Source organism: Ancylomarina euxina (assembly GCF_003863355.1).
Lineage (GTDB): Bacteria > Bacteroidota > Bacteroidia > Bacteroidales > Marinifilaceae > Ancylomarina > Ancylomarina euxinus.
The window spans coordinates 1-57,671 of record NZ_QQWG01000010.1 but is presented as its reverse complement, the minus strand read 5'-3'; the positions used below and the strand labels follow the sequence as shown (position 1 = coordinate 57,671).

44 protein-coding genes, 1 tRNA gene and 1 riboswitch (1 of these 46 running past the window's edge) are annotated in these 57,671 nt (G+C 36.1%); of the genes, 11 read left to right on the top strand and 34 right to left on the bottom strand.

Annotation, left to right across the window (positions count from 1 at the left end; all coding sequences use genetic code 11):
- The 7 genes from DWB61_RS11015 to DWB61_RS10985 form a co-directional block, all read right to left on the bottom strand.
- Positions 1 to 931 carry the 5' portion of a RagB/SusD family nutrient uptake outer membrane protein gene (locus tag DWB61_RS11015; RefSeq protein WP_125030962.1) on the bottom strand. It extends 518 nt beyond the left edge of the window, so only the first 931 of its 1,449 coding nucleotides appear in the window; its start codon is at positions 929 to 931; its stop codon lies off the left edge, out of view.
- Positions 932 to 1,000: 69 nt separating this feature from the next.
- Positions 1,001 to 4,141 carry a SusC/RagA family TonB-linked outer membrane protein gene (locus DWB61_RS11010; RefSeq protein ID WP_125030961.1) on the bottom strand — a complete coding sequence of 1,047 codons (3,141 nt, stop codon included), beginning with the start codon at positions 4,139 to 4,141 and terminating at the stop codon, positions 1,001 to 1,003.
- 103 nt (positions 4,142 to 4,244) lie between these two features.
- Positions 4,245 to 5,696, bottom strand: a complete 1,452-nt coding sequence (locus DWB61_RS11005) for a Kelch repeat-containing protein (protein WP_125030960.1) — start codon at positions 5,694 to 5,696, stop codon at positions 4,245 to 4,247.
- A gap of 320 nt (positions 5,697 to 6,016) precedes the next feature.
- Complete coding sequence (locus DWB61_RS11000) at positions 6,017 to 9,274, bottom strand: SusC/RagA family TonB-linked outer membrane protein (RefSeq protein ID WP_158614395.1); 3,258 nt, start codon at positions 9,272 to 9,274, stop codon at positions 6,017 to 6,019.
- A 299-nt stretch (positions 9,275 to 9,573) separates the two neighbouring features.
- Positions 9,574 to 10,584: a FecR family protein gene (locus DWB61_RS10995; protein WP_125030958.1), complete on the bottom strand. Its 1,011-nt coding sequence runs from the start codon at positions 10,582 to 10,584 to the stop codon at positions 9,574 to 9,576.
- 152 nt (positions 10,585 to 10,736) lie between these two features.
- On the bottom strand, positions 10,737 to 11,306 hold the full coding sequence (locus DWB61_RS10990) for an RNA polymerase sigma-70 factor (protein WP_125030957.1): 570 nt from the start codon (positions 11,304 to 11,306) through the stop codon (positions 10,737 to 10,739).
- Positions 11,307 to 11,477: 171 nt separating this feature from the next.
- The gene (locus tag DWB61_RS10985) at positions 11,478 to 12,407 is read right to left on the bottom strand and encodes a cation diffusion facilitator family transporter (RefSeq protein WP_125030956.1); all 930 of its coding nucleotides are present in this window, start codon (positions 12,405 to 12,407) and stop codon (positions 11,478 to 11,480) included.
- A 267-nt stretch (positions 12,408 to 12,674) separates the two neighbouring features.
- A riboswitch (molybdenum cofactor riboswitch) is annotated at positions 12,675 to 12,806 on the top strand.
- A 97-nt stretch (positions 12,807 to 12,903) separates the two neighbouring features.
- Between DWB61_RS10985 and DWB61_RS10980 the strand changes: the two genes are divergently transcribed.
- The 6 genes from DWB61_RS10980 (at position 12,904) to DWB61_RS10955 (ending at position 17,340) form a co-directional block, all read left to right on the top strand.
- Positions 12,904 to 13,449, top strand: coding sequence for a hypothetical protein (locus DWB61_RS10980; protein WP_125030955.1), 546 nt, complete (start codon positions 12,904 to 12,906; stop codon positions 13,447 to 13,449).
- A 4-nt stretch (positions 13,450 to 13,453) separates the two neighbouring features.
- On the top strand, positions 13,454 to 14,629 hold the full coding sequence (locus DWB61_RS10975) for a molybdopterin molybdotransferase MoeA (protein WP_125030954.1): 1,176 nt from the start codon (positions 13,454 to 13,456) through the stop codon (positions 14,627 to 14,629).
- Positions 14,586 to 15,413: a GTP 3',8-cyclase MoaA gene (locus tag DWB61_RS10970; protein ID WP_125030953.1), complete on the top strand. Its 828-nt coding sequence runs from the start codon at positions 14,586 to 14,588 to the stop codon at positions 15,411 to 15,413. Before DWB61_RS10975 ends, DWB61_RS10970 begins: the two co-directional genes overlap by 44 nt.
- 112 nt (positions 15,414 to 15,525) lie before the next feature.
- Positions 15,526 to 15,984, top strand: coding sequence for a cyclic pyranopterin monophosphate synthase MoaC (gene moaC / locus DWB61_RS10965; protein WP_125030952.1), 459 nt, complete (start codon positions 15,526 to 15,528; stop codon positions 15,982 to 15,984).
- 196 nt (positions 15,985 to 16,180) lie between these two features.
- Positions 16,181 to 17,116 carry an MOSC domain-containing protein gene (locus DWB61_RS10960; protein ID WP_125030951.1) on the top strand — a complete coding sequence of 312 codons (936 nt, stop codon included), beginning with the start codon at positions 16,181 to 16,183 and terminating at the stop codon, positions 17,114 to 17,116.
- 139 nt (positions 17,117 to 17,255) lie between these two features.
- Positions 17,256 to 17,340, top strand: a tRNA-Ser gene (locus DWB61_RS10955).
- Positions 17,341 to 17,571: 231 nt separating this feature from the next.
- Here DWB61_RS10955 and trhA read toward each other — a convergent pair.
- The 6 genes from trhA to DWB61_RS10925 form a co-directional block, all read right to left on the bottom strand.
- Entirely contained in the window at positions 17,572 to 18,321 is a 750-nt protein-coding gene (gene trhA / locus DWB61_RS10950; protein ID WP_225423383.1) for a PAQR family membrane homeostasis protein TrhA, read from the bottom strand.
- 156 nt (positions 18,322 to 18,477) lie between these two features.
- On the bottom strand, positions 18,478 to 19,155 hold the full coding sequence (locus DWB61_RS10945; protein ID WP_125030950.1) for a 4-hydroxythreonine-4-phosphate dehydrogenase: 678 nt from the start codon (positions 19,153 to 19,155) through the stop codon (positions 18,478 to 18,480).
- Positions 19,156 to 19,321: 166 nt separating this feature from the next.
- Entirely contained in the window at positions 19,322 to 20,623 is a 1,302-nt protein-coding gene (locus DWB61_RS10940; protein ID WP_125030949.1) for a glycosyltransferase family 4 protein, read from the bottom strand.
- Between the two features lie 133 nt (positions 20,624 to 20,756).
- Entirely contained in the window at positions 20,757 to 21,722 is a 966-nt protein-coding gene (gene rlmF, locus DWB61_RS10935) for a 23S rRNA (adenine(1618)-N(6))-methyltransferase RlmF (protein ID WP_125030948.1), read from the bottom strand.
- 115 nt (positions 21,723 to 21,837) lie between these two features.
- Positions 21,838 to 22,116, bottom strand: a complete 279-nt coding sequence (locus tag DWB61_RS10930) for a cupin domain-containing protein (protein WP_125030947.1) — start codon at positions 22,114 to 22,116, stop codon at positions 21,838 to 21,840.
- Between the two features lie 163 nt (positions 22,117 to 22,279).
- Entirely contained in the window at positions 22,280 to 22,825 is a 546-nt protein-coding gene (locus DWB61_RS10925; protein ID WP_125030946.1) for a GNAT family N-acetyltransferase, read from the bottom strand.
- 323 nt (positions 22,826 to 23,148) lie between these two features.
- On the opposite strand from DWB61_RS10925, the gene DWB61_RS10920 reads away from it, so the two are divergent.
- The 4 genes from DWB61_RS10920 to DWB61_RS10905 are packed head-to-tail and all read left to right on the top strand — an operon-like array spanning position 23,149 to position 26,401.
- Complete coding sequence (locus tag DWB61_RS10920) at positions 23,149 to 24,048, top strand: 4Fe-4S dicluster domain-containing protein (protein ID WP_125030945.1); 900 nt, start codon at positions 23,149 to 23,151, stop codon at positions 24,046 to 24,048.
- Position 24,049: 1 nt separating this feature from the next.
- Entirely contained in the window at positions 24,050 to 25,402 is a 1,353-nt protein-coding gene (nrfD, locus tag DWB61_RS10915) for an NrfD/PsrC family molybdoenzyme membrane anchor subunit (protein WP_125030944.1), read from the top strand.
- The gene (locus DWB61_RS10910; protein WP_125030943.1) at positions 25,399 to 25,971 is read left to right on the top strand and encodes a hypothetical protein; all 573 of its coding nucleotides are present in this window, start codon (positions 25,399 to 25,401) and stop codon (positions 25,969 to 25,971) included. The genes nrfD and DWB61_RS10910 overlap by 4 nt, the downstream gene beginning before the upstream one ends.
- Before the next feature lie 19 nt (positions 25,972 to 25,990).
- Positions 25,991 to 26,401, top strand: a complete 411-nt coding sequence (locus DWB61_RS10905) for a c-type cytochrome (RefSeq protein WP_125030942.1) — start codon at positions 25,991 to 25,993, stop codon at positions 26,399 to 26,401.
- Positions 26,402 to 26,548: 147 nt separating this feature from the next.
- Here DWB61_RS10905 and DWB61_RS10900 read toward each other — a convergent pair whose 3' ends face one another.
- The 14 genes from DWB61_RS10900 to DWB61_RS10840 all read right to left on the bottom strand — a co-directional run bounded on the left by DWB61_RS10900 (position 26,549) and on the right by DWB61_RS10840 (position 45,287).
- Positions 26,549 to 27,784: a hypothetical protein gene (locus tag DWB61_RS10900; RefSeq protein WP_125030941.1), complete on the bottom strand. Its 1,236-nt coding sequence runs from the start codon at positions 27,782 to 27,784 to the stop codon at positions 26,549 to 26,551.
- Positions 27,785 to 28,117: 333 nt separating this feature from the next.
- Positions 28,118 to 30,949: an FAD-binding and (Fe-S)-binding domain-containing protein gene (locus DWB61_RS10895; protein WP_125030940.1), complete on the bottom strand. Its 2,832-nt coding sequence runs from the start codon at positions 30,947 to 30,949 to the stop codon at positions 28,118 to 28,120.
- 149 nt (positions 30,950 to 31,098) lie between these two features.
- Complete coding sequence (locus tag DWB61_RS10890; RefSeq protein WP_125030939.1) at positions 31,099 to 32,757, bottom strand: L-lactate permease; 1,659 nt, start codon at positions 32,755 to 32,757, stop codon at positions 31,099 to 31,101.
- A gap of 47 nt (positions 32,758 to 32,804) precedes the next feature.
- On the bottom strand, positions 32,805 to 32,966 hold the full coding sequence (locus DWB61_RS17680) for a hypothetical protein (RefSeq protein ID WP_156190239.1): 162 nt from the start codon (positions 32,964 to 32,966) through the stop codon (positions 32,805 to 32,807).
- A 21-nt stretch (positions 32,967 to 32,987) separates the two neighbouring features.
- A complete protein-coding gene (gene ldhH, locus DWB61_RS10885; RefSeq protein ID WP_125030938.1) occupies positions 32,988 to 35,135 on the bottom strand; it encodes an L-lactate dehydrogenase (quinone) large subunit LdhH in 2,148 nt (715 codons plus the stop codon).
- Positions 35,136 to 35,144: 9 nt separating this feature from the next.
- Complete coding sequence (locus DWB61_RS10880; RefSeq protein ID WP_125030937.1) at positions 35,145 to 35,630, bottom strand: LutC/YkgG family protein; 486 nt, start codon at positions 35,628 to 35,630, stop codon at positions 35,145 to 35,147.
- 753 nt (positions 35,631 to 36,383) lie between these two features.
- Positions 36,384 to 36,899: a hypothetical protein gene (locus DWB61_RS10875; RefSeq protein ID WP_125030936.1), complete on the bottom strand. Its 516-nt coding sequence runs from the start codon at positions 36,897 to 36,899 to the stop codon at positions 36,384 to 36,386.
- A 316-nt stretch (positions 36,900 to 37,215) separates the two neighbouring features.
- Positions 37,216 to 38,661 (bottom strand): sigma-54-dependent transcriptional regulator, encoded by a 1,446-nt coding sequence (locus DWB61_RS10870; protein ID WP_125030935.1) that lies wholly within the window; start codon positions 38,659 to 38,661, stop codon positions 37,216 to 37,218.
- Positions 38,662 to 38,777: 116 nt separating this feature from the next.
- The gene (locus tag DWB61_RS10865) at positions 38,778 to 41,171 is read right to left on the bottom strand and encodes an ABC transporter substrate binding protein (RefSeq protein ID WP_125030934.1); all 2,394 of its coding nucleotides are present in this window, start codon (positions 41,169 to 41,171) and stop codon (positions 38,778 to 38,780) included.
- A 200-nt stretch (positions 41,172 to 41,371) separates the two neighbouring features.
- Positions 41,372 to 41,899: a CIA30 family protein gene (locus DWB61_RS10860; RefSeq protein ID WP_125030933.1), complete on the bottom strand. Its 528-nt coding sequence runs from the start codon at positions 41,897 to 41,899 to the stop codon at positions 41,372 to 41,374.
- Positions 41,900 to 41,958: 59 nt separating this feature from the next.
- Complete coding sequence (locus DWB61_RS10855) at positions 41,959 to 42,612, bottom strand: HD domain-containing protein (protein ID WP_125030932.1); 654 nt, start codon at positions 42,610 to 42,612, stop codon at positions 41,959 to 41,961.
- Positions 42,613 to 42,671: 59 nt separating this feature from the next.
- On the bottom strand, positions 42,672 to 43,388 hold the full coding sequence (locus DWB61_RS10850) for a sulfite exporter TauE/SafE family protein (protein ID WP_125030931.1): 717 nt from the start codon (positions 43,386 to 43,388) through the stop codon (positions 42,672 to 42,674).
- A 5-nt stretch (positions 43,389 to 43,393) separates the two neighbouring features.
- Positions 43,394 to 44,263: a YeiH family protein gene (locus DWB61_RS10845; RefSeq protein WP_225423382.1), complete on the bottom strand. Its 870-nt coding sequence runs from the start codon at positions 44,261 to 44,263 to the stop codon at positions 43,394 to 43,396.
- 136 nt (positions 44,264 to 44,399) lie between these two features.
- On the bottom strand, positions 44,400 to 45,287 hold the full coding sequence (locus tag DWB61_RS10840; RefSeq protein ID WP_125030929.1) for a LysR substrate-binding domain-containing protein: 888 nt from the start codon (positions 45,285 to 45,287) through the stop codon (positions 44,400 to 44,402).
- A 170-nt stretch (positions 45,288 to 45,457) separates the two neighbouring features.
- On the opposite strand from DWB61_RS10840, the gene DWB61_RS10835 reads away from it, so the two are divergent.
- Positions 45,458 to 46,183, top strand: a complete 726-nt coding sequence (locus tag DWB61_RS10835) for a hypothetical protein (RefSeq protein WP_125030928.1) — start codon at positions 45,458 to 45,460, stop codon at positions 46,181 to 46,183.
- Between the two features lie 18 nt (positions 46,184 to 46,201).
- On the opposite strand, the gene DWB61_RS10830 is transcribed toward DWB61_RS10835, so the two are convergent.
- From DWB61_RS10830 to DWB61_RS10800, 7 genes are all read right to left on the bottom strand, one after another.
- Positions 46,202 to 47,746 carry a sensor histidine kinase gene (locus DWB61_RS10830; RefSeq protein ID WP_125030927.1) on the bottom strand — a complete coding sequence of 515 codons (1,545 nt, stop codon included), beginning with the start codon at positions 47,744 to 47,746 and terminating at the stop codon, positions 46,202 to 46,204.
- A 916-nt stretch (positions 47,747 to 48,662) separates the two neighbouring features.
- Entirely contained in the window at positions 48,663 to 49,370 is a 708-nt protein-coding gene (locus DWB61_RS10825; RefSeq protein WP_125030926.1) for a hypothetical protein, read from the bottom strand.
- A gap of 198 nt (positions 49,371 to 49,568) precedes the next feature.
- Complete coding sequence (gene ltrA, locus DWB61_RS10820; protein ID WP_197091189.1) at positions 49,569 to 51,017, bottom strand: group II intron reverse transcriptase/maturase; 1,449 nt, start codon at positions 51,015 to 51,017, stop codon at positions 49,569 to 49,571.
- 871 nt (positions 51,018 to 51,888) lie between these two features.
- The gene (locus tag DWB61_RS10815; RefSeq protein WP_125030925.1) at positions 51,889 to 52,569 is read right to left on the bottom strand and encodes a hypothetical protein; all 681 of its coding nucleotides are present in this window, start codon (positions 52,567 to 52,569) and stop codon (positions 51,889 to 51,891) included.
- A gap of 779 nt (positions 52,570 to 53,348) precedes the next feature.
- Positions 53,349 to 54,797, bottom strand: a complete 1,449-nt coding sequence (locus tag DWB61_RS10810; protein ID WP_125030924.1) for a serine hydrolase domain-containing protein — start codon at positions 54,795 to 54,797, stop codon at positions 53,349 to 53,351.
- A gap of 60 nt (positions 54,798 to 54,857) precedes the next feature.
- Complete coding sequence (locus DWB61_RS10805; protein WP_125030923.1) at positions 54,858 to 56,039, bottom strand: integrase core domain-containing protein; 1,182 nt, start codon at positions 56,037 to 56,039, stop codon at positions 54,858 to 54,860.
- A gap of 274 nt (positions 56,040 to 56,313) precedes the next feature.
- Positions 56,314 to 57,531 carry a hypothetical protein gene (locus DWB61_RS10800; RefSeq protein ID WP_125030922.1) on the bottom strand — a complete coding sequence of 406 codons (1,218 nt, stop codon included), beginning with the start codon at positions 57,529 to 57,531 and terminating at the stop codon, positions 56,314 to 56,316.
- Positions 57,532 to 57,671 lie beyond the last annotated feature (140 nt).

The window sequence follows — 57,671 nt, the reverse complement described above, 5'->3', positions numbered from 1 at the left end:
CATATCCAAAAGTTCTTGAATAATAAAAAAACCAATGTGTTCCAAACTGATGATCCCCACCATTGTATGTTAAAGGAATCGCATAAATATGCTCTTCAACTAAATCTTCATCGATTCCATCAGTAATAGGGAAAACTGAACGCAGATTAGATACTAAAGCATAAATTGGATTATTTATCAGGTAAGCGGATTCTTCAGCTGCTTTTGCATAATTCCCCATATACAAATACACTCTTGAAAGTAGGGCATGAACACTGCCTTGTGTAGCACGAGCTCTTGTTTCTAATTTATCATCATAATCCTCATTTAAGTCTGGTAAAGCATCTGTTAAATCTTTAATGATTTGCGCATAGACTTCATCATTTGAGGAACGTTCTAAAGCATTGTTAGATACAAACTCAGTTCCTGCATAAGGCTCTAACTGTAAGGGTAAACCCAAACCAGACATATTTCCCTGAAGAGCTCCATCACCATATAATTTCAACAAAACCAAATAGTTGTAAGCTCTTAAGAATTTAGCTTCGGCAACATGTTGCTTTTCTAAATCTTCATTATATGTCCCCAGTTCAGGCACCGATTTGATAATCACATTAGCTACATTAATGGCTGAATAGGTATCTCCCCAAATTTTTTCAGCTGAATAATCATCAGTCAATAAATTACCTGAGCTTAATAACTGTGCACCAGCACTAGTCGGTACAAATGTATTAGTCGTAATATCACCAATGATATACGCTGTTTGCTTATTAGCCTCATAGGTTTTGTTGTAAACATCCATTAAAGCTGATTCTGCTGAACTTGAAGTCTGAAACACCTCAGACTCAACAGTCGTATCCTCAGGAGCAAGATCAAGCTGTTTGTCGCAAGCCGTTAGACTACCAACAATAGCTAGCAAAGCAAAACTATATGTATTAATTATTCTATTTTTCATTTTTTCTGGAATTAGTATCTTGACACCAAATTAAAGCATCATAGATTATTACTAATAAACTCTTAAACATTACCTTAAGCCAATTTTAACTCCAATTTGTATGGCTTTCTGCTGAGGGATTGTTAATTCATCATTACCAGCATATGTAGCTGAAGAACCAAAGGCACTTACTTCAGGATCAGGTCCAGAATAATTTGTCCATGTTACTAAATTTGACCCTTTAGCATAGAGAACTAAACTACGTAAACCAATCTTGCGTATTATATCAGGATTAAAACGATAAGATAATGAAATATTTTTCAATCTAATATAAGAACCGTCTTCCAAAAACCTATCAGTCTGCCTACTAACTGTGTAATCTATTCCACCTACACCTTTGGGAGGCGTAGATTTATTAACCTTTTTAGGAATTTCAGTTTTGTGTCCTGCAATAATCCATTCATCTAAAATCTCAGTGCTCAAATTTCTATTCTTATTATCTGTATACGTCAAAAGTTCTGCACGAGTTCCATTCATGATTTTTCCACCATATGAAAAACTCAAAAGCGTATTTAACTCCCAATTTTTATAAGAGAAAATATTTGTGAAACCTCCTGTAAAGTCAGGCATTCTGTCCCCCATGATAAATTTATTATCATATTCTTCCTTATTATTTATCGATGCCGGAGCAGTCGTTGAGATACTCCCATCAGCATATTTCCACAAAGGATTCCCTGTAAGAGGATCAACACCATGCCAATCGTACAAAAACCAAGCTGTTGATGATTCGCCTACTTTATAATACGCATAACCTATTGTGGCGTCACCTGCAACATAACCATCTAAATTTAGTTTTGTAATTTTATTGGTGTTTTTTGCAAAATTTAAGTTTGATGTCCACTTAAACTCCTTATCAATATTTACAGTGCTCAAGGAAACTTCAATACCCTCATTTTCCATGTCCACGATATTTTGTGTCTGAGATGAATATCCCGAGTATAAAGGAACACTCGATTCAATCAACATGTCAATACTCTTCTTATTATAATAATCGACAATTAAAGATACTTTTGAATCAAACAAAGATAAATCTAAACCAACGTCCACAGTTTGTGTTTTTTCCCATTTCAAATCGGGATTACTAGCCTGTTGCACTTCTAGAATATTCGAATTACCATATTGTTTTGCATTTTCTCTAGACACATACTGCCCCTGATTACCATAATAGCCTCCTGAGCCTGAAATTCCAGAGAAGCCTAAACTAGCACGAAGTTTCATGTCATCAAGCCAAGTATACCGCTCCATGAAGTTTTCATTTGAAATTCTCCAACCTGCTGAAAATGATGGAAATCCCACATACCTTTCGTTTTTATTAAATCGAGATGAGCCATCTACACGATAGGTTACACCAGCCATATACTTATCTTTCCAACGGTAATTCATTCTACCAAAGAAAGAAACCATAGCCCACTCTCTCAGCACAGCACCATCAACTCGAGGTTCATTCGCAGAACCAATACTTAAAACATCATTAGTAGGAAAATCAGTCGCTGAAATTCTCACATAGTCTTCTTGTGATTTCTCAAAACTTTGTCCAACAACACCATTAAACACGTGCTCACCAAATTCTTTATATATAGATGCTGTATTGTTAACAACCAACTTAAGATTATTAATGTTTGTTTGACTTGCACTTCCATCAATAATCACTACAGTTTCCTCTTGATCATTCAATCCCTTATACTCTTTGTTTCGATTATATGATTTCGAAGACATCAAATCCATTCCAACTTCAGATCTTAAAGTTAACCACGACAAGGCCTTGTATTCTGCGTATAAGTTTCCAATGACACGTTTATCTTTTATGAAATTAATATCCTCTTTTGCTTTCGCTATAGGATTAAATCGATCCTTATTACTTTGCACAAAGACATAATCACCGTACTCATCTTTAATTGGAGTATGTGGTGAAGCCAATAATGAATTACGATATACGCTACCTGAGTTTAATGAATTATTATCAGTAGATGATAGAGTCAAATTATTTCCAAAACGGAATTTTTCACTTGATTTATATTCATAATTGATACGAGCTGAGTAGCGCTGGAAATCATTGTTGATTACATACGAGTCCTGATCAAGATAAGCTAAAGATAAAAAATACGTGCTTTTATCTGTACCTGCAGATACTGTCGCAGAAACATTAGTTGTTACAGCAGTACGTATTGCTGCATCAAACCAATCTGTATTTGCACTTTTTGAAAAATAATTTTCCTTATTGCTATACGCACTGTAATAATCATTGTAAAAATCGACATATTGGTCTCCACTTAAGACATCGGGAACACCAACAGGTTCGGCGACCGAAGTAGAGATATTAAAATCGACTTTAGGAGCCCCCTTTTTACCTTTTTTGGTTGTAATTAAGATGACACCAGCTGCACCTCGCGAACCATAAATTGCTGTAGCATAGGCATCTTTAAGCACTTCTATAGATTCAATATCCTCCATATTTAAACTCGCCAAAGGATTTCTTTCAAATTCTGAAGTAGCACCTATCGATCCCGAAGTACTATTTCCGCCCATTGCTACCATTGGAACGCCTCCAGACTGAAAAGAAGTAGAAGCACCAGCGCCTACACCATAAACAGGTACACCATCAATAATATAAAGAGGGTTATTATCAGCAGATAGCGATGTAATACCACGAATGGTTATTGCAGTAGCACTACCTGGTGTACCACTTGCCGAATTAACTTGCACACCTGCAATTTGACCTGCCAAGGCATTATCAACACTTACAGCGACTTGTTCAATTTGTTCAATATTCACAGATGATACAGCACCTGTTAGGTCACGTCTTTCTTGCACACCGTATCCAATTACGGCAATTTCTTTAAGAGATACATTATCGGGAGATAAACTCAAATCGAAATGTGTTTTCGTCCCAATTTTAATTTCTGTTGATGCATATCCTATTGAAGAAATCAGTAGAATATCGTCATGATTTGCAACGATAGTGAAATTACCATCAAAGTCGGCAGCAACCCCATTTGTTGTGCCTTTTACAATAATCGTAGCTCCTACAACAGGCTGATTATCTTCCGAGCATTTGAGTGTGCCCGTTATCTTAAGATTCTTTAATTCCTGAGCTTTCGTTATTTGAGCCTGTACACCCAAAGACGATATGGTCAGTAAAAAAGAAAAAAGGATGTAAAATATTTTATTCATTATTTTGGATTTTACTACATGTTATTAAAATTGAGATTTTTAATCTCCTAAGAAGTTAATTCAGGAAGCCGCCTGCCAGCAGCTTCCCAAATATGAGTCCAAATTAATTCAAAGTACCTTTCCAAGAATCAGTTAACACCTTAGCTGTTCCATCAGCTTCAGCGCCCATTCCACCGAAAATATGAACTGTATTAGCATCTTTTACAAAAGCATGACCTGCACGAGCAGCAAATCCTTCTGGTAATGCACCTTCAGTAACTTTTGTCCAGTTTACACCAGCATCTTCCGATACCCAAACATCATTCATAGGAACAAGTTTTGTTACTTCCTCTTCAGCTACTACTTCTACTTCAGTTTTGTTACCACCAATTAGATAAAATCTATCGTTATACTCATAACAAATATGTCCAGAACAAGCAGTGAATGGAGTTTCAACAGCCAATTTAGTCCAAGTTACACCATCAGTAGACTTATAGATTTCGTTATTTAATACAGATGAATTGTTACTTTCACGACCACCAATTAAGTATAACTCGTCATTATAAACGACTAATTGACTTTTCGCTCTAGCAACAAAATCTACTCCAAAGTCAGCCTCCAAGTTTGTCCATGTAGCTCCACCATCCGTAGACTTCCAAACATCAGCCATAGCACCTTGAGGAGCACCAAAAGCAACGCTAAAACCTCCCGTTAAATAAAGATCACCATTCATATTAGCTACTGTAGCATTAGTTCTTGCTGTAAAAGAATTAACTTCTGGCGCAGCTCCCCAACCTTCATAAGGATTTTCTGTTGTAGTTACCTTCTCCCAAGTAGTACCATCAGTCGATGACCACACTTTATTACTTGCAGAACCATCACCTGTTCCACCACCAAAATAATCAGAGTATGACATACCACCTACTAGTAGCTGCTTATCACCATGCTTTACAGCAGCAGTTCCAACTGCCATACCATAATCCTGGAAGATTGCAGATGTAACTTCAACAAAATCAGAACCATCAGTCGAAGAATAAATTCCTGCTTCATGATCTCCGTAAACTGAAGCACCTTTAAGACCTCCAACTACAAAATACTTACCATCTAAATCGAAAGCTGTAATATCAGTGTATAACGGGAAACCTGCATTTGGAGAAAGGTTTGTCCAAGCAGATAAAGTAGTCGCTACATTTACTCTTACTGTATAATTCAATGTATTATCCCCATTTTCTGCCACTACAGAAAACACGATATCACTTGTGAAATCCATTGCTACAGAACCACTCACCTGATCAATACCTGCAATATTTACAGTTGACAATGGTGCTGCACTAAATACTGGCGTCAATGCAGAAGCATCAAATCCATAAGGCAAAGCAATTTGATTTGTAATAACATTATCACTTCCAATTGTAAATTCGTAATTCTCAAGTGCTGCATCGGAAAATCCAAAACTTAGGAAACCTGTTAAATCACTCAATTTTTTCTCATCATCACTACAAGAAGTGAATACACTGCTTAATAAGATGGCCACAAGAGGTAAAGCCATTTTCCATGAAATTCTTACATTTTTCATAAAATTTAATTTTAGGTTTTTATTGGGTTTATTATTCGGATTCTATCGTTCCAATTCGATTTATCTAATTGACTAAAACTGTTATTTCATCAATCTTTTAATCACTTTTTCACTTCTAACAATCCATTTACTATTTAACTTAAATCACTATAATCTCAAAAAACATAGAAATAGGCAACCCTGATTACCAGATTAAAGGCTGATATTATGCATACTTCAATAAAAGTTGATTTGAAATTTTCAGTGTGGTTACATCATCCTGCCAGACTCAATAACCTTTCATTTACTACATTTATTTTTAATTTTTACTTGACACGTTTTTATAAGTTAATTCTTAGGCCCAAGCTAAATGACTTTGACTGTGGCATGGTTACTTCATCGTAACCAGAGAGTAATGATGATGAACCAAAAGCACTTACTTCGGGATCAACTCCAGAATAATTTGTAATTGTAAACAAATTGGTCGCTTGAGCATAAATTTTGACACTTTCAAGTTTCCATTTACTTACAATCTGTTTAGGTAAATAATAAGCCAACACAAGTCTTTTCATGCGAATGAATGAAGCATCTTCGTAAAAACGTGAACTTGTTCGACTGGTGGTATAATTGCTTGTATTCGTTATTGAGTTATTAAACAAGGCTGGTTGACTCGTTATATCTCCTTCTTTTTTCCAATAATTTAAAACATCAGGTGATAGATTATAGGCTTCCGTTGTCGTATAAGTATGCAATAAAGCAGCTGTACCATTGAGCATTTCTTTTCCACTGACAAAGGATAAAAAAGCATTCAATTCAAATCCCTTATACTTCAATCTATGATTCATTCCTCCTGTTAAAGTTGGAATACCAGAGCCAAAAGTTTTTCTATCATTATCACTAGAAGGTGGTGTCTCACCCATAATACCATTTGGATAATGCCAAATAGGATTTCCCGTTACTGGATTGACACCTTGCCAATCGTAAAGGAAAAATTGAGCTGCTTCCTTACCTTCTTTAAAATATTTATAGGCTTGATCGGCTTCCCAAACCTCCTGTCCTACATAATTAAGTTTAAGAACTTTATTCTTATTATAGGCAGAAGTCAGAAGCAAATCCCACTTAAATTCACTATCAATCAGTTTGCAATCCAAATTCAATTCTATTCCAGTATTCTTCATCTTACCCACATTGACCCATTGCTTTTGGTAACCAGAAACAGCAGGAACATCTGTAAACAGCAATAAATTATTCACCTGTTTAGAATAATAATCTAATGAAGTTTTAAAACGTTCTTTAAAGAATGACATATCAACACCAAAATCAAAATTCTTTGTTTTTTCCCATGCTATATCCTGTTCAGCACCATTTTCCTCAGAAAGAATCAAATTGCCTGCATAAGTCAAATTTTGAGGATGAGTTTGATAAGTTCGTAATGCACCATATGTAAACGTAGATTGCTCAACACCGGAATACCCGAAACTAGAACGAATCTTAAGTAGGTTCATAAATGAATCATCAACATCTGACTTTAGAATCCAGCCTGCGGAAAAAGCAGGAAACATCTGGTAACGATTACTCTTTCTAAAACGAGATGAACCATCAATGCGGTATGAAAGTCCTGCAAACAATTTTTGCTTGAAATTATAATTCAAGCGGCCAAACCATGAGGCCAATGCATACCGCCTTTTTTCCATTTGATAATCATTTAATTTAAGACGACCTCCTATATTTATACCCGACAAGCCTTCGTAAAAGACTTCTTCTTCCTTTTGTCTCGATTGTTCAAAACTTTGCCCCAATATAAACTTGAGATAATGCTCTCCAAATTCTCTATAACCGTTAATGGTATTTGTAAACACCCATTTTCGGGAATACCCATCACTTTCTATAGCCTCTTTAACATCTGGACTGAAACCTTTTCTATAGGCAGAAACAGCATCCGTATCAATCAAATTTCCCCCTAAATCAAAACGATAAGAAAGCCAATTCGTCAATTCAAAATCAAAATAAATATTTACAATCACATAGTTATCAACAACTTCTCCTTTATCAGATTTAGCCATTGCCAAAGGATTAGCAAAATAATTACCATAAGGATTACCCAAATTATTAAAATTATAATCTCCTTCAGGATTATGAACTAACACATTCGGTGCCTTTAAAATTGCATCTCTATATATCTTAGGAGCAAGCAGCGAATTATTCTTCTCTGCCGTAATGGTTAGATTGGCACCTAAGCTAAGTCGATTATGAATTCTTTGCTGAAAATTCAATCGTCCTGTATATTTTTTATAATCAGCGCCCAAAATATAACTCTCTTGATCAATTTGAGAGAAACTCATATAAAAAAAACCATTGTGCTTCTTGTTCTGAATAGATAAGCTCAACTTATTCCCTATTGCATTTCGAACAACTAAATCATACCAGTTCGTATTATTTGAAGAGGGGAATAAAACCTCTTCATTTTTTAATTTACTATAGTAAGTACTATATAATTCAGCATATTGATCAGCATTCATCAAATCGGGTTTTCCAACAGGTTTAGACAAACTCGTCTCAAATAAAAAGCTTGCTGAAAGACCTCGTTTCTTAGGTTTCTTTGTACTTATTAAGATGACTCCTGCTGCACCTCTTGACCCATAAATCGAAGTAGAATAAGCATCTTTTAAAACAGAGATCGATTCAATATCCTCTGTATTAATCATATTTAACCCATTCTTCTGAAACTCATTAGATTCCCTAATATCATTAAAGACATAATTATTAGCTAAGCCAAAAAATGCTCCACTAAATGATTGTGTTGTTATTTGATTTAAATTCTCTTCATTCGAAAATAAAGGAACACCATCTACGACTATTAGGGGACTATTGGCATCAGGCTGCAATGAAGTTACACCCCTAATAGAAATTGTAGAGGCACTACCAGGTACTCCCGAACTTTTTTGAAACCATAAACCACTTGCACTTCCTGCTAATATATCATCAAAATTATTTGGAACTTCTCCACTCATCATTGGATCTATTGAGTTCACAGCGCCAAGCAATTCTCTTGTAGCCTCTTCACCATAACCAATTACATTAACCTCTTTTAAACTAATTAAGTTTAGTTTTAGTCGAATATCTTCAACAATCTTAAACCCTACCACAGTTTCAAAATCAACGAAACCAATAGCAGTCACTAATATTGTATCTCCAATATTACATTTCAAATTGTAATAACCATCCTTATCACTCGCTGTTCCATATACTTGATTTTTCAATCGAATTGAAGCTCCTATAATTGGCAGGCCATCATCTTCACATAAAACTCTTCCCACAACAATTTTTTCAATTTTCATCATATCTTGAGTTTCAGTACTACTTGAAGACTCTAGAAGGGTCATTGGAACAGCTCCTGTTTTTTCTTTAATGATAATCTTATCCCGATAAATAATAAAATTCAAGCCAAAAGGAGTCAGTACAATACTGAGAATAGCATCAATTGACATTTCGTCTCCTCGTATAGCTTTTACTTTAAGATGTTGAAGTCTTTCAGGATTATAAACAAAGGTGAAGTCTGATTGTTTCTCCAACTCATCGATAAAGGATTCAAAGTTCATTTCCTTACTAAACTCATTTAATGAAATAAGCTTAGATTGGGAAAAAGATGAAATTGGATTTACTAGGCATAAAAAAAGCAAAACTAAGAACATATCAATCCTGAATCTACTACTAGTGGTAACAGACTCACAAACAAATACGCATTTGCTTGTATAGTGTAGATATTTTTTCTTAATTTTGCAGCACATAATGTTTGTTGAAGTAAAAATCTTTATTTCAATTACATTTACTTGACAAGTAAATTTACTACATGTTATTTAAATACCGAAGAGCTGCCACTTTTCGGTATTTTTTTTGATTAAAACTCCCCTTTCCTCCCAATCAAAACGACCTCTTTATCAATCCTATATGAAAATTCATTAGTCATCTCAAGAATTTTAAGAATTTCTTCAAATTTTTCATTTTCAAACTTAGCTGTGATTTTCAGGTTTTTCAGACTGCCATCCGTCAACTTTATTTTCACACCATACATTCTATGTAATGATTTTGCCAGTTCTGACAAACTCGTATTTTCAAAATATAAAGCTTTATCCATCCAAGCCAAATCCATTGAGTTGTCCACATCAAGTTTAGCTATAGATTTTTTATCCTTATCAATGACTCCCTTATTCCCTGGAATAAGTATTAACGATTCAGTATTTGAAGCTTCAAAAGCAACACGTCCAGTTATTACAGAAGTAGAAATTTGTTCATCTTCAGGATAAGCTTTAATATTAAAAGATGTACCTAAGACCTGAACATGACTCATTTCTAAACCAATTACAAAAGGTTTACTTTCATCTCTTGCAACATCAAAAAATGCTTCACCCTCAAGATAAAGCTTACGCTCATTAGCTTCAGAACCTACCTTATACTTTAAGCGACTATCACCATTCAAATAAACGGTAGAACCGTCAGCTAACAATTGTGTTTGTTGTGTTCCAGCTTCAGCCTCAACTAAATCATATCCAATTAAATTCAAATGTGAAAATGGATCAGAAATTTCATAATAAGATAATGCACCTAAGGAAATAAAGGCCACAACAGAAGCTGCAATCCTCATCCACCCCATGGATTTCTTTTTACTAACACGCTCATTAAAATCTACAACTTTAGTTTCTTGATTAATCCTCTTTTTAATATCTGTAAAAACACGTTTCTTATCTTCTTCGTCCACAACGAGAAGTATCTCTTCCCATTGTTGGCGTTGGAGTTCAAAACTTCGCTTATTTTCTGGTTTTTCCCTTAACCAGTCATTAAGCAAGTCTTGCTCCTCTTTATTAGCACTACCAGCTAATACTTTGGTTATTATATTTTGAATTTCACTCATTTTGTTATTTCGAAATAATAGCTTTTAAACTTAAGACCCCAGAATTTATAAAACTCCCTAAAAAGAAATTGATTTTTTTTAATTAAAATTAACAAAATCAGGTATAAATACACATAACACCCTTAATAAGTGAGTATTAATGAAGAATAGATTCATTTCTTTTTTCTGGAAAAATCACCTAAAGACTGGCTTATTTTCTTCATAGCGATTCTCATTTGGGTGTCAACGGTATTAACAGAGATATCTAGTTCTGATGCAACTTCTTTATACTTGAGGCCATCAAAACGAATCATCTTAAAAATTGCTTTGCATTTTTGAGGTAGACTCTCGACAGAATTTTTGAGTAGATCCTGTAGTTCATGTGCTTCCATCACTTCATCAGGAAGAGCAACTGAATCTGAGATATGATAAGACTGCTCATCAAGAGATTCATTGCTAATTCTAGAATTATTTCTGATATAATTTAAAGAAAGGTTTCGTACTGAGATGAACAAATAACTTTCAAAATTTTTAATCTGAACTAATTCCAATCGTTTTTTCCAAATACGACAAAACACATCGGACACAACCTCTTCAGCCAAAGGTTTATTTTTCAGATACTGAAAGGCCGTAGCATACATTTTAGAATAGAATAAATCATAGATTTGTTCGAATGCACGCTCATCCCCTTCCGAAGAAAGTTGATGAATTAGGCTTGTGATATGATTCGGGTTAGTTAACAATCTTGGGTAGATAAATAGGTTTTTGAACCCCGTAAAAGTGCAAAATAATGTCAATTTAACTACAAAAAAACAATAGTTTTTTTTCGACAGAGGCACTTGAAAAATGCCTAAACTGACATAATAAAAAACAATAATAACTCTCAATCAATAAATTGCATCAACTATCTATTATCATTTTTCATTTTGAATAACCATACTATTATCTCCACAAGAACCATCAATCTCAGGCTGAAGGGTTACATGATTGATATCAAATTTCTCATCCAATACATGCTCTATTTGATGAAGAATTTCATTGACTCTACTCAGTTTTAGATCTTCTTTAAAACTAATATGAGCTTCAAAATTGATTTGTTTATCATCGAGTTGCCATACATGAACGTGATGCATATTATTCACTTCAGGAATATTCTGTAATTCCGTATTAATATCATCCAAATTTACCTTTGCTGGAGCAAACTGCATCAATATCCTAACACTTTCCTTTATCAAACCCCAGCTTGAATAAACGAGATAAAGTGCAATTCCTATAGATAGAACTGAATCGACCCAGGCAACGTCCCATAAATACATGGCTAATCCTCCCAAAACAACTGCAACAGATGAGATCATATCTGTAAGTAGATGTAAATATGCAGAACGCATATTCATATTATTCTTAGCATCTTTTTGAACCAGCAAAACACTCAAACCATTCAACACGATTGACAAGCCACCCAAAATCATAACCATGCCTGATTGCACTTCTACAGGATCAGAAAAGCGAGAAATGGCTTCTTTCAATAAGAAAAAAGCAATCACAATTAAAGACACAGCATTGATTAGAGCTGCCAATATCTCAGCGCGTTTATACCCATACGTTTGAGAAGGTGTTTGATCTCTCTTCGATAACTTACTCGCAAACCACGAGATAATAAGAGCCAACACATCACTAAAATTGTGCATTGCGTCTGACATTAATGCCAAACTACCCGAAATAAAACCACCGACGACTTGAGCAAGAGTTATACCTATATTTAAAACAATAGCTATAGCAAGATTTCTACCTTTTAAATCGCCATGATCATGCTTATGTCCGTGCTCGTGTTTATGCTCGCCCATTTATCTAATTTTAATATATTTCCTATTGATTATCAATAATAGCCTTCTTTCCTCTTACGAATATGCTTGGCTAAAGATAAAAAGATTATCCTTATCGAAATTAAATATAAATAGAATTCAATCTTAGATAACAGACTTCAAACACTAACTTCATTTCTAATTACATACCAATAAGTTAAGAACATTAAAAAATCAAATCGCACATCAAAAGACGACAACAAGACATATACACATTTGTAGATTCATTAATATTTCTATCTTTATCCCTATCATGAAAACTCCGAGTTATTAACAACTAAGCCTCTGGTAAGTTCTAATAACCGATGGGTAATATTAGGAAACTTAATTGCCTCCCGTGGACTAGATCCTAAATTGGAAAGGAGAAATATGTGATTTGGCTTCTGGGCTATATACTTCATCAACAACATGCCCAACATGCTAAAAAACAGACAACTCCAATATCAGTTTATCATTGAGTTTTCTTAAATTTAGCAGAGTGGAAAAAATTTACAAAAACATATTATTAATAGCAGGAACGGGTCAAAATGTGGGTAAAACACTTTTTGCCAGTCAAGTGATAGCACAGTATGCTATCCTTTTTCCAGTTATTAGTATTAAAATCGCTCCACACTTTCATCGACTGAATCCTGACGCACAAATCATAGAAAAAGGCACGGATTATTCTATCATAAAAGAATTAAATGCCAATGGCAATAAGGATAGTCAACGGTTTTTAAATGCAGGGTCAAAAGAAGTCTATTACGTTCAATGTATGGATAATAAACTCCCCCTTGTTTTTGATAAGCTTATGAAACTCCTACCACCTGATTCACCAATCATATGCGAATCTGGAGGCTTAAGGCAAATTATGAAACCAGGTATTTTCTTAATAATTAATAAAAAAAACAATAACCAAATAAAACGCCAAGCTTTAATAGATAAAGGACTAGCAGATAAATGGATTGAATTTGATGAACACAAATTTGACTTTGATCCAAAAAATCTAAAATTCTCGAAATCTGGCTGGACTATTCAAAACTAACCCTATGATCACTTTTAATGAAGCCCTTAAGACGGTTAAACATGCTACTAAGAAGTTAGAAAAAGAGCATATTGAACTATCAAAATGTTTAAACCGCGTTTTAGCTGAAGATGTGGTATCCCCTATTGCTATTCCTCCATTTAATAAATCAGCAATGGATGGATTTGCTTGCCGTCAGGCCGATTTATCAGAGACTCTTGAAATTCTCGAAACCATTCCTGCGGGAACTCCACCAACAAAAATTATTGGAGAGAAACAATGTTCGAAAATAATGACTGGTGCAATGGTTCCTGAGGGGGCAGATTGCGTTATCATGGTAGAACATACAGAAATAACTGATGATAAATTTGTTCGCTTTACAGAAACAAAAACGAAGACTAACATTTGCATCCAAGGTGAAGATATTCAAGAGAATGATGTTGTTTTAAAAAAAGGAACCCGATTAAAAGCACAACACATTTCGGTGCTTGCTGAAATTGGATGTACGCAACCTCTGGTCTATCAAAGAGTAAGAGTTGGTATCATCGCAACGGGAAGTGAATTGGTAGAACCCAATGAAACCCCAGCTCCAACGCAAATCAGGAATGTCAATTCATGGCAATTGATGGCTCAACTTGAAAAAATTGGCATCACTGGTAATTACTATGGTATCGTTGCAGATTCGAAAGAAGCAACTAAAGCGGTTATTGCCAAATGTATCGAGGAGAATGATCTCCTTATTATTTCGGGTGGTGTTTCAGTAGGTGAATACGATTATATTCCGCAAATATTAAAAGAATTAGAATTCAATATTTGGTTTCATACACTAAGTGTAAAACCAGGTAAGCACACCGTATTTGCAACTCGACAAGGCAAATATGTTTTTGCTATGCCAGGTAATCCTGTTTCATCATTTGTACAATTTGAGTTACTAGGGAAAGCCTTAGTTTTTCGTTTGATGGGACACGATTACTACCCAAGCATTGTTCGCTTGCCAATTTCATGTGACTACAAACGCAAAAGAGTCGATCGTTTGGAGTTTATTCCCGTACGATTAAATGCCAATAATCAAGTGATTCCTGTTAACTATCACGGATCGGCACACATTAATGCATTCACCCAAGCTGATGGTATAATGGCCATCCCAAGAGGTGTTGATGAATTTACAGAAGGAGAATTTGTACATGTTAGACAGATATAAGAGAAATATTAGTTACCTCAGAATCTCAGTTACAGATCGATGTAATCTTCGCTGCTCATACTGCATGCCCGAAGATGGTATCGATCTGATGGCTCATGATGATATGCTGAGTTTTGAAGAAATTGTAAGCTTTGTTGAAGAAGCTATTAAAACGGGTATTACAAAAGTCCGTTTAACGGGTGGGGAGCCATTGGTTAGAAAAGGAATCGTTGAGCTAGTTGAAAAAATTGCCAATATTAAGGGGCTTGAAGATTTAGCTCTTACAACGAATGGCATTTTACTGGAAAAATATGCCGATGACTTGGCTAAAGCTGGTCTTAAGCGTGTGAATATCAGCCTGGATACACTTAACCCCAAAACATATCGCGAAGTTACCCGATGTGGCGATATTGAAGATGTATTTAAAGGTATTGAGGCATCCAAAAAGGCTGGATTAACGCCTATTAAGATCAACTGTGTGCGTATGCCAGACAGTAGTGAAACCGAATTGATTGCGCTTAAAGCATACTGTAAGTCCAATGATCTTGATTTACGTTTTATTCGACAAATGGATCTGGAAACAGGTGATTTCTCAATTGTTGAAGGTGGCGAAGGTGGAAATTGCAAAAAATGCAATCGCATTCGCCTTACAGCCAATGGTAAAGTTAAGCCCTGCTTATTTAATCAAAATGAATTTGATGTAAAAGAGTTGGGTGCTAAAGATGCAATTAGAAGAACGATTGAAAGTAAGCCTGAAGAGGGAAGCAAAAACAAAATAGGGAAGTTTTATAATATTGGAGGCTAATTTTAATGTCCTGATTAGCTAATACGATGATGTGAAGATTAAAACATTCAATCACAAAAAACCGAATTAACTAATTTACAAACTTCTAAACATACAAATTCACTAATTACAGATGACTGATAATAAGTTCACCCATATAGATAAAGACGGCAAAGCTAATATGGTTGATGTCGCCCATAAAGATCCTCAGATTAGAGAAGCAAAAGCTTCCGGAAAAATCTTATTATCACCAACAACTATTGAGTTAATTCGTGATAATGACATGAAAAAAGGTGATGTATTGACTATTGCAGAAATTGCAGGTATCCAAGCTGCCAAGCAAACCAGCAACCTCATTCCTCTTTGTCATACATTAATGATTACGAAAGCTGAAGTAAAATGTAAGTTAATTGATAATGGTGTGCAGGTGAACACACGTGTAAAGTGCATTGGACAAACTGGTGTAGAGATGGAAGCCCTTACAGCCGCTAGTGTGGCTCTATTAACCATTTACGACATGTGCAAAGCTGTTGATAAAAACATGACTATGGAGGATATCAAATTAGAGGAGAAAACTAAAGTTGATTTATAAATATGATGATTCGGTAATGTGTTGATTTAATGATATCTAATAAAATAGGACGTGACTATTTAAACCGATGGCTCTGACTAAAATTATACACCTTAGACACATTTCGTCTGAATAAATCTGCAAGATTCCGCTCCCTGATCCAATATAAACGACAAGACACTAAGTATCAAACACACGAACTAACAAACTCATAAAAATGACTAAAGTAGATATACTCTCGGTTAATATTTCTGATAAAAAAGGGATCGTTAAAAAGCCGGTACCTTCAATCGAACTAAATAAAATGGGTGTTGCACAAGATGCTCACGCTGGGAATTGGCACCGTCAGGTTAGTCTATTGGCTCAAGAAAGTATCGATAAGTTCTCAGAACAAGCCAAACGTAAAATTAAATTTGGTGAATTCGCTGAAAATATTACAACTCGGGGGATTATCCTACACAAATCAGCCCCTCTTGATCGTTTCATTATGGGCGATATGGTTTTGGAGGTTACACAAATCGGTAAAAAATGCCATGGCGATAATTGTAGTATTTTTCGTGAAGTAGGAAATTGTGTGATGCCTAAGGAAGGTATATTCTGTCGTGTACTCGAAGGTGGTGAATTAAAAGCTGGTGATCAACTGGAATATCAGCCTCGTATCATGAAAACACTCATTATAACCCTTAGCGATCGTGCCAGCAGAGGTGAATACATAGATAAGAGTGGACCATTACTTAACAAATTAGCTGAAGATTTTTTCAATTCTAAAAATCGTCATTTCGATATTGAAACAGTCATTATTCCTGATGACGAAGAACTATTAAAGACCATTCTTTTGAAAGCGCAGGCTGAGAACTACGATATGGTTTTCACAACGGGTGGTACAGGCATCGGACCTAAGGATATCACTCCTGACGTGATTAAACCTCTATTAACCAAGGAGATTCCTGGTATCATGGAGTTGATTCGTGTGAAATATGGTATGGAAAAAGCAAATGCTCTTGTTAGTCGTGGTATTGCTGGGGTTATGGGTAAAACTTTGATTTATACACTTCCTGGCAGCCCTAAAGCAGTCAACGAGTATTGCTCAGAGATTTTCAAAACCATTGAGCACTCCCTATACATGCTAAATGAGCTGGATTTACACGGATAAAACTTTTTTTTTCAAAATTCTGAATCTGATTATCAAAGCATTCAAATAAATATTGGCTAGAGGTGCATTTTTTATTTGGTAGAAGACCTTTTTTAACTTACATTTGCACCCGTTATAAGAACAGATAATAAAACGTATTGGAGAGATGGCAGAGTGGTCGAATGCGGTAGTCTTGAAAACTATTGTGCGGCAACGTACCGGGGGTTCGAATCCCTCTCTCTCCGCTTAAAAGCATCAAGGTTGAAAAACATTGGTGCTTTTTTTTATGTTCTCAACTTTCATAGATGAGATGGATCAAGCGGATCAAGGGATCAAGTCGAAAAGTTGGGATCACAGGTAGAAGTTTTTCCGGAACAGGGGGTCGTAATCAATTCATGACGAAGAATCATCTATCTCTCAGCAATATTAAACATCAAATTTTGGTTTTTTTGGTATTCTTACTTCCTAAGATCAACTTAAGACACATATAAGTAGATCCCCATATAATGGCAAAAGCATCCTAAGAGGACCAGAATATGAAAAATGGCATGATTAAATGGTATTCTTTTGATGCTGTATAAAATAGCACCAATCGTATAAGCTAAACCGCCTGAAAAAAGCCAGGTAAGTCCCTCTGTGGATAAATGCTGATACAAAGGCTTAATAATGAAAATGACCATCCATCCCATAAACAAATACATAAGGGTAGACAGAAGTGAGAAACGGCCGGTAAAAAACAGCTTAATCGTAATACCAACCAAAGCAAATACCCAAACGACTATAAAAACAATCAGTCCCGTTTTCTCAGGCAAGGTCAACAAACAAAAGGGTGTATAGGTTCCTGCAATCAAAACATAAATGGCAGCATGATCAAATATTCTCAAACGTGATCTTTTATCAGGTTCTTTTGCACGATGATAAAGCGTGGATGCAGCAAATAAGATCATCATACTTAAGCCAAAAATACCAAAGCTTACCATTTGTGCCATATCTCCAGACAAATACGCCTTTCTGATTAAAAACAGAGTCCCTATAAATGAAGCTATAAATCCCAAAGCATGCGAATAAATATTTATCTTTTCTTCTAACGGGGAATAGGTTTTATTTTTGGGATTTTGCATCATATTAAAAGCTAAACGGTTAATTCTATAACCGCTAAAGTTAAACAATATACCCATATCTGAAAATTTCTTTTCAGCCAGAAACAAAATGCTTATCCTATCCACAAAAGTATGATGTTGACTAATATAGGATTTCAAATCCTTTACAATAGAACCTGCTCTAAAATAAAACCTAATACCCCCAATAGAAAAGAGGATAATCTGTACGAATTATCCTCTTTTCTATTAACGCCCTCTCCCTTTTGGAAAAAATCTATAATGCTATAATCTACTCATTTCTAGTATGCTATAAACCTGCCCCGAAATTCCAGCTTGACTTGATGGAAATTCCATATCAAATGCTGCAGTTCCAACGGTAAATCCAGAAGCTCCATTGGTTTTAACCACTTCTATTCTTTTCTGGCTATCGATACTACCGGCAACAACAACTGGTTTTGACGATGCTTCACAGACTTCTTGTATCAATTGTGGAATATCTTCTCCTGTAAATCGGTAGGCCAAAAGATCCAAGCCATCGACCCCATCAATAGCTGTAATCTGCGCGGCATGTGCGGCAATCTCAGGAATTGTTCCGGTAAGAATACTTGGATGATCTTCAATCGTACCTACGAAAGGATAGTATTTTAAGGAGTGATCTTTAACTATTGCAGCAATAAGTTCAGGTCGTGTTCCTCCCAGTAAATAGTCAACATTCAGATCCATGGCCACCCTGGCAGATCTTTCTTCACTCTCCGCATCCAAACTCACCACTTCCAAATAAACCTTAACACCTTCTTTCTTCAAATCTTCTGCAAGAAGCTTTAATTCGCTAGTGGGCAATCCAATATCTTTAAAACCAATATGCTTTGCTCCTGCAGCTGCAATCTCCTTCACATATTCTCTGGCATCAGATACAGTCTGATCATCCTTTGTCAACATAAATATAAAATCTATACTCATCTTTCTCTCTAATCGTTTGTTGTTTTGTATTTGAAAAACAAAAGTAGCATTTTATTAAATGCTACTTTACTTGTTTTTTCTCATAATATACCTTATATCCGTACAAATAAGATTTATCAGCCAACAAACGGTACAGACGTGATTGATTGCATCTCTCGGAACTAATTCATGGTGAAGTGATTTTCAAAAACTTAGAATATATACCAATCAACTTATCTGACTGAGTGTAAATATTAAACTCCTCTTCTACCCCTTTTCGTGCACTAGTGGACAACTCCTGTAATTTATCTTCCTGATTTAAAAGATCTTTTATAGCAGTGGCAAGAACTTCTGGCGTGTTATTTTCATAAATGATTCCTCCATTCGACTTTTCAACTATTTCGGGAAAAGCTCCCAATTTGGGTTGTACCACTGGTACACCCGAAGCCATACTTTCCAATAGGTATAATCCAAAGGCTTCTCCATTGCGAACAGGAACCGAAATTATCTTAACCTTAGAAAAGAAATCGTGTCTGCCCTCACCATCGAAATCTTCATGAAATTCAACCTGATCTGTGAGATTAGCTTCCCTTAGTTTTTGTCTTAATTGTTTGATGAGCGCTTTATCCTCGCCTGTTGAACCTCCCGTCAGGATCAATTTCACATCATCGACAGCCTTGTCTTTTTTGAGATGAATAAAAGCATCCACCATAATGTCGAAACCATTGGCTTCGCACATCCGGGATATATAACCAATGTTTCGCTCTTTGGTATTTACTGCAACATACCTGTACTCCTCAGGATCGACGCCTAAATAATTGGTGAATACTTTCTCCTTGGGAAGTTTCATTTTTTTTATAGAAACCTGCGCATAAAAATCACTAACAGCGATAAAAGCATCAATATCTTCTGCTTTTGTACTCATAAGTGCCCAAATTTTATCTCGAAAAGAATCATTCATGGCATCAACCCAAACTTCCTCATCTTGTAAAGAACAAATGATAATCGCATTGGGAAATTCCTTTTTTAGTCTTGGCGCCAATCCCAAAAGCAATGCATTTGATATATGAATCACATCTGGCTGAAGGTATTCTGACACCCAACTAACCATACGATTCAATTCATCTTTTTGCTTACCTTTTTCCCCCATCAACATGGAAATGGTCATTTCTTCCAGCCCTTTTGCACTAGTAGATCCAGCCATGCTTGCTGCAAGCTTTAACATGGGCCCTGAATTCAAAAGACGATCGACCCAAGCCGGTGCATGCCTGAAAATAGGATACAATTGCTTTAGGTAAATACTGATAGCACCATAAAAGACAGGTATCTCGTTGAGATCATGCTCATCTGAAAATAAAGGCAAATACATGGGGATTTTGGTAACCTCATGGCCTTGCTTTTTCATGGCCAAATGAAACTTATCGTCGCGTAAACAATTGCCACAGTAAAAACTCCCTCCTGAGCCTGGTATGATTTGTAGAATATTCATAGCTGTGCTTTGTATTGAACACACAAGATAATAAAAGCAGAATTAAGTTGGGTTGGTACCGTTCAATTGTTGAGAAATAAAAAAAAGATGACCAATTCTGATCATCCTCTTCTACATTTTTAGAAATCTTGCATTACTTCCAGCGGGTCTCTTTCCACTCCTTTTGCTCTTCAGTGTTTAGGAATGTCCAAGCCACAATACGGCTGGTTTTATTGCCTTGTCCCATAGGAATAACCTCTACCTTTTCAGCACCAAGCTCCTGCAGAACTTTATTAACCAACTTTAAATTCGATTGCTTAGAAACAAGGCTTGAGAACCAAAAGCAGCTCTTTCCAAACTTCTTACTTTCCGAAATCATCGTTTTCAGGAAACGGCCTTCGCCACCTTCGCACCACAATTCGTTTTGCTGCCCCCCAAAGTTTAATGTTGGGGTTTTTACTTTCTTCTCATTTAGGTTATTCACCTTACGTTTCGAAGCAGCCTGTGCATCTTCTGCTGAAGCATGGAATGGCGGGTTACATACGGTCATATCCACACGTTCTTCGCGAGTAAAGACACCATAAAAATAATCCTTACTGCTAGCTTGCAGTCGGCACTCCACACCACCCTTAAGTGTTGGGTTAAATTCAATGATTTTGTTAGCAGAAGCTAGAGCAATAGGATCAATATCGGTTCCAATAAAAGACCAACCGTATTCTGTTCGTCCTATAATTGGGTAAATGCAATTGGCACCAACACCAACATCAAGACAGGTAATCTTCTCCCCTTTGGGCATTTCACCAAAATTACTCCTGCACAAAAGATCTGCAATATGGTGAATGTAATCAGCTCTACCAGGAATTGGAGGACATAAATAGTTCTCAGGAATATCCCATTCGCTCAGTCCGTAATAATGCATCAACAAAGCCTTATTCAGCATTTTAACCGCCTTGGGATCTGCAAAATCAATAGACTGATCATCGTACTTGTTTAATATCATAAAAGGCTTTAAGTCTGGACATGACTCAAGTAGTTCTTTGAAATCGTAACGCTCTCGATTCTTATTGCGAGGGTGTAATCTTGATTTTATCTTAGCGTGTTCTTTCTTATCTGGAAGCATAGCTTTATAATCTGAATATGAATAATCGGTATTTTATTGGTATAAATAAACCATCAGCGATCTGCAAAAATACGACTATTTTAGCGATAATGATCACAAAGCTGCCATTCGATTTCTATGGATTGGGCGAATAGACCAATAAGACCTCCATATGTACATCAGGAATCATCCAATGATCGGTATTGGGAGCTATTTTACAGACTGAACCTTTCTTCACTTGCTCATGCTTATCACCATTTACTATGATACCTGCTCCTTCAGTTACGTAGCATATTTCCCACAATGGGTGCTTATGCCCTCGGCCTTCTTTTTCGAAAACCAGTATTTCGCTCACAATTTGTCCACCTTTTTCAAGAAGGGTTTCCATGCTTCCAAAGGATGTTTTTCTTTTCATATCTTTCTTCTTTTAAATACACTATTCTACAAATCATTCAAAACTACAGATTATGCAGATTAACACAAATTTTATCCGAAAGAATCATTTTATTTTTTAAATCCAAATTTTATTGAACATCAGATATTCCTTTGGATAAATCTGTGGCCTATTGTTTTAGAATCTAATAATTCCACTCATCCTTTAAAAGGGAATAAACCACATCATCAAACCACTCACCATCTATCAGGATGCTCTGCTTAAAATGCGCCTCTTTCCGAAAACCCAAGCCTTCGACCATTTTAATTGAGTTGACATTACGGGGATCAATGGAGCAAATAATTCGACGTTTGTTCAAATCCGTAAACAGGTACTTTATTATTGCATTTAAAGCCTCACTTGCAAAGCCTTTTCCCTGATATTTTTTTTCTATAGTGCAGCCAATTTCAACCTGGAACTTGTCAATATCAAAAAAATGAATGCCCAAATCTCCTATCAATTCACCATTCTCCTTATTGATAATACCTAATTGGAACCAGGTATTATACTCATCGATTGTCTCAGCAACCTTACTAATAAAATTATGAGCATCATCTAAAGTCTTAGGAATCCAACCTTGATATTGGTTTGTCACAGCATCTGAGCGGTATTTAAATATGTTTTCAGCATCCTCTTGACAGACCCTTCGCAATAACAGTCTTTCGGCATTTATTTCTAATTTATTTTTCATCGATATCTGTTCTTTTCATGATAACAAAATATGACTTCATTTAATTCCAATATCTAATAAGGGGCATTCTACCAGTTAAATATGAGATAGATAAAAATAGTGATTATTCATCATTATGAACATTCCTCAGGTTTATAATTAGACTATCTAAATAAATTATTGAAAAGGATGTCAATTTTGTAATATTTTAAGCTTTAAAGCCTCCTTCAAAATAAGGCCTTATCAATTTCGATTAAATAATTGAATAATAATTTTGTATATTTATTAGAGGCTAAATACCTGACATATTGACGAATCACTTCCATCACAACTAAATCTGTAGAATGAAAAAAAATGAAACAAAGCGTTTTACCAGAAGAAGTTTGATTAAATACACCGGACTTCTTGGTCTAGGATCAATACTTGGAGTTAAACTACTATCATGCACTTCGTCCTCAAAACCCGGAGGGAAAATGATTAAAGTGATGACACCTGAAGGGAAACTCATGGAAGTGAATGAAACCGATATGTCCATGGCACATCCCCATTTTGCAAATATTGAAGAATCCCGAAAAGGCATTCCTGGAAGGAAATTTGTAATGGTGGTCGATTTAGCCAAATGCAAGAATGCCCGAGAATGTATTAGGGCCTGCGAACACCATCATAATTTAACGCCTGATCGTCCTTTTATTAAAGTACTCGAAATCCAAGACAATCCCAGATCTGCCCCTTACTGGATGCCAAAAAAATGTTTTCAATGCGACAATCCGCCTTGTGTTAAAGTATGCCCCGTGGGAGCAACCTATAAACGATCGGATAATATTGTTCTTATCGATAATGAAAGATGCATTGGTTGCAGATTCTGTATGGCTGCATGTCCCTATTCTGCGAGGGTGTTTAATTGGGGCAAGCCTAAACAAAGTCAGGACGTGACGAATATAAAATACTCACCAGAGACAAGTACTCCGAGCAAAATTGGGACTGTAGAAAAATGTGATTTCTGTCCTGATATGATCAGAGGTAAGAAACTCCCTCACTGTATTACAGCTTGTCCTAATGGAGTTCTGTATTTTGGTGATGCCAATGAAGATACTGTTACTAATGGAGAGGATACAGTCCGTTTAAGTAAGCTTCTTCGTGATAAAGCGGGTTACAGATATTTGGAGGAATTGGGCACAGAACCCAATGTTTATTATCTGCCTCCGGTTGACCGTTTATTCCCATTTAAAGATACAAAAGCCTAATATGACTGAAAATAACACGACACAGCAAGACATAAAGCATCGTGATGATCATGTGATAAAAAAGCTCCTAAGTACTGTTGGCCGCCCCAATCCTATTTTTAAAATCTGGATTATTGCACTTTTAGTCATCATTTTCGTAGGTTGTTTTGCCTATTACCGACAACTCCGATTTGGTCTAATCGTCACATCCATGAGAGACTATACTTCATGGGGAATATACATCTCAAATTTCGTATTCTTTGTAGCCGTCAGTCTGATAGGCTCATTAGTTAGCTCAATTTTAAAACTAGCCAAGGTTAAATGGTCCTACCCCTTAACCCGAATTTCGGAAATAATCGCTGTTGCGGCTATCATTTGCGCAGCTGTTATTATTATTGTTGATATGGGACGCCCTGATCGTTTTTTGAATGTCATTTTCTATGGAAGGATACAATCTCCCATTATATGGGATGTATTGGTTATTATGACTTACCTAATTATTAGCGTTCTCTTACTGTATCTCCCAATGCTGCCAGACATTGCTCTCTGCCGAGACCGCTTGAAAAATATTTCAATATGGAGACAGAAAATGTACAAAATACTGGCTCTTAACTGGCAAAATAAACCTGGGCAGTTGAGACGTTTGAAGAAAACATCTACCATTCTCGAAATCATGGTGATTCCGGTTGCATTTGCCATCCACACCATCACGTCCTGGCTATTTGCAACCACATGGCGTCCAGGATGGGATAGCACTAACTTAGGCCCTTACTTTGTTTCTGGAGCCTTTATGCTGGGAGCTGCTGTTATTATTATTGCCATGTTTTTTATTCGCAGATCGTTTAGGCTTGAAGATTTTATCACCAATGACCACTTCGATAAAATGGCTAAAATCCTGGTGCTACTGTCATTGGTTTATTTGTACTTCAATATCAACGAGTATTTGGGGCCAGCCTTTAAAATGGTTGGTGTTGAAGGAGAGCATATCACTGAACTCTTCAGCGGAGACTATGCTACAATGTACTGGCTGGTTCAGATTCCAGGACTCATGTTGCCCATTTTGGTTATGCTGTTTAAGTTTGGTCGCAAGCCATTTGTTGTCATGATTGTTTCTTTTTTTGTTCTTATGGGTGCATGGTTCAAAAGATTCCTAATTGTTATTCCATCACTACAGCATCCTTACCTTCCCATCCAAGATGTGGATGAGTCGTATTTACATTATTATCCAAGCTGGGAAGAATGGGCTATTACCCTGGCTTCATTTGCAGGTGTCTTACTCATCATCACCGTTCTGCTCAAACTATTCCCTATTATCCCCATTCAGGAATATATCAATCATCAAGATAACGGAGAAGTTCAATCTACTGACAAATGAAAAAAAATATCGACATAAAGCCAAATTACTATCTACTTAGAAAACTCATTTTAATGCTTTTTTTAATGGGTGGATTGGTTGCTTTCTCACAGAAGAAAACAGCAGAAATCCAATGCAGATTTATTGATGACGAGTCAGATAAACGAATCGCTATTCAGATTTTTCAACGAAATGGTTCTGATCTAAATCCTGTGGAAGAATTAGATGTCTTACTCTATGTGGAACGCTTGTTTACGAATTTACCCCTTGGGGATCGATTCAATACAACTGATGAAAAGGGTTTGGTTGAAATTAAATTTCCATCAGATCTTCCGGGTGACTCAATCGGCAATTTGAATCTCATTATAAAAATTGAAGATGCTGAAACCATAAGGGATACCATCATATACACAAAGGTAAAATGGGGTATTCCCGTTCTTTACGATAGGTCAGAGGAAAAAAGATCGCTTTGGTCTGCACGGGCAAATGCACCCCTGACTTTATTAATCCTAGTCAACGTCTTGTTATTAGGAGTATGGGGCATTATTTTTTACATCTGCTACGAGATGTATCTGATAAAAAAGGAGTAATCATTAAAAAACAAAAACTATGAATACAAGAACTTTAGTAATCGTATTAATTGGAGTCGCAACTTTGTTTTTAATGGCTTTTATTAAACCATTTTCAACAAGTGAGAGCTGGGAAGTTCCAGCAAAGTATAAAAAAATGAAGAACCCCTATGCTGGAGTCGAAGATTCTGAAAGAGTAGGGCAAACGCTCTATGTGGTGCATTGTAAATCATGTCATGGTAAGACTGGAATGGGAGATGGAACTAAAAGTAAATCATTAAAGACTGCAATACCTAATTTCACCAGCGAAGAGTTTCAATGTCAGACTGACGGTGAGCTCTACTACAAAACCATTTTTGGTCGGGATGAAATGCCTTCGTATGAGAAGAAAATAAAAGATGATGAAGACCGATGGTTATTGGTTAACTACATCAGAACACTCAATAAATAAGTTACAATAGCTCGATATAAGGATAGCAGATAAAAAATTAGCCCCAGCCGAGGCTTGGGGCTAATAAAAATATACAACTACTAAAAACTATTAAGGAAATTGTGAATCGATAAAAAACAAATATCTATAATCCAAAGTCTTTATCCATTAGAATGCATATTTAAAATGAAGCTGAAAGCGCATACTTCCGACTTCTTCTGAATCACTAACCTGACCATTAACCTGTGTTGAACCATATGCCGCAGAAGTATATAAAACTTGTGTTCCAATCATAAAACTACCTGAGTAGATTTCTACACGAGGTCCAAATTGATACACATAGTTAATATCTGCTCCCCGGCTGTAAAGGCCAACAAAACCTTCATCATTCCTAGCCAGATCATCATCTGCTCCTAGATTTTTCGTATAGCCAGCAAACAAGCCATATCGAATATTTCCCGTTGTGGTATATACATCAGACCATACCGATGAGGTTTTGATATTTGTATATTCATAATCGCCATTGGCTTTCACATTCTTTACACCATAGCCCCCTATCATGACAAAGTTATACATGTTCTGACCATAAATGGTTTGCAAATTCCAGGCGATTTTATCAGTCTTAAAAGTCATCCAAGCATTCATCTGATAGCTTGACAATAGCTCATTGGTTTTTGCTCCCATAGGATTTACGACCATAGGTTTTAAAAACTTATATCCTGCCGTCGCTCCCAGACTGAATCCCTTTGCCAAATCGTACTTCACTTGAGCCGAAAATTCAGGAATGCTGGCTTGTTGGGCATACTTCACGTTAGCACCTTCGGGACCTGTGCTTTTAAAATCCATTTCAGATAAGACGGCTAACATCGCATAGCCTTTGTCACTTAACTTACGAGTGTAACGAAACTGAGGTGCTCTTCCCAAAACATTAAAAGGCAATCCCCCACCCCAATGCAAGACATTCGGGTAACAAGACGTTACAAACATGGGATGCCAATACTTACCTACCAATAGTTCATCTTTCTCCCAATTTAACTTCACAAAAGCATGTCTTAATCGGAATAAGCCAATTTTATCATTTGAGGTCCCAACAAAGTCACCTTGAATAGTTGCCGAACCTTTTGCTCCGAAGGCTTCGAAACCCGAAACACCTACATTCAATCGGGAATGTATTGAAGTCATAAACAATTCCGACCTATCATTAAGATCAGCACCATTAATATCAGCAGATTTTGGAGCTGGGTAAAGTATTACATCCCCTTCGCGGGAATTAACAGTCTTTCGTGTATCCAATATGGCTTCAGCCGATACAAAGCCACTTATCTTTACTTTAATCTCTTCCTTTTTTTGGGCTAAACTCAACAGAGGAGCGAAGGCGATTAACATTAGTATAATCTTTTTCATTATCGTATTTTTTACAAACAAATAAACGACAGGCTTATTTGAATGTTTGGGGTTTAATTATTTGGGTTAAATCAGATTTAATAATGCGCATAAAAACAGAGCCTGATTTATCTATAGAAAGCTAAGTCAAATTAAAATCCTTCATTAATTTGTCAGGTCTGTTTTATATGCATTTCACAACAATCAATCATACACCTAAGACAAAAGCTAAACGTCCTTAAAAGTTAAGTCAAATAAAAACCTTTTATTGGAATCAGAATTGCCTTATGTGTATGTTCACAACAACAGTAGTAGGGCTTTCCCTAACTACTCTCAAACTATTTTATAAGCTCGTTATCTCGCACAGGTCACTCTATCTACCAAATAGATAATAGACTGATAGGGAACACCGCCACTATTACTTAAGCCAATTTCACAAGTTCTACTGTTTGAGTAACCAGCAACAACTTTGCTTTCATTCAATACAGGTCGCAACTTACGAAGGGCATATTTATTGATCTCCGGGAAATTAAATCCACGATCTCCTGCAAAACCACAACAACCAACTTCACCAGGCATAACCACTTGCTGAGCACAGGCTTCGGCAACGGTTCTCAATTGTGGAGTTAATCCCATTTTTGTGGTTGTACAGGTTGCATGAATGGCAACTACTTCATTCACCTTATCGAATGATAGTTTGTCCATCAAAAATTCGTGAATAAATTCAACAGGTTCGTAAAGTTTTAGCTTTTCGTCCATCACGCGTCGCATACGATAAAGGCAAGGTGAAGTATCACAAAGTATCGGATATTTCCCTCCTTCGGATGCTTTACCTAATGCCGCCTCCAATTCAGAAGATTTCTGATCGGCATGCTTCATAAATCCTTTACTCTCCCATGGTGTGCCACAACACAAAGAGCTCATCTTTTCAGGAAAAATCACTTCATAACCCGCTTTCTCCAATAAATTTTGCGTGACGATATGCAGGGGTTGTTTGTAAGGATCTCCCTTGGCTGGCCCCATCGTCTGGGCAATACAAGAAGGGAAATACACCACCTTCAAAGGATTTTCTTTATTTATGGGATGAGGAGTTGGAGCATTGGCTCCTTTAGGCATTGCAGCAGTCCAAAGTGGAATCGTATTGCCACTCAGAGTTCTAAAACCTCCAGCCACAGCTCCCAATAGGGTTGTGCCCATTACCGTATGAACTCCATTTACAAAATTAAGACTGCCACGAATAACAGGACCAATTTTATGCATATTATCGGCAGCCATTTTACTGTACTTTTGAGCTTTATCACCAGCCATATCTAGTGATCTCAAATATTTAATGTATTTTCCAGTATCAATTCCTACAGGACAAGACGTCGCACATAAACCATCACCCGCACAAGTTTGCTCGCCCAAATAAACGAAACCCTTTTTCAATTTGTTTAAACGTTCATTATCTTCGCCAGACATTTCCAAACGCCTAATCTCTCGTTGCACAACAGTGCGTTGACGTGCAGAAAGCGAATAACCTGCCGTTAAACAATTCACTTCACAAAAACCACACTCAATACAGGTATCGACAATCTCATGTACAGGGGCAAGTGTCTTAAAATTCTTGATGTAACAATCTGGATCATCATTAAGAATAACACCAGGGTTCAATAAATTTTTGGGATCGAACAGCTGTTTAATATCTTTCATCAACTGAAAGGCTTCTTCGCCCCATTCGTGCTTGACAAAAGGTGCCATATTCCGTCCCGTGCCGTGCTCAGCCTTCAACGAACCATCGTACTTATCAACAACTAAGTAGTCGACCTCAGCCATAAATTTTTTATATTGCTCGAGCTCTTCAGGCTTGTCGAAATTCTGGTTGAATATAAAATGAAAGTTGCCTTCCAGAGCATGTCCATAAATCACACCATCCTTATAACCATGCCTGGCAATCAGGTCTTGCAGATCTGCAGTGGCTTGAGGTAAATCCTCAAGATGAAAAGCAACATCTTCGATAATACAAGTGGTCCCTTTTTCACGTAAGCCCCCAACCGCAGGAAATACCCCTTTTCGGATGTTCCAGTACTTGGAATACTCCTCTGGTTTATCGGTAAATTCAATAGGACGAACCGTTTTATAGCCCTTTAAGAGTAATTTAATTTCATTGATGTTATCATCAAGATCTTCTTTACTATCAGCCAATGTTTCAACAAGAATGGCAGTCACACCATCAGGAAAATCTTTGATGAAAGGAGGAATACCATCAGCATTTTCAACAGAACGCAAAGCAATTCTATCAAGCATTTCAGCGCCATGCACCGGTCCAAGCCTCATGCTTAAAACCGATTTACATGCACTGACAATATCATGAAAATAAATCATGGCACTGGCCTTATATTTAGGATTGACAACCGTTTTCATTGTCAACTCCGACATAAAAGCCAGCGTTCCTTCTGAACCCACCATTAAATTCACAATAATTTGAAAGGGATCAAAATAATCGATAAAAGGATTAATACTAAGTCCAGTCGTATTCTTTATACTGTATTTGTAACGAATGCGATCTGCCAAAGTCTGATTGGCACGCACGCTATCTCGCATCTCTTCAATCTTCTGAATAAAAGAAGCATGTGTTTTCATGAAGTTCTTTTTGCTTTCATAAGATCCCGTGTCGAGCACGGTTCCGTCAGCAAAAATCAAACGTGCAGAAAGAATTGTTTTATACGAATTCTCATGAGTTCCACAATTCATCCCCGAGGCATTGTTCATCACGATTCCCCCAATCATAGCAGAATTGATAGAAGCAGGATCGGGCCCTAACTTACGACCGTAAGGAGCCAGAATTTGATTGACACGAGCACCAACAATACCAGGTTGCATGCGAATCTCTTCTCCATTTTTAAGAACATCAAACCCTTCCCAATTTTTTCCGGCAATAATAAGTATTGAGTCAGTAATTGCCTGTCCTGCGAGACTTGTTCCCGCAGCCCTAAAAGTGACAGGCAATTCATATTTATTGGCTAAGAGCAATGCCTTTTGCACTTCATGATCATTCATAGCCCGTACAACGATCTGAGGAATTAAGCGATAAAAACCGGCATCGGTTCCATAAGCTAAATTTCTAATTTCATCTGTATACAAGCGCGAAGATTCAATCGTTGATTTTATTTCATCGTAAAACTTCTTATAATTTCCTTTCAACATAGTTTCGTATTTTAGTATAATTCCAATCTTAGATTAAGCCTAAATCAATCATGAAATGAAGCTCATCAATAAACTGATAATGGTATAGCAATCGGTCCTTAGAATTTTGGAGCCGAACCAAATATTCAAATTCTATATCCAGCGTTTCTTTACAATGGCATTGGGTTAAAACCTAAACTGATCAAAACCACAATAATAAACATGATAAGCAGATAATAGATGAAAGCAGGAATTGCATTTCGTCGTATAATGATTCCTTCGGCTCCTACGCAGCCCACTGTTGCACAAACAGCAACAACATTGTTAACACAAATCATATTTCCAAGTGCGGCACCACTGGTTTGTGCTGCAACAATTAATACCTCCGGAATATGAAGAATGGAAGCTGTTTCGAATTGCAGAGAAGCAAATAATAAATTGGATACCGTTGCAGAACCTGACATAAAAGAGCCCAGAATACCAACAATAGGTGATATCACAGGATAAGCTGCACCCGACAAATCAGCAATCGAATTGGCCATAACCGTCAACATACTCTCCAATCCAGCCCCATTGGTTCCCGACTTCAACATCAACTGGACCATGGCAACTCCGGCAAGCAAAGCAATTGCAGCACCATTGATTTGCTTAAAGGTCGTCTTCCAGGACGATAAAATTTCCTTGGTCTTCATGCGATACATCACATTGGTAATTAAAGCAACCAATATAAAAGGAATCGTTCCTGGAAGGTATGCCCATTTCAAAACATAATTTAAGTCTGCGATACCCAACACATTAGATATAGTTAAAGTTTGAGAAGCAAGAAAAGATTTCAATCCCAATGCAGGAATACGCGTCACAACCAATATAATGGCAATTAACGCGTATGGCATCCAGGCTTTAAAAAGCCCCATTTTATTTTCAGTTGGCTCCTGTATGGTTTCATTAGACATCCATGATTTTTCCCATTCAGATTTTATTGGAAAATCCCATTTCTTTTTAGGAACAAGAAAACCTCTTTTTGCTGCAAAAATTACAATCCCTAAACCGATGAATCCACCTAAAAGAGAAGGTAAATCTGGACCTAAAGTCGCTGCAATTAAAACATAAGGTACTACAAAAACCAAACCTGCAAAGATTGCAAATGGCGCAGCAGCCAAAGCTGGTTTTATTGATTTCTCTTTTCCAAAGAAACGTGTCAATATGATAAGTCCTAATAGAGGAATAAAAATTCCAACCATAGCATTGGGTATGGCAACCCACTTGGTCAACATCAACTTAAAACCTTCAATGTTTGCACCCACACCTGAGAGGTTTTCGCTAAGGGTAGCCATGGCTCCACCACTAATGGGTGTTCCCACCGCACCAAAAGGAACGGGTACTGAATTGTAAATTAAAGCAACCATAGCTGCAGCCAAAGGAGGGAAACCCAAGCCAACTAAAAGGGGGCCAGCCAAAGCTGCGGGAGTTCCAAAACCTGCCGCACCTTCTATAAAGGCTCCAAACATAAAACCAATGATAATTGCCTGTATGCGTCTATCCGTTGTTATACCATTGAAACCGTTATTAATGGCAGCCATGGCACCCGATATCTTCATGGTATTCAGTATCAAAATGGCACCGAAAATAATGATGAGAATATCAAATGCCTTTAAGAATCCAAAAAAGGAATAACCCAGAACATGATGAAGATCAATTTTCCAAACTCCAAGAGCTATGGTTATAGCCACTAATAATGATAAAGGCAGGGCCTTTTTTGCACCCCAGTTAAAACCAACCATTAAGATGATGGTTAGTAGAATTGGGGAAAATGCAAGTATTGCGTTCATAAGTTAAATTTTAGGTCGTGATTATTATAGGTTAGTAATATGATATATTAAGACTTCAATTCACTATTGCTATCGCTTATTGGGGCATCATTATCATGCGGATGTATTGTTGTAAATCCTGCTTGCATGATACCATCCAAAGCAGCAAGTTTGTGCTTCAAATCGGCTAAATCTTTATTCGTTTCCATCTTATTTACATTGAATTCCATAAGGCTTATTTTTTATTAGTGTTACTCAACAACAACCAAGTGCTTTTCGATAAATTCGGTAAGATGCATAACCTTTACCGCTTTATTTTGATGCATTAAACCTCCATTAATCTGCATCACACAGCCAGGGCAATCAGTAACCAGAATATCGGCTTGAGTCGCGTCAATATTTTCAATTTTCTTATTCAATATGCCATTCGAAATACTTGAAAAGTCAAGCGAATAAGTTCCTCCAAATCCACAGCAAACATTACTATCGGTAAGGGGAATAAATTGTTTCCCAAGAACCGTTGAAAGAAACGCCTCTGCAGAATAATCCAGTGATCTGGAATCGTGACAAGGCGTATGATAGGTTACCGTATTTTGCCCCAGCAGCTTGAACTTAATGTTATTGTCTTCCAAAAACTTTCCAACTGGCGTTACCATGCTTCCTAATTGAGAAGCCTTTTTGTATCGATCAGGATCTTCTTTTGTGAAATCCAAGAACTCATGTTTAATCGCTCCTCCACAGGTTGGACAAAGAACCAATAGGGCTTCATAGTCAGCAGCATCATTAAGATTATCTAAGGTGTTATAGATCATTGTTTTGGCATTGTCAGGATCTCCGGAAGCAATTGAAGGAATACCACAACAAGCTGCCGTTTTAGGAATATCGACCTGAATACCGCTCTTTTGAAGCAACTTGACCATAGCCAATCCCATTTCAGGATAGAAATACTCAATGGCACAACCAGGGTAAAAGAAAACTTTACGTTGTGAAGAAAACTGATCATAGCCGTCCTTGAAAAAGCGCTTACTAAAGGTTTTGGAAGCCAATGCAGGAAATTTTCTAAAATCCATTTCCTTAGGCAACATGGGAACTGTCTTGATTATTTTTTCCTGATTCAACTTATGGGTCGAGGTTAATGGGAATTGGAAACTTGCGCCCAGACTTAAAAGGGATTTCATTCTTTTGGGTTTGGCAACCACAGTTTTAAACACCTTCTCTTTAATGGGATTAATCCCATACTTTTTACCTACAACGAGTTTTAAATCCGAAATCAAACTTTGAAGGTCTATGCCTGAAGGGCAATTGAAAGAACAGGCTCTACATCCAATACACATTTTAAGAATGTCTTTGGCAGCTTCATCGCCTTGATAAAGCGCTGTTAGAATCAGACCTATTGAGCCAATATACCTGTCTCCATAAACATGACCTCCAACCATTTCGTAAGCAGGACAAATATTGGCACAGCTACCACAACGAATACATTTTAAAGCTTCCTTGAATTTAGGATGTTCAAAAAAGGCCAGTCGCCCATTGTCAAGAAAGACATAATGCGTTTCTTTAATTCCGTCCTCGTTTTTATGAGATGGGACTCTACCCTTAATCCAAGTTGTATAGGAAGTTATGATTTGACCGGTTGCACTTTTAGGAAGAACACGAACAATATCCAGTGCTTGACTAAAATCATCGCAAAGCTTTTCGTAACCAACCAAAACAATATGCACAGGAGGCACAGTCGATGACAAGCGTGCATTTCCTTCATTGGTTATCAAACCAATAGTTCCTGTACTGGCAACTGCAACGTTTGCACCTGTCATACCAACACCTGATTTGAAATAAGATTCACGAAGAAATCGACGTGCAATCTCGACCATGGCTTTAATATTCTCAGAATCTACTTCTTCTCCCGTATAATCAGAAAATATTTTAGCAACCTGTTGTCGTGTTTTATGAATAGCAGGCATTACCATATGAGAAGGATGTTCATTTGCAATCTGCAGAATCCACTCGCCTAAATCAGTTTCAATAGGACTTAAACCTTCTTTCTCCAAATACTGATTCAACTGGATTTCTTCAGAAGTCATGGACTTGCTCTTTACCATATATTTTACGCCATGATCTTTCAAAACATCAGCTATATATCTACAGGCATCATCACCCGTATGGGCCTGAAATACTTTACAACCATGCTTCTCAACATTCTCTCTAAATAAGTTAAATTGTTGCATGACTTTATTCAAGTCACGATCTTTTAAATCATGAACTTTAGTTCTTAAGACTTGGAAATCCAAGCCTTTGTAAGCATTCACCTTTGATGCCTTATAGGCTGTAGCAAAACCCTTAAGGTTTTGATACAATACTTTATCGTTTAATTTCTCATCTATTTGGGTCTGTATTGTCATGGTGTCTGCTTATAAGTCGTTTAAAATAATAACTGTCATTTTCTTTGGCCCGTGTACACCAACAGTAAGTACTCGTTCAATGTCTGCTGTACGACTGGCTCCGGTTATAAACGCAACGTAGCCTCCACTTCCTGAGGTTCTTTCTTCGAGGAATTCGGCAACATCATGCATACTGCCAACCAGTTTACTTAAAGGGAAAATCACGTCAAGTTTCTCGGCAAGGCAGCTTGCTAATCGTAAATTCTCATTACAACTATCTATAACAACCGATCCTGTTTCTCCTATGGCGAAATCTGCTTCGATTAATGCTCTCCCTATGCCAGCTTCACCTGCACAACAATCTAGAGCTAAATCAAAACTGGGAACATGGATATATTCAAATTGGTCCTTATTAAACTCGTTTTGGAAATCGGCAATCTTCATGATACGGTTGTTATTTCCAACAAGGGCAGATTTTTCTAAAAACTGATCTAGTAATTTCATAGCGATCTTCATATTCTGGGGGTTAGTTTTTCTTTTTTGTTGTGACTTCACTAACCAATAGGAGTGCCAAAAACACACATGTATTATTATATAGAATCAATCTAATAAGTATAAGACTAGGCATCAGTACATTGCTATTCGAAAAGGTTTGCACAAAGATTAACTGACAGGGGTTTCAAAGCTGTTCAATTTTGAACACTATTAAAACTCCAGCTATCCATTCTGAACACTTGGTTATTTTTGAACAGTAAATAAAGGGCCATTCTAAAAAGAATTTAATAATCAATCTGACTATTAGTAGATAAAAAAACGAAGCGGTTTATTAATTATCGAGATAGAAAAGCACTACATTAATTTAGAGAGCATTTATTCCAACAGTTGTTCTTGTCAGTTATTAGGCTTCATAAAAACAGTATGAATGCGACGACATGAAGGCGTATTCTGCACGGCTAAGTTCCAAGGAATACCGAAAAGTAGAATTATAATGAATATTCATTATACAATACCACATCCCTCTGTCATACCATAGGTTAGTTTGAAATGATTCAATTAAAAAAGGGAATTGCAAATTCCTAACTCTCTAAGCCCAGATTACAAATCTGGGGCAGCAATGCGAAAAGTATGCATATTCGATTACGTTTAGGCGGGCTAACTGACTACATAAATATGTACAGGGCAAGTACAGACAGGATATTAATAAATTTAAGGTATAAAAAAACCTCCACGATATGGAGGCTTATGCAAACAGGTAAGTTGTTTTAGTTATTAGAGATCCTCAATGACATAAACCACGGTTTGATGATTCGTTGAAGAGAAACAAAGTTCATTATTATAAGAGTGAGCCGTATTACTTGAGATACCTCGAAACATATCAACAGCAGGCTTGTCACTCATCTGATCGTATTGTGAGATAGAAGAAAGAATTTTACTGGAAGGAAGAATAATATGCAGCGATTCAGCCAATAACATTGTCACCAAAACATCTGAATCTTCTGTATTAATAACCAATTTACCCGAATCGGCTATTCCAAAATCAGCCTCTAATATGGCATTTTTGGAATTACTAATATCAAAGGATGCTTTATTCAGATCAAAACTCTTCAATCGAATAAATTCAAACTGCACATTTTCTTGCTTAGCCGCTTCTGCGAAAAGGTTACTATCAACTTTCAAGGAATCGTGTCCTAAGTTTTTTGAATTCAAGAGAAATAAATCCAAAAGATTTTCATCTTGATTTACACCAATCGTTTTATTCACCTGTGTATCGGTTCTAAGTTCCATATCCGTTCAAATTTAAGTGAGACTTTGGCTTATTGGAAAACAAAAGAAGTGCCAAAGATCTATTTTTCAAATTTAAACAACTGAACAAAACACTAGAGCCTAGATAGATGATACTTACAGACTGATAGGACAATATAAAGCCTGGAATAAAAATGTTCAATTACGCACAGTAAAAGAATAGCTTGTTTCAAAAATGAACAGCCGTACCAAATTGAACACAAATAAAACCAATCCTTCATATGTAACTTACACATGCAAGATTGGCTTTAATATAAGTGATAGAATATGATCGTTCTTATTAGATCGTATAGAAACGCTATAGTTTATTCATTCGGCTCCGAAGAGCACTTCGCGTAATACATAAATAGTCTGCTGTTTTAGACTTATTGTTATCAAACTTTTTTAGGGCTTTTCGAACAATTTCCAACTCCAACTGCTCAATATCCAATTCGTCATCAGGTAAAACGATTTTACCGGGAACCAGTGCTAGTTCTGATGTCACAAAATCCGTGTCTTCAGCTTGCAGAAATCGCAAATGCTCAGGTTTTAGCTCAAGATCGTTAAACAGCAGTGTTGCCCTTTCGATGGAATTTTTTAGTTCTCTAATATTTCCGGGCCAATCGTATTCCTGTAATATTTTTTTTGCAGCCTTACTGATGAAACGAAATCGACGTCCACGCTTTTTTGAATACTGATCCAAAAAGACTTGTGTAAAGGATAAAATTGCCTCTTTACGCTCTCTCAATGGGGGAATATACAGTCTGCCAGTATTCAAACGATAATAGAGATCATTTCGAAACGTTTTTTCAGCCACCATTTGTTTCAGATTTCTATTGGTAGCGAAAATCACTCGAACATCCAGACTTATGGCTTTATTTCCTCCAACACGATACATCTCCTTTTGCTGTAATACGCGCAACAGTTTGGGTTGCATATCCAAAGGCATCTCTCCAATTTCATCCAGGAAAAGTGTACCTCCTTGTGCCAATTCCAATTTACCAATCTTCCCTTCTTTCCTTGCACCCGTAAAAGCACCCGGGTCGTATCCAAACAGTTCACTTTCGAACAAAGATGGGGATATAGCAGAACAGTTGATCGAAATAAAAGGCTGAAGCATATCACTTTCTTGCCCATAATGAACCAAACGAGCCATAACTTCTTTTCCAGTACCCGTTTCACCTTCAATCAAAACAGGGACTGATCTGTCCTCATGAAATTGTTCAGCCATTTTAACCACAGCTCGCATGGCATCAGAAAAAACACCTACTTTTCCAACACTGGTAATATCTCGTATTGTTGTTTCGTAGTAATTAATTCGTTCCGATTCTTCCTTTTTATCATTCGAAATCCTATTCTCAAAATTCTCTTTATAATTGCAACTTTCAGCTTTCAATCGAATACTCTCTGCAACACGCTCAATAAGAATGGCTAATTCCTCAACATTAACGGGCTTGAGCAAATAATCATAGGCATTGTTACGCAGAGCGTCCAGAGATGATTCCAGATCTCCAAAACCCGTCATAATGACCACTTCAATAGAAGATCCAGAGGGTAATCCCTTTATTCTTTTCAAAAGATCTAAACCTGAAATACCTGGCATTCTCATGTCGGAGATAACCATTTGATAATCGTCGTTTTTTAAACAAGACAAAGCATCATCTCCACTGTGGCAGAGTTTTATTTTGTAACCTAACTGCTCCTCAATAAATTCTGCAACTGCAGAGCCACTAGATATATCATCATCAACAATAAGAATTTTCATATGGTTATCGTATTATATTTTGCATATGGAGTGCTTTTTTAAACCATTCATCTAAGAACGAAAGATTTTACTCATAGAGATTCATCCTATTTAAAGTCGAAAATACAAATCTATTCTTAATCTTGTAATTTAAATCGCAGAATAAAACTGGCTCCCCCCTCTTCATTATTCTGGTTAGATATTTCACCTTGAAATCTATCAATAAATAATTTGACAATCGCCATACCTAAACCACTCCCCTTTCCTTTTCCTTTGGTCGTAAACAAAGGATCATATATTTTCTCACGAATAGAATCTTCAATACCTACACCATTATCATGAATTTCCAGAACACCATGAATGGAATCCTGATAAACAAGAAGTTTAATTTTCTTATTCGCCTTCTGAACTTCATCCAACGAATGCATGGCATTTACAATCAAATTCACAACAATTTGTTCGAACTGCACATAATTTGCACAAACCAAAACAGAAGCTTTAGGAAGCTCATCAACAAGTTCAATGCTATGATCGCAAACCTGACGCTTAACCAAAGCCAAAGATCTTCTCACACCTTCAACCATATCTATTGTCTCATTTAAAACCACATTGGGCTTATCATAGAAAGTTCTCATATGCTTGATGATCGCATCTATACGTGACGTTTCTTCCGAGATCGTATTGATTTTCCTGACAAACATTTCAGGCAATAAACCTGGATTTCTCTTTTGCCAAAACAACACACTATCTGCGGAAATTTTAATGGCATTTAATGGTTGATTAATTTCATGAGTGATACCTGCTGACAAAACCCCTATTGAGGCAAGGAGAGAGGATTCCTCCAACATTCTCATAGCTTCAACATTTTTCTGCTCTGCCTCAATTCTAGCATTCATTAAAGAATTACGTTCCCAGGCATTCGCTATCATATTGACCGTTGAAAAGAAAATACTAATTTCATCACGAGTCCATTTATGAACTTCATTTTGTGAAAAACCCATCAAGCCTACAACTTCATTCTCAACCATAACGGGCAAAAGAACAACGGCCTTAATATTTCTTTTTCTATAATATTCTTGCTCTATTTCATTTAAATTTGATAAATCTGTTGAAACAACACTAAGATTCATCTTCACACGACTAATGGCATTCTCTATTTCAGAAAAATAAAACCGATCAACATCCTTAATACGATCCCCCTTTGTTAAAATCCGACTATTAATTTTAACAGCAGCATTCGCTGAATCGTTGAAAGAATAAAGACTAACCCGTGCCACATCCATCTGATCAGTCATCAATTTTAAGACATCGTCCAAAACATTTTTAAAATCCTGCGAAGCATTTAAGAGGCGTCCAATTTTACCCAGTAAACGCTCATGCATCACCGATATCTTTAATCGTCCCTGTTCCTTCAATAAGGCTTTTTCGGCCTTAATCCTGCGTAATATCGCTCGTGAGAGAACAAGAATGATAATCGTTGCTAACAGGAGAATTACAAGTACAATATGAATCCATTCCTTATTATCACTATAAAAAGATTGAGGTTCATTAACGATATGCGTTTCAGCTGGAAGAATAGCTCTATTTATCCCAAACCGCCTAAGTTCTTTATAGTTTGCCACATACTCATCAAGTGGCTCGCGGTAAATCGGAATTGAGTCTGCAGGTGTTCCAGCAATGACCTTAAAAACCATTTTAGCAGCCATTCGCCCATGAAGCTTACCACTAACCACTTTGCCACCTAACACACCGTCGGATATAAAAAATGCCCAGGCAATATAAACAGGAACGCTGCTTTGAGGAACCAAAAGATCTAAATTGTCCTGAAAACTAATGAATTTCCCATTTTTGTCTTTATTGTAGGTCAGCAGCAAAATTGAAGTGTCACCCTTTACTTTTTGTATGTTTCCAACCAACTCGTCAATACTTTGATCCTCATAATAAGTAAAATCCAGCCTTTTCTTGTATTTCGTTTCAAGATCAAGCATCAATAGTTTATTCAACCTGGCTGTAGTCGTTTTGTTATCATTGATAACAAGAAGATGTTTGGTATTGGGTCTGGTACTTAAGACCAAATCGACAATACCTTCCAAATCCACAGCTTCAGCAATACCGGTAATATTACTCAAACCCGCAATCAATTCATCCTTAAAATGATTAATCCCACAAAAGATGATAGGCGTATTTTGGAAGTATTTTTCTCGATGATCTTTAACAAAAGACAAGGCATTGTTATCTGAGACAATAATGGCATCGTACTTTTCCTTTTGAAGTTTTAGGTCGTAGAGTTCAATCACCTTATTGAGATACTCCAGAGACGGATTCCTCTTAGTATCAAGATATTCATAATCTAACTCATACTGATTCCCTATAGAATCCATAACTTCCTGAATACCCGAATTTACATTATCAGTCCATTGCAAGCCTTGATGATAGGAATGCAAGACAAGAACCTTTTTTCGTTCAGAAGAAAAAGATTGAAGAGATAAAAATAGGAAGCAGCATAAGGCGATATAGTTTATCAACTTCATATATGAAATTTTAGGTTGGGGACAATTAGACCGCTAAATTTAGACTTATGATATTGTAATCCCACTCCAATTGGTGATTATTTATAAATAATTCCAATGATAATAGGTTATTTTAAGAGGTTCTAAATATAAATACAAGGTCAATCGGTATTAACACTAAAATTAATAGTGCTTCAACAAGAACATTTAATAAACGGGTGCTATTTCAGACTGATGCTCTCAATTTCCAGTCTAAAAGCTTCGGCCCTTTTATTAGCGATCAAAAAAGCTATTTCACACATGTTTTCTCCCGGATAATTGGGCATATTCAATATGCGCCCTCTAAAGCGAGGATACATGTCTTCGAAATTAATCTCAATAGATTCCCACTCTCCAGCTGTCTGAAAATCTTTCACAAATGAGTGAGCATGATTCAAATCAGACTTCAGTCTAAATTGATAAGCTTTACCATCACCTTTTAGTTTCAGAATCACCTTCTTATATTTGGTCACATCCAGACTTTCAAAACGATAACGTACAGAAGAAAAGCCGCCATTGTTTTCTAAGGAGACTTGTCCTGAAAACACACCATTACCTTCTGAATTAAGAGCAAAATCGGCTTCAGATCGTCCGCCCATAACCACATCATTAACGACTGTCCAATTAGAAATTTCACTTTCTTTATTAAAATAGAAAAGAGTAAAATCATTCACCATCATCATACAAATTATAAGCGTTAAAGTTTTCATCTTCTGAAATTAAACATTTCCTTTCAGATTCTAAGACGATTTTAAAACCAAGGATTGAATTAATTCTTTCCTTCCCACTCCATATAAAACTGATTGAGATAAGCATTCATAAATTCATGACGTTGTTCTGCCATTCTCTTTCCCGATTCGGTATTCATCCTATCCTTTAAAAGAAGCAGTTTTTCGTAGAAGTGATTTAAAGTTGGCGCATCAGAATTCTTATACTCCTCTTTGCTCATGTTCAAATTAGGCTTGATATCAGGATTATAAATCTCTCTATTCTTATGCCCCCCATAATTAAAGGTTCTGGCAATACCGATGGCTCCTAGCGCGTCTATGCGATCGGCATCCTGAATCACATCAAGCTCTGCCGACTTAAACTTCTGCTCCTGATTACCTCCCTTAAAGGAGATATTGGTGATGATATTCTCAACGTGAGTTATCGTCTCCTCATCCACTTTAATTGATTGCAAAAATTCTCTAGCCAAACGTGGTCCCACAGTCTCGTCGCCATCATGAAATTTAGAGTCGGCAATGTCGTGAAGCAAAGCTCCCAGTTCTACAACAAACAAATCCACATCTTCAGATTGAGCTATTTGTTTAACCGATTGCCAAACCCTATAAATATGCCACCAATCGTGACCACCTTCTGCATCAGCCAATACTGTCTTTACAAATGCGACTGTTTTATCTATAATTTGTTTTCTATTCATCACCTAATATTTTTTGAAGCTTAAATGTAAGCAGAAAGTCATGATTAAATATTAAAGACTCATTTTAATAATAAAAACAAACTTGAAATCAGTGTAATAAAAATACTTAGGTTCTTAAATAAATGTGGCGAAATTCGATGATTTAATCTTTTTCCAATAAATGAACCCAAATAAAGAATAGGGAGAAACAAGAGTGTCATTTTAAAAGTTGCCACAGTTAAAAGTCCTAATATACTATAGCCCACAAGTGCAATAAATGCAGTTACGATACTAAACCACGAAAAAATTTCTCTGAACTCCTGATTATCGACTTTAGCTGAATGAAGAAATAAAGCTAAAGGAGGTCCGCTAATAGAAATACTCCCCGTTAAGAATCCAAGAAACATACCTGCTAAGCGATATGACCAATCAGATAATTTAATCGTATATCGAATTCCTAAAAGAGAACAAATAGACAGTATAATAAAGAATATACTCATAATAATAATTAAAATATCCTCGGTTAAATATTTAAGTGTGAATACCCCAAGCAGAGTGAATAAAGCACCATATGTAATTAAGGATTGAAATTGCTTATTCACCAATTTTCTATCTTTCTTTTGTAATACGATAACCAAAGAAGCAAAAAGATTACAAAGTATTAATACGGGTATCATCTCTTGAGGAGAATACCAGATTAATAAAGGAGGTAGTGCAATTAATGCAAATCCAAAACCAGTAATCCCTTTAACTAAACTTGCTACTAATACAATCAAAATAATCCAAAAATATAGCATCCTATTTAAAAATTAGAGGTGAGCATTAAGAAAGAACCAATTCCAATCAGTAGCCAAAGTAGAATTCCTAGGATGAAACTTCTTAAGCCGGCCTGCTTAGCTTCAGCAATAGAAATATTAGAGCCAATTAAAAAGAGCGCAACAACCATCCCTCGTCTGCCTAACCAGTTGAGATGTGTATAAGTTGTATCCCAAGCAGGTAACAAATAGCTTATAAGAATGCTGATAACAAAAAGACCTATAAACCAAGGAAACTTAAGCTTCCCTACAGATTTATCCTTTTGCAAAACGGCAACAACTATGGATAATGGAATAATCCACAAAGCTCGTATCAACTTCACCGTTGTTGCAATTTCAAGTGCTTTAACGCCATAAGTAGCACCCGCACCAACAACCGAACTCGTATCGTGAATGGCAATGGCTGCCCAGTAGCCAAAGGTTTCCTGACTAAGATTAAAATAATGTCCGATAAGTGGGAAAATAATCAGAGCAACAGCGTTCAAGATAAACACAACGACTAAAGCAAATGAGATCTGAGAATTTTTAGCGTTGGAAACCGGAGCAATAGCAGCAATGGCACTACCTCCACAAATTGCTGTTCCTGCCGATATTAACAGGGAAATTTTGGAGTCAACCTTAAGAAATTTCCCTAATAATAAACCACAAGTCATCACTACAAAAACAGATATAGCTGTATCGATAAAGCCCGTTTTTGAAGTACTGATGACCTGTGCTAAATTCATTCCAAAGCCCATTAAAACAATTGAAGCTTGTAAAGAAAAGGATGTGTATTTCGAAAAATCAGCTTGCTTAATACCCAGGATTGAAAGTAAAATTCCCAGAGCTAATGCAATTACCGGTGAAATAAAGGGCATAAAGCAAAGAAATAGCAAACTGCTATATACAATGCAAATTTGTTTATGGTTTAGTGTCATATTTGTCGTATTAATTTGTGACAAACATACACGCAAGCTATAAGCCTGGCAAATACTCAATTATTATCAGCAATAACTAAAAGTTATACCTGGAAAGAAATTCAATAAACAGTTTTGTTGCCGAAACCTCATGCCCCTGCATCAATGCAATTCTAAATTTTCGATTTAAACGAATCCCTTTTAATTCTAATTGGGTAATCTCTTTTAAACGTAATTCTTTCTCAATAGAACTTACAGAAACAACAGCTATACCATCAAAATCGCATAGGAAATTCTTAATGGCTTCGGTACTTCCCAAATGGATAAGAATATTAAGTTTATCTATTGGAATATTGTATTTCGACAAAGCTTTCTGAATCACTTCGAGTGTCCCAGACCCTTTCTCTCTCAAAACAATAGGAAGTGTTTGAAGATCCTCAGCAGAAAGGGTTTTCTTCTTGGCATAAACACTATTACTACTTGTTACAATAACAAGTTCATCGTCGAGAAAATCAATGTATTTGATACTCGATTGCGATGATACATTTTCAACCAAGCCTAAATCAATTTCATTTTCGAATAATTTCTGTTCAACTTCAAAAGAATTCCCATTTAGCAAATGAAGTTCGATTTTAGGGTATCGTTTATGAAAGGCAGCAATAACCTTGGGTATCAGATATTGTGATATTGTAGAACTGGCACCTACCCGCAATACGCCTTTAAAAGTATCATTCAAGCGTCCTAACTCAAATTCCATTTCCTGATACGCTTGTTTTATCTTTTTAAGATGTGTATAAATAAGCTTCCCTGCTTTCGTCAAGTAAATTTTGTTACCCTTTCTTTCAAACAAAGCGATATTCAATCTTGATTCCAATTCCTTGATATGCTTGGTTACAGCAGGCTGACTGATAAATAAATCCTCTGCTGCTTTGGAGAAACTTAAATTCTCAGCCACTAATAAAAAAACCTCATCTCTATAATCCATAACCCCCTACTTATTCGTCATAACAAAAAACTAATCTCACTCAAACTTATGAAATCTCTTTATGTTATTTAAACAATTCAGAAATAAAAAAGAAGATTCTTCAATTCTTCCCTGCCACTTTTCATTTCTCAATTAATATTCTGCAACTTTGCATCTTCACAATCTGATATATGTTTAAACAGAATCTTCCTAACACTAAAAATTCTATACAAGAACAACTCTCACTTAAAGCTCAAATTCAAGCTTTAAAAGGAGAATTGCAGGCTATTGAACATGAGACATCTGTTTTTGAAGCAAGCTTACGTGCCATACTCATAGATATGATTATTGAGGAGCAGGAACTCAGTGATCTTTATAGGAGGATGCAAAAGGCAAAAAAGCAAAAACGCCTGGAACAGAAAAAACGTGGCAAAAATTATATAGACCCCATAGGAATAAAGTCTATCCCCAAACAAAAAATTGTTGCGACTGAGTCGAAGGAAGTTGAGAAAGAGAAGAAACGACTTTATCGTGAAGCCATGCTACACGTGCACCCCGACAAGTTTTCTATGAATGAAGATAAAGTTGATTTGGCAACTGAAGTCACCAGTAAATTGATAGAAATTTATAAAACAGGGAATTTAAGAGAACTAGAGCTCTTTCATGCTCATATTTTCTCGGGAAATGCCCTATTACAAACCGAAGATGCGGACAGAGCTCATTCGGGATCAGCAATTGAAGACAGCTATTTGAAACAGGAAAAAGAGGCCCTCGAACAGCAATTAATTCTAGCTAAAAACAGACAGACCTATAGGGTGCTTAAAGATTATGAGAATCCCATGCACTTTGCTGAGGAATTAAGGCTCTACTACACCGATCGACTGTTTAAACTAAGAAAACGAACCCGAAAAGCATAAGAAAAATGGTTACTTAAATCAAATTGAGTCAAAATCATCCTGGTCAATACTATTAGAGTTGGAAGAATCTTTGGGAATCGTAAAATAAAATACAGATCCCGCACCTAAAGTCGATTCGACAGTAATTCTACCATTCATAGCCTCAGCAATCTTTTTTGAAATCGCTAAGCCAACACCAATCCCGTTATAAACTCTTGTATAGGATTCATCAACCTGCCTAAAGAAATCGAAAATAAGCTCCTGCTTATCATCCGGAATACCAATACCAGTATCCCTAACAAAAAACGCGATCTCTTTTTCATTTGATCTATGAAATCCAAATTCGATAGAGCCCTGATCAGTAAATTTTACGGCATTCTTAAAAAGATGACGCATCACCTGAATTATTTTGCCTCGATCTAAGTATATCCAACTTTTGAGCAATTGTTCTTCGGTGCTAAAATCTAAATTAATGAGATGACTTTTACCGGATTGCTTGAGTTCATCTTTCAAACACTTTTGTAAATCAAGATACAGATCCTCACATTTTAAGGATTGATTTATCAAACTGAACTTACCTTGCTCAACAGTAGCAAGTTTAAATATATCTTCAATAAGTTCAAGGAGATTAGAACCACTTTGATGAATAATTTTAGCGTAATCACTAATTTCTTGATCCTGACTTGATTCTTGTATTATATTACTAAAGCCCAGCACATGATTTAATGGGGTGCGAAGTTCATGATTCATCGTGGCTAGAAAAACAGACTTCAGTCTGTCACTTTCTTCCGCCTTTTCTTTAGCAGAAATCAGGTCCTTAATCATATTTGTTCTAAGGGTAATATCTCTTAAAGCGGTTATTCGAACTGATTTACCCTTATAGTACATCATTTTTCCCTGTATTTCAGCTGGAAAAACGGTCCCATCTTTTCTCTGAGCTGTCACTTCATAAGGCTCTTCGAAACCAGAAAGCATTTTATTCATAACCTTTTCATGATCCTCAGCAACAATCCATTCCGTACCCATTTTTCCAACAGCTTCTTCTAATGTATAACCAAACATCTTCTCTGCCACAGAATTCTGCTCAATGCAAACACCTTTCTCCGAGATAAATATGGATTCAAATGCAGCTTCAGACAGTCCTTTATATCGCTCCTCACTTGCCCTTAAAGCATCGCCAGTACGCACCTGTTCAGTAATATCACAAAAAAATGTACAAACCTGATAGGGACTATCTTCTCCTTCTCTAAATTGAGGTATCGCATTTATATTAATCCAATAGTGTTTATCCTCTTTTGAATTATAGACACTCATAATGACATCGAGTATGGGTTTTCCTGTTTTTATGGCTAAGCTAACAGGAAACTCATCTTCAAAAAAATCTCTTTCGCCTTTCTTAGTAGTCTTATATCTGGATTTAAAGGAATTAAAACGCTGTAAATGCTCAGTTGGTAAGTCCAGAATTCTTTTTGCAATAGAATTAGCAGATAATACTTCCCCTTCAATTGAAAGATATAATACACCTAAAGGAATCATCTCAAATAATTGAGTATGGTCAATATTCATGCGTCTTGACACTTCCATATATTTTGTTATTTAATCTGATTACAGTCATGTTCAGTTAAATCTCGATTGTCTAATCATTCTTCCCAATAGTTATAAAAACAATAAGTCTAAATACAACAGGACGATTCTAATAAGAAAAAAATGTTTTTTTATGAAAAAAACCAACCTGAATTTAATACATAAAAAACTCAAAACCATAATAATACACGAAATGTTTTCTTGAAAAATTTAAAAAACAGATAACAATAGATTTTTTTCAGAGCTAATCTGGCTTATCTAATTCAGAAAAAAGATATAATATATTTATACCAGCCTAGCCTGAATAAGTCAAGTATGGGTGATAAGGAAAGCACCGAAACAAGGGCAAAACAAGGGCAAAACAAGAGCTTGCGAGTGATCTAAAATAAAAAATCCTATTAGAACAATAAGTTCGTAATAGGATCAAAAATAATAACTCGAATCACGAGTTGAGAATATTATATCCCTTTATAATTTATTTTACATTTTGATTCAACATATAATGTGTATTGGTATTTTAAGATACTGAATTTTCACTGATGAGTTGATCAGTCTAAATCATTTTCAGTACCCACAATTCCACCTTTTCCTCACCACGGCAGTTCGGGTTTCCTAAAGGGGATTTAAGAAAAAAGCTATATAAGCCCCTTTTAAAGATTTGAGCTAACATTTTATTTCTCCAATGTTTTTTTTCCTTTGAATTTATCAGCCTTCCAATTTTTACGATCTTGATAAGATATACCTTTATGCGCTGATATTCCATATTATTACGGATGATGTGATCGTGATAATTGGATTGCCAGTTTTTGATGCCCGATGCATAAGGGAGACTATTAAATAATCAAAAGAAAGCGGCATGACTTAACTTATTGTCCACATTTTTGTTGCAAGTCCACATCACATTAGATAGTTTTTACTAGTCAGGAAACTTACGCATTCTTCTAAACTGTCTTGTTACTATCGTGTCAGAATTCAAAAGCTTTAAAGTTATTTGATTTTCTTCGAAATGAATTCCCCAAAAATCTCTTTTTACTTGACTCCCATATGGTATTAATTCAACTTCGGGTTTATGCCCATGAACATTATAAACACCATTTACTCTGCCTTTTTCAGATTCTATAACAAATCGCTTATCCCATCTAAAAAATATATAATCTTTAATTTCTTTTTGATCCGATTCCTTAAAATAGCGACCATTACCTATTGCTTTTTCTAATACCCATAGTCCAAGTATTTTATCACCATGTGTTTCTGGCAGTTGAGATGAACGTTCTAGAATGACTTTAATGTTTTGCCCTTCTTCAGTTCTTTCCCAAATCATTTCACTTTGATTTAGCGATATCACGAAGGGCTCATTTATATCATCTAATTCGTTTGTATTTTCTATGACTAATTCATTAGAATTTTGATTCAATTTCCAAGTTCCATATGAATGTTGAAACCTTCCATTGCCTGATTCTTGCGTTAAATCAGAATTAAAGCGAGTCCATCTTGCATTTGGAGTCATTTCTTCATCTCCAACAACTACTGATTTAACAACCCAGAGACCTTCAATTGTCTTTGTTTTTTCACAACTGAAGAATGAAAGAACTATGATGAGTGATAATATAGATGTTATTTTCATGTCTTTTATTTAGTTCTGACTAACAGTAAAAATTAGTCTTTGATTTTCAATGATTTATATTTTTATCGTTCGCTTCAAAAATCAATGAATTTTTCCTTTATAGAGCGTGTCAAGTAGACCAGAGGAACTTCCCCTCTAGCCTCTCACAGAACCGTACGTGATAGTCTCCCATCATACGGCTCTTGTTATACATAAAAGTTATGCACTTCGAAGATAGGATAATTTCCAGTGAAAAAACAAACCAGGATAACTTATTGATAACCTCCTAATCCATTTACCTGCTTTTACTCTACTCCTCTTAAAGTGCTTATACCTATTCACTGCCCAACTAATTAAACGATGATTAAACCTTTTGAAAACTCGACTTAAAGTATGAATTCTGAATTTGCCATAATAGTTGATCCAACCACGAATTCGTGGGTTAAACGATTTGGCTATCTTATCAATACTTCTCCCAGTCCAACGATGAAAACCCGATTGTTTTAACTCTTTAGTTATCTTCTTCTCATTGGATTTACTTATCGCACAATCATAACTCAAGAACATAACGCCTTCTTTCGTCGCTGTTGGTCGTGGCTTAAAACTAAACCCAAGAAAATCAAATTCTATTATCGGGTAATTCCCCCTGCGCTTGTCTCTTTTGCAATAGACAATCTTTGTCTTCTTTTCATGCAATTCTAGCTTACACTTTCTAAATCGTGCTCTTACTAAAGCAAGCACATACTTAGATTGAGATTCACTTGTGCAATGAATAATGACATCATCTGCATACCTGACATATTTTAGCTTGGAGAAATTTTGATCCATCCATTTATCAAATACATAGTGCAAGAATAAATTTGCCAACAAAGGACTTATAACACCGCCTTGTGGGGTTCCCTCTTCGTTTCGATATCTTCTGTTACCCTGCTTATCTTCGATAGGGGCTTTTAGCCATCTTACGATGTAAAACTTTACCCAGTTTTCATCCACATGCCTTTCTAATGCTTTCATTAGTAAATCATGGGAAACTTTATCGAAGAAACTCTTGATGTCCATATCAATAACCCAGCCTTGTTTCCATACATTCTTTCGTACTTCTTGCACTGCCTGATGGGCACTTTTATTTGGACGATAAGCGTAAGAATTATCTGAAAACACAGCTTCTAATCTTGGCTCCAAATACGTTTTAAGTACTTGTTGTGCTATTCGATCACTCACTGTTGGGATACCCAATTTTCTAAGTTTACCATCTTTCTTAGGGATTTCTACTTCAAGCACTGCGGGTGGATGATAGCTTCCAGAGGTTAATCTATTCCATAGTTTGTATAGGTTTTCTGATAATGACTCTTCATAATCAGCTATACTTTCTCTATCAACACCAAAGCCACCCTTATTCTTTCTGACTCGTTTGTAGGCTTCCCATACCATTTGTGTAGTTATTGGTATCACTTTCGAATCAACTGTTCTGCTCTTCCTTCCTTGTGAAGTTGACAGATCAAGTGTCATCTGTATAACCCCAGCCCTTTGCTCCTCTCCCATTACAGGATGCTCAACGCTACTACGACTGAGTCCGCCATCATATAAAGCTTTGGTTTTCGACCTCATAGGTGTTTTCCCTATTTGTGTCTTTCCCTTTACATCTCTATATGACTTCTCCTGTTCCATTATTAAGCCTGAATAAAACTCATACCCCCTTAATGACGCTCACCACACAGCCAGTAAACAGGTTTCCGCTGTATTTATCCTCCGGCAGCAATAGACCGATAGTTTTGATGAGAGGTTCGTTTTCTCGGCACTTCATAAGAGGTTCACTTTCGTTCATCTTTTCTATTCTTACCTGATCTATCCAACTAGACCTTTTCCCTAATCGCTCAATACCGCACAGTCACCCAATTAGCACCACAGGGTGGTTTGCAAGCTCCGCCTGTACAGCGCTTGCGGAGGACCTACCTCCATCTTAATTACAGCATAGATTCTACCTTTATCCGATAGTCTCTTTCAGGACACACATTACTGCTAACGGCTACGCTATGTGACGTAGGCATATTAGTTGATTTATGAGTCAAAATTTATAAAAGGCAAGATAGCTATTTTTATAATTATATTTAACTATAACAATTATAAAATAGATAGTTTGCCGTGTTTAATAATAGCATTAACATACGAAAATCACCAACTGCCTATGGCATATAGCGTTTGTTAGCAACTGGAGTATTGGATATTCCTTTTTGGAGACAACGTAATCAGATGCACATGCATCTTACGATGAAACTTGTAAGCTCTTACTATGCACTTGGGACAGTGGGAAAGCTAGTGCGGTGTATAGTATGTGCTTGCAAGTAGGCTGGCAAATCTCGTGATAACTTTTTGCAAGTCATTAGGTCTATTTATTGAGTCATTAGGTACTCTTTTACCGTCATTAGGTCCATTTATTGAGTCTTTAGGTACCTTTTTACCTTCATTAGGTCGATTTATTGCGTCTTTAGGAGGGTAATGGTAGCACGTAGGATAGATGAAGACCTACGTGCACATTGTCTTATTCAACAGTTGTATCCTCTTCTATTTCTATAGATTCTGGAGTTGAACTTGCTTGATGCTTACGTAAATAGTCACTAGTGAAGAGTTTTCTGATGTCTAGTTGGTCGTTGAATACGTATTTACCTGCATCACGAATATAGTCGAGTGTCTCTTTCATGATGGTGAACGAACGGTCGCGGACATCTTTGAGTAGGTGTTGCGATTTTTTGTCGCCTACTGACTTAGAGAGTAAAGTACTTAAAGTCTCTGATAACACGGTAGAGGTATCTAGCTTTGTCATATCAAAATTAATCGCTTCTAATTGCGTTGGATTTGATTGTCCTAGCACTGCGTATTCTAGTAGGTCTTGAATCATATGATCATCGCCTGTTCCTTTACCTATCTCACGTACTTTTGCTAGTAGTCGGCTGTCTTTTCGGTAGGCAAAGCGAAATGCTGCGCTTAAGTCTTTCTTTAGTGCATAGCCTGCTGGTGCTTGATCTTCCCAATTCTTCACATCTACTTGCTCAGAGTTGTAAGTGGTACGCCATTGTGCTTCTGCTTCTCGTAGGGCATTAGCTCTTGTAAGTAGTAAATTAATAGAGTCTACCGTAACACCTGCTGTGGCCAATTGAGTTTGATAGATAATGGCAATATTAAATTGGTCTTCGGCCTCTTGCGCAGCTACATTAACCGGCATATTGGGAGTTTGTACCTCATTTGCTGCTAATGCCTTCATTGCTGGCTCTTGGCTGATAAAATCTTCTTTTTGCGACATAATAGATAAATTTAAAGTTAACAACACCTTACCTGTAGTGAAGATAATAATATTTTCTTAGCAAACAGTATTGAGTAGAGTTTTTTTTATTAATAGTTGATATGCATCTATTTATCGCAACCAGAATCGACTTTACAGAACTACAAAAATGTTTATCATACAAAAATATTTAAACTAAAGTATCCTTGGAAAGGTAATTTGTCAGCACATTCAAATAGCTATGCCCAAAATCTGTATTATCTCTTTTTTTACAGTCTATATATATCATCTAATTAGTATTTATTTTGTCAAGAAGGTTGTAGTAAGTTCATATATATTCCATGAAATATGTCTTAAATATTCAATACTTCAATGAACGCAGGCAAAAAGCAGCTCATTTGTTTTTACTATGCGTTGGGTTTGTGTGTTGGGTAAAACAAATATGCTGCTTGTGCGGTCGGGTTGTTTATTCCAAAATCTTCCTTTTAATATATTTTGACGAGAGGTGTTTCTCTTGTTGCTAACGATTTAGCTATGAGCTATTGGCGACCTTAAAGAGAAAATCTTCAGAGTTCATCCCAAGCCAAAGCTGCGTATTTTTGTTTTATATTTTCATTTCAAAAACCAAAACCGAAGCTTTGGCATTTTCCTAGTTGAACAAAACCTCGCCCCCGCTCTAACCGCCAAATAGCTTATAGGTTTTGTTATGGCCAGTTTTTCGTTTACCACCCAAACGCAACTACTTGATTCTCGCTATTGAATTGTATGTCGAAACATGGAGTTAAATCGACTGTTTTTCCCTCAGGAGATAACAATATGATGTCATAGCTCATATCTCCATATTCTAAAATATGTTTTAATTGGTAACCAGAGAACTCCCTTTGCATATCCTTAATCCACATTTTGAATCTTTGCTCTCTTTCTTTACTTCTTAAATGTTTATTGATGAATTTATTTATATTTTCATCATTGTTCAAAATCAGTTTTACAAATTGTTGTACAATATCAAGTTGTTTATTTGCAATGCCGCCACCTATATGTTTAATACTATTCATTTTAGGCACAATAGGGTTGTGGTTTTCGTTAAAAAGAAGTTGCTCTACTTCCCAAGCTACCATTTGAGTGTCATATCTTAATTCATTGGTCATATATATGATTACTGTATTTTCCTCAGGTAGTTGTATGAAATCGGCATAGAAAACACCATTTGAGCCACTGTGTGCTATGATTTTTGTATTTCTATCACTTTTTAAAATTGACCATCCATATGCATAGTGTGAATCAGCTGATTCATTAATAGCCACATATGGAAAAGTTTGCTCTTCCAATGATTTTTTTGAAATTACCTTGTGTTGATTAAGAGCAAGTTGCCATTTATACAAATCGGAAGGATTAGAAAGTATACCTCCATTTCCTTTTAGATGCCATGATACTTGATTTGAATCTTCGTTCCATTTTATGAGATGAGTTCCCCAATCTTCCCCACATTTATAGCCGTGGACAATTTTAGTCGCATCCCATTTGGGGATAAGGTAGCCAGTATGTTTCATGCCTGCTTTTTGAAAAAGATTTTCTTGCAAAAAAGTCTCATAATCTGTTTGTGTAACTTCTTCAATTATTATGGCCAAAACACTGTAAGCAACATTGGAATAACTATACTGCTTTCCTGGTTCATAATCTAATGGTGAATTGTAAAACTCCTTTAAAAACTCTTCCTTAGAAATAGGTACGAAGTCTACTCCATAACCAAGATTTCCTATTACTCCCGAAGAATGTGTCAGTAATTGATGAATAGTAATGCTTTGTTTGTCTTTCGGAACCTCTTCTAAAAATTTAGAAATAGAATCGTTTACCAATAATTTGCCTTCTTCTTGTAATTTTAGAATAGCCGTTGCTGTAAACTGCTTTGTCAATGAACCTGTTGTGAAAATAGTTTCTTTTGTAACAGGAAGATTTTCGGTTTTGTTTCTTAGTCCAACGCCACCATTATAGAGGATATTCCCATTTTGAGCGACCAATATGCTTGCCGAAAGCCCATTTTTATCACACTCTTCAATGTAGGATTTAAGTCGTTTTTCCAAAGAGTTCTCAGTATGGATTGACTTGGTTTTGTTTTTGCAAGAAATACAAAAAGTAAATACTGTCAATATTAGTAAAATGTATCTTTTCATTGTTGTATTTTTTAAAATGTTCGTTAAGGCACATCCTTTACACAAGTTAAAGATTAGACTTTACACTAAATTAGTCTCTACCCTTGTTGATGATTCTTTTGATCTTAATTTATTTTCGTTAAAGTAACCTAAAAATACATTTCTATAATACACCTTCCAAATGCCATTGCCTTTATGTTCAAATCCAACGTACTTTCCTTTTAAGGCTGCAGATAAATATACCCAGTAATATGATTTCCATCTGATTGCTCCATTTTGTGTTACTCTAATCACACTTTGACTCGATGGATAATCAAATTCTTGTATTTTTTCAGGAAATACTCTAGTGGAAAAAACATGACTGGCAGCAGGTGTTTCCATCCCTAAAGCTTCGTGTGGTCTGACATGGTTATACTCTCGCACAAATCGATTTAGGCGCCTTTGTTGCGCTTTTAAATCGTAAGCCGAAGGCTTAGCACAGGCAGCCTTTAAATCTCGGTGCATTCTTTCATGACGTCCATTTTGTTCTGGATGAGCTGGATCAGAAAAGACAGGCATAATCCCTAGCTCAATAAACCAGTAAGACAGACGTGTAAAGCGTTGAAGAGAACGTGTTGAACCAAAAGGACTGCCATTATCAGTATGAAGCTGCTCAGGGATCCCATATTTTCGAAAAACACTTGTAAACTCAGCTTTTGCGGATTTAAAATTCTCATGGTAATGACCTTTGGCAGTAAATAAAAATCTACTTTTTGAATCTGCAATGGTGAGTGGATGGCAATATATTTTATTACCCATTAAAAACTTTCCTTTGTAATCCGCACTCCATACCTCATTACAATCCTTTGGATCAAATATTGGATAAACAGGTTTAACTCTTCTCAACCTTTTCTGTGGACAAACCAAACCATTTTTCTTGAGTATGTTATGAACTGTAATCACAGAAGGGATATCTTTTTCAATAAAATCGTTAAACAATAGTTTTCTAATCTTTTTAGCTCCCCACCTGGGATATTTAGCCTTTAAACTAAGAATCCCTTCAACAACATTTTCAGTAGTTTCATTGGGGTGTTTTCCAGGTGCTCGTGAGACTTCTTTTAATCCTTCATAACCTTGTTTCTCAAACCTGTCTATTAACTTATAGGCTGTTGGTCTTGAAACATTAAAACGCCTGCATAGTTCTGAAATGGTAAATTTTCCCGTTCGCCATTCACAAATAAATTCAATTTTTTGCTCCATAGTTGTCGTTTCTTTCCAAGGCATAGCAATTTGTTTTTTATCACAAATTACAACCTAAAAAGTGTAAACCATGTGCCTTTAACTTTGTAAACGATGTCCCTTTACCATACCAAATGTGCTGTAACGGGCTTGCTATGTGTTTTGCGGGACATGGAAGCATTTCACTTTCAAATCCGCAATTAGCCAAATCTTTTATTTCCCTTAAATTCAAATCTGCGTCAAATCAAAGATTTGGCGGCGTTGCAACGAAGAACTGCGGTTGATTTACCCGCTGAACCCGCATTACATATAGCTTTTGTTAGGGCAAGTTTTCACTCATTACTTTATTAATTTGATTTTTTGTTAAATGATCAACTTCAGCTATGAATATGTCCGAATCAGATATTCCAAGGGGGAAATATAAATGCTTCAAATCTGCATTACAGAAATATGAAATTAGCTCAAACCCAGAATATATAACATTAAATATTTCTTTCTTTAAAAAACTTTCTTGGTATGAACTTTTTCTAAACGAGATTTCACTTGTTTTCTGGTGAATTAAACTATTCCTTATTTCTTCAAGTTTTAGGAATCGATTCCAAAAAACTTCTTTATGCGGGCTTTCAACCCCTAATATTTCAGGTAGAATCTCTTTAATTTTGATAGATGTCTTTTTATGTCTTTCAATAGCTCCCTTATCCCAAATTTCAATTATGCCTTTATTGTTTTTATGTTCCAACTTATAATCTGTAGGGATAGCAACATTTGTAAAAGCCTCAACAGCAGTGTAGCTAAATATTAAACTTATCTGGATTCTTTCAAAAAAATCATATAGGGTTTTTAATTCTTCTCCTTCAAATCTGTAATTCGAATCCTTTTTGAAATATTCATCTATTTTTTGAAATAGATTTTTGGCAATTTTCAGTTCTCTTTTTGAAATGTTTAATAAGAAAGATATATTATTGGGTTGAGTAAATTCATAAGTCCTATTCTCGACAGAATGCATTTCGTAATTTTCAACGAAACCTGTTTTCCCATTAGCTTTATCCCTAAATAATATGGGTCTAGATACTCTTAAGTCTGAGACATCTTGATGTATGTCCAGTTTAATTAGAAATTCTTTATTAATAATTAAGCTAAACGAATTAATTGGTTTTACTGCATTTTCAATGAAATCGTTGAATAAATATTGGTAATGCTGATCATTTTTGTCAATGTCTCTAAAAGTATTACTTTTTAAATCTAGCTCTTTTTTAGCAGTTTGTATGTTTAATACCTTAATGTATTTATCAAAGATTCCTAGCCAAATAAACCCCCTTAAGGTCCTTTTTGTTGAAGTGTTTGTGAAAATTGTACCAAAACATATTTCCTGGTGTTCTAAAAAACTTTTTTCACTGTAATCAATATATTCAGTATCAAAATTATTGCCAAGAGGTGTTGGATATTCCTTCCAATGATCTGGCAGCTTCTTCTTTAATTCACGAATGAAAGTTTTAAGATCTTTATTGGATTTGAAATTAATTGATAATGTGATCATAGATCTCTTTTTAAGTCAAGTAGGTAAGGGGAATTTCACCCCAAACCTCTCACAGAACCGTACGTGATAGTCTCCCATCATACGGCTCCTCAGTTAATTATTTACCATCTTCGGTCTTCCTACTACATGTAGTTGCCATT

What these genes read in the sequence shown, in the direction of transcription:
- DWB61_RS11010 (WP_125030961.1), bottom strand. Translation starts at nt 4,141, where the DNA reads ATGAATAAAATATTTTACATCCTTTTTTCTTTTTTACTGACCATATCG.
- DWB61_RS11005 (WP_125030960.1), bottom strand. Translation starts at nt 5,696, where the DNA reads ATGAAAAATGTAAGAATTTCATGGAAAATGGCTTTACCTCTTGTGGCC.
- DWB61_RS11000 (WP_158614395.1), bottom strand. Translation starts at nt 9,274, where the DNA reads ATGAACTTTGAATCCTTTATCGATGAGTTGGAGAAACAATCAGACTTC.
- DWB61_RS10995 (WP_125030958.1), bottom strand. Translation starts at nt 10,584, where the DNA reads ATGAGTGAAATTCAAAATATAATAACCAAAGTATTAGCTGGTAGTGCT.
- DWB61_RS10985 (WP_125030956.1), bottom strand. Translation starts at nt 12,407, where the DNA reads ATGGGCGAGCATAAACACGAGCACGGACATAAGCATGATCATGGCGAT.
- DWB61_RS10975 (WP_125030954.1), top strand. Translation starts at nt 13,454, where the DNA reads ATGATCACTTTTAATGAAGCCCTTAAGACGGTTAAACATGCTACTAAG.
- DWB61_RS10970 (WP_125030953.1), top strand. Translation starts at nt 14,586, where the DNA reads ATGAATTTACAGAAGGAGAATTTGTACATGTTAGACAGATATAAGAGA.
- moaC (WP_125030952.1), top strand. Translation starts at nt 15,526, where the DNA reads ATGACTGATAATAAGTTCACCCATATAGATAAAGACGGCAAAGCTAAT.
- DWB61_RS10960 (WP_125030951.1), top strand. Translation starts at nt 16,181, where the DNA reads ATGACTAAAGTAGATATACTCTCGGTTAATATTTCTGATAAAAAAGGG.
- DWB61_RS10945 (WP_125030950.1), bottom strand. Translation starts at nt 19,155, where the DNA reads ATGAGTATAGATTTTATATTTATGTTGACAAAGGATGATCAGACTGTA.
- DWB61_RS10940 (WP_125030949.1), bottom strand. Translation starts at nt 20,623, where the DNA reads ATGAATATTCTACAAATCATACCAGGCTCAGGAGGGAGTTTTTACTGT.
- rlmF (WP_125030948.1), bottom strand. Translation starts at nt 21,722, where the DNA reads ATGCTTCCAGATAAGAAAGAACACGCTAAGATAAAATCAAGATTACAC.
- DWB61_RS10930 (WP_125030947.1), bottom strand. Translation starts at nt 22,116, where the DNA reads ATGAAAAGAAAAACATCCTTTGGAAGCATGGAAACCCTTCTTGAAAAA.
- DWB61_RS10925 (WP_125030946.1), bottom strand. Translation starts at nt 22,825, where the DNA reads ATGAAAAATAAATTAGAAATAAATGCCGAAAGACTGTTATTGCGAAGG.
- DWB61_RS10920 (WP_125030945.1), top strand. Translation starts at nt 23,149, where the DNA reads ATGAAAAAAAATGAAACAAAGCGTTTTACCAGAAGAAGTTTGATTAAA.
- nrfD (WP_125030944.1), top strand. Translation starts at nt 24,050, where the DNA reads ATGACTGAAAATAACACGACACAGCAAGACATAAAGCATCGTGATGAT.
- DWB61_RS10910 (WP_125030943.1), top strand. Translation starts at nt 25,399, where the DNA reads ATGAAAAAAAATATCGACATAAAGCCAAATTACTATCTACTTAGAAAA.
- DWB61_RS10905 (WP_125030942.1), top strand. Translation starts at nt 25,991, where the DNA reads ATGAATACAAGAACTTTAGTAATCGTATTAATTGGAGTCGCAACTTTG.
- DWB61_RS10900 (WP_125030941.1), bottom strand. Translation starts at nt 27,784, where the DNA reads ATGAAAAAGATTATACTAATGTTAATCGCCTTCGCTCCTCTGTTGAGT.
- DWB61_RS10895 (WP_125030940.1), bottom strand. Translation starts at nt 30,949, where the DNA reads ATGTTGAAAGGAAATTATAAGAAGTTTTACGATGAAATAAAATCAACG.
- DWB61_RS10890 (WP_125030939.1), bottom strand. Translation starts at nt 32,757, where the DNA reads ATGAACGCAATACTTGCATTTTCCCCAATTCTACTAACCATCATCTTA.
- DWB61_RS17680 (WP_156190239.1), bottom strand. Translation starts at nt 32,966, where the DNA reads ATGGAATTCAATGTAAATAAGATGGAAACGAATAAAGATTTAGCCGAT.
- ldhH (WP_125030938.1), bottom strand. Translation starts at nt 35,135, where the DNA reads ATGACAATACAGACCCAAATAGATGAGAAATTAAACGATAAAGTATTG.
- DWB61_RS10880 (WP_125030937.1), bottom strand. Translation starts at nt 35,630, where the DNA reads ATGAAGATCGCTATGAAATTACTAGATCAGTTTTTAGAAAAATCTGCC.
- DWB61_RS10875 (WP_125030936.1), bottom strand. Translation starts at nt 36,899, where the DNA reads ATGGAACTTAGAACCGATACACAGGTGAATAAAACGATTGGTGTAAAT.
- DWB61_RS10870 (WP_125030935.1), bottom strand. Translation starts at nt 38,661, where the DNA reads ATGAAAATTCTTATTGTTGATGATGATATATCTAGTGGCTCTGCAGTT.
- DWB61_RS10865 (WP_125030934.1), bottom strand. Translation starts at nt 41,171, where the DNA reads ATGAAGTTGATAAACTATATCGCCTTATGCTGCTTCCTATTTTTATCT.
- DWB61_RS10860 (WP_125030933.1), bottom strand. Translation starts at nt 41,899, where the DNA reads ATGAAAACTTTAACGCTTATAATTTGTATGATGATGGTGAATGATTTT.
- DWB61_RS10855 (WP_125030932.1), bottom strand. Translation starts at nt 42,612, where the DNA reads ATGAATAGAAAACAAATTATAGATAAAACAGTCGCATTTGTAAAGACA.
- DWB61_RS10850 (WP_125030931.1), bottom strand. Translation starts at nt 43,388, where the DNA reads ATGCTATATTTTTGGATTATTTTGATTGTATTAGTAGCAAGTTTAGTT.
- DWB61_RS10845 (WP_225423382.1), bottom strand. Translation starts at nt 44,263, where the DNA reads ATGCCCTTTATTTCACCGGTAATTGCATTAGCTCTGGGAATTTTACTT.
- DWB61_RS10840 (WP_125030929.1), bottom strand. Translation starts at nt 45,287, where the DNA reads ATGGATTATAGAGATGAGGTTTTTTTATTAGTGGCTGAGAATTTAAGT.
- DWB61_RS10835 (WP_125030928.1), top strand. Translation starts at nt 45,458, where the DNA reads ATGTTTAAACAGAATCTTCCTAACACTAAAAATTCTATACAAGAACAA.
- DWB61_RS10830 (WP_125030927.1), bottom strand. Translation starts at nt 47,746, where the DNA reads ATGGAAGTGTCAAGACGCATGAATATTGACCATACTCAATTATTTGAG.
- DWB61_RS10825 (WP_125030926.1), bottom strand. Translation starts at nt 49,370, where the DNA reads ATGAAAATAACATCTATATTATCACTCATCATAGTTCTTTCATTCTTC.
- ltrA (WP_197091189.1), bottom strand. Translation starts at nt 51,017, where the DNA reads ATGGAACAGGAGAAGTCATATAGAGATGTAAAGGGAAAGACACAAATA.
- DWB61_RS10815 (WP_125030925.1), bottom strand. Translation starts at nt 52,569, where the DNA reads ATGCCGGTTAATGTAGCTGCGCAAGAGGCCGAAGACCAATTTAATATT.
- DWB61_RS10810 (WP_125030924.1), bottom strand. Translation starts at nt 54,797, where the DNA reads ATGAAAAGATACATTTTACTAATATTGACAGTATTTACTTTTTGTATT.
- DWB61_RS10805 (WP_125030923.1), bottom strand. Translation starts at nt 56,039, where the DNA reads ATGCCTTGGAAAGAAACGACAACTATGGAGCAAAAAATTGAATTTATT.
- DWB61_RS10800 (WP_125030922.1), bottom strand. Translation starts at nt 57,531, where the DNA reads ATGATCACATTATCAATTAATTTCAAATCCAATAAAGATCTTAAAACT.